The following is a 57,671-nucleotide window of genomic DNA, read 5'->3' on the forward strand; positions in this document are numbered from 1 at the left end:
TCAGGGTGGCGGCGGCGGTGTCGGCGGCCAGGGCGGTACGGGTGCGGACGGGATCGACAACAGCGGCAACCCGGGAGCGTATGGCGGTCAGGGCGCTGACGGCGGCGCCGGCGGTGCCGGCGGTAAGGCCGGCGCTGGCGGCGCCGGTTCCAGCACGGGTGCCGCTGGGAAATATGGTGACGGCGGCACCGGCGGTACAGGTGGGGTCGGCGGCGCCGGCGGCAACGGCACGGCGGGGATTCCTGATGGCGCGGCCGGCGGTGCCGGGGGTGCCGGTGGAGCTGGCGGCGCGTCGGGGGCCGGTGGTCTGAACGGCGTCGGCGGTATCGGTGGCAACGGTGGCGGTGGTGGCAAGGGTGCTGCTGGAACCAGCGGAGTGGGCCTGGGCGCTAACGGGGGCGATGGTGGCAACGGCGGTGCCGGAGGTGCCGCCGGTGTTGGTGGTGCTGCCGGTAGCGGCGGGACCGGTGGCTTTGTGGGTAAAGCAGGTGTTGGTGGTACCGGTGGGGATGGCGGTGCTGGGGGCGCCGGTGACAACGCGAGCGGCACGATAGGCCAGGCCGGGTTCGCCGGCGGGCGGGGCGGTGCCGGTGGCGTCGGCGGTGGCGCAGGTGCCGGCGGGACCAACGGCAGCGGTGGCGATGGCGGTGCCGGTGGTACCGGAGGCACAGGTGGGCTCAGCATCACTAAGGCCGGTGCGGGTGGTGCCGGTGGTAACGGCGGCGCTGGCGGTGCTGCTGGCGGCGGTGCCGGTGCTGCGGGGCTCGGCGGTGATGGCGGCGACGCCGGCGCGGGCGGTAAGGGTGGCGACGGCCTTAGCGGCGGTTTCAATTCGGGTGTAGCCGGCGGGTTCGGCGGCGCTGGTGGTGCTGGTGGCACCGGTGGCGCCTCGGGCGGCCTTGGTGGTGTCAACGGTGACGGTGGCGCTGGTGGCGCCGGCGGCCTCGGCGGTTATGGCGGTTCGAGTACGACCGTCGCCGGAGTCGGTGGTGTTGGTGGTGCTGGTGGTGCCGGCGGTAATGCCGGCTTCGGTGTCGGCGGCGGAGGCGTGGGCGGTCGCGGCGGTCTCGGCGGAGATGGCGGGTTCGGTGGTGCCGGTATCGACGGCAGCGGCGCCGCAGGAGCACGTGCCGGTGATGGCGGTGCCGGCGGCGCCGGCGGCGCCGGCGGGGTCAATGGCACTGGTGGTGCCGGCGGGTCGGGCGGCGTCGCCGGCGGTGGTGGCGCCGGAGGCAGCGGCGTCGGTGGTGCCGTGGCTGGTGGCGCGGGCGGTGACGGCGGGACCGGTGGCGCAGCCGGGGCCGCGGGCGGCGGCGGGACCACAGGGGCCTGGGGCGCCGGTGGCACCGGGGGCATCGGTGGCGCTGGTGGTGCCGGTGCCCAGGGGGCTGCGGGTGCGGTGCCGGGGCAGTCGGGTGCCACCGGGTTCGCCGGTGGTGCCGGTGGTGCCGGTGGTGCCGGCGGTAACGGGGTTGGTCCCGGCTTGAACGGTTCTGGCGGCACCGGCGGTGCGGGCGGCCTTGGTGGCGCTGGCGGCGCGGGTGCCAGCGGTGTCGGCGTCGGGACAGCGGGTGCAGCGGGCGGTAACGGCGGCGCTGGTGGCGCGGCGGGTGCCGGTGGCGCCGCGGGAATCTTTGGAACCGGCGGGGCTGCCGGCAGTGCGGGTAACGGTGGTGCCGGTGGTGCCGGTGGCGCCGGTGGTGCCGGTGACAGCAGAGCGGCGGCAGTAACACCTGGTCAAACAGGTGCCACAGGTTTCAATGGCGGTGCGGGTGGCACCGGCGGTATCGGTGGTAGCTCCGGTGCCGGCGGCGTGAACGGCAGTGGCGGCCTGGGCGGCGCGGGTGGGGCCGGCGGCAACGGTGGAGCCGGAGCCAGTGGCGTCGGATCGTTGGTGGCGGGTGGCGCCGGTGGAGATGGCGGTGCCGGCGGTGCCGCGGGCGCTGGTGGCGCCGCCGGTACAGGCGGCACCGGCGGCAGTGCCGGGAATGCGGGCACCGGGGGTGCTGGCGGCAACGGTGGTGCAGGTGCCGCTGGCAGTGACGGCGTCTTTGCCGGTGCAACCGGGTTCGCCGGCGGACAGGGCGGCGCTGGCGGTATCGGTGGAAACGCCGCAGCGGGTGGTACCAACGGTGCCGGCGGTGACGGCGGCGTGGGCGGAGCCGGAGGGGTCGGTGGCGATGGCGGTATTTCAGGCGGCGTCGGCGGCGCAGGCGGAAACGGTGGTGCCGGCGGCGCGGCCGGTGCGGGTGCCGGGGCTGCAGCTCTTGCCGGTGACGGCGGCAACGCCGGCATCGGCGGTAAAGGCGGCGACGGCCTAGGCGCCGGATTCAACACCGGTGCGGCCGGTGGCGTTGGTGGCACCGGCGGTGCTGGTGGCACCGGCGGCAATTCCGGTGGTGCAGGCGGCCTCAACGGTGACGGTGGTGCCGGCGGTGCCGGGGGTCGCGGCGGTGATGGTGGATCGAGTCAGTTTGCCCCGGGCGCCGGTGGTGGCGGAGGGCTCGGCGGTGCCGGCGGCTCGGCGGGAAGCAACCTGTCTGGCGCCGTAGGGAACGGCGGTGCTGGCGGAGCTGGCGGTACGGGTGGCGGTGGCGGTGCCGGCATCGACGGCAGCGGTATCCAAGGTGGCACCGGTGGCGCCGGCGGGACTGGCGGCGCCGGCGGGCAAGCCACTAGCGCCGCTGGCAAGGCCGGCGACGGCGGCACCGGTGGCACCGGTGGTAATGGAGGGACCGGAGCCAACGGCAGCAGCGGCGGCCTCGGCGCCCCTGGCGGTGGGGCTGGCGGAAACGCCGGTGCCGGCGGGACCGGTGGCGCTGGAGGCGGCATCGGCGGGCGCAACGGTGACGGTGGCAACGGCGGTATCGGCGGTCGCGGAGGAGATTCCGTGCTGCCCCCGAGCGGTATCCGGCAGAACGGCGGAGACGGCGGAGCGGGCGGTGCCGCAGGATCAGCCGGTGCCAACGGCCTCAGTTCCGCAGGAAATAACGGCCACGGCGGCACCGGCGGTAACGGCGGAAACGGAAGCGTAGGCGGGTCGGGAGCCAACGGTGCGTCGCCAGGAGCTAACGGCAGTTTCGGGTCCCAAGGTGGCAATGGCGGAAAGGGCGGCGCGGGCGGCGCCGGCGTCAATGGTGTCGGCGGCGGTGATGGAGGGAAGGGCGGCACCGGTGGCACCGGTGGTGCCGGTGGTGCCGGCGCGGCGGGCAGCGACGGAATCAACCCCCAGGCTGGCGGAAACGGTGGCGTCGGCGGCTCGGGCGGCCTCGGCGGGGCCGGTGGGGCCGGCACCGATGGCGGGACCAACGGCGCAACCGGCACCTACGGCAACGGCGGCGTCGGCGGCGCGGGAGGCAACGCAGGACATCCCACAACAGCGGGAGGTCAGACCGGGGTCGCGGGAGGGAAGGGTGGCGCCGGTGGCTTCGCCTTCGGAAACGGTGTCGGCGGTACCGGCGGGGCCGGCGGCACAGGTGGCAACGGCGGTAGCGGCGCCATCTTCATCAACGGCGGAGCCGGTGGGGCTGGTGGTGCTGGCGGTGCAGGTGGCGGAACCGAAAACGGTACCGGCGGCATTGGTGGCGCCGGTGGTACCGGCGGAATCGGCGGCAACGGCGACACCATCTTTACCTCCGGCGGGCCCGGCGGCGCCGGCGGCTTAGGTGGCGCCGGAGGCAGCGCAACCGGATCCGGCTCTGGCGGTGTCGGCGGCACAGGAGGCACCGGCGGGCTCGGCGGTAATGGCAAACAGGGCGGTTCTGGCGGCGACGGCGGCAACGGCGGCAACGGCGGCTCGGGTGTCATCGGCGGCTTCGGCGGCGCCGGAGGATTCGGCGGCACTGGTGGAACGGGCGCAGGAGGCAGCCCGGCGGACAGAGGCGCAGACGGTAAAGCTGGTAACCCGGGCTGATCCGCGCGTTGGGCGGACGGGCCAAGCCGTTCACTCGCGGTCTTGCCCCGTTGCCAGCTTGCGGATTGTCTGGACCTCGCCATCGGCGAATGGCCGCCCGTCGGGCTGTAGCAAGTCGGCGAACCACTGTTTGGGCACTGCCGTCGCCGGATGATCCCATGAACTCCACGGAAAATAGGTCTGGGTCTTACCCGCGACCAGCCCCCAGTTCAACGCACCCACGTTGTGCCGCCTGGCAATCGGCAGCACGCCCTGCACCGTGCTGCCCAGTGAGCGAGCCAGATACTCGGTGCAGATGATCGGGCGCCCGAGTGGCTCGAGTTCGCTGATGCGGCCCTCAAACTCTTCCGGCGGCGCGTAGCTGTGGAACGTGATCACGTCGGCGTTGTCGAGCTGGATGCCGGCGATCGCGCTGCGCCTACCGGGATCGCCCCAATTGCCCTGCCAGACACCACTTGTCAACGGCTGCACCGGATCGACCGCCCGTGCCCAGCGAAACACCTGGGGGAGCAGGGCCGCGACCCGGTCCAATTTGTCCTTGCGCTCCACCTTGCGATACTCGCGGGCCGGATTGTCGGGCTCGTTCCACAGGTCCCACCCCAGCACGCGGTCGTCGTTGCGAAACTGGCTCAACACCCCGGTGACGTACTCCTGCATCACAGCGGCGTAACGCGGGTCGTCGAGGTGCTCGGCGCCCGGACCCTGCACCCATCCGGAGTTGTGCACGCCTGGCCGGGGTGCCCGCTGCCGGCCGATGCGGGGGAACGGGTCCCAACAGGAGTCGAACAGCACGAAGAGCGGCTTGATCCCGTGCCGCGCAGCTATTCCAACGAATTGCGCCAGCCGGGCTTGAAACCCTGCCCGGTCCGCCGCCCAGAGCTGGTCGTGCAGAAACACCCGCACAGTGTTGAACCCGTGGAATCGGGCCGCGCCCAACTCGTTGTCGATGCGCCGCGGGTCATAGGTGCCCGCCTGGAACATCTCGAGCTGGTTGATCGCAGTCGAGGTGACGTAGTTGACTCCGACGAGCCAGCCCTGCGCCTGATACCAGTTGTGCGCACGGTCGGCCGGCCACCGGCCCGCCTCGGCTGACGCCCGGGGCGTCCGGGTCAATACCGTGCCGGCTGCCAGCGCCAGCGGCAGCTTCAGAGCGGTTCGACGTTGCACCAAGCGACGGTAAGTGCGGACGGGCGCAACCCGCCCCGCGGCATACCGGCCCGCGACACTTTGAGGGTGGAAATTGTTATCCCGCTGTCACTTTGGGGGTGAGTGGGCTAGCTGCGCAGCTTGCGTCCGTAGTTGTCGGTGACGCTGCCGGTGAAGACCATGATGGCATCGACGAAGCCCCAGATGGCGACAGCGAGCAGCACCGGTAGACCGATGATGCAGAACACGGTGAAGATCAGACCGGGCAAAACCGAGGCACAACTGAATCACCGCGATCTGGGTGGACTCAGGCTAGAAGCGGCCGACGCCGAACGTGCCGAAGAACAGCTGAAGCAGGGCGGTCGTGGAAGATATGTCCGACAGCGGCATCCCGGTGGCCGGATCGCGTCCGAACGGCGCCTGCGGGTCGACGGCGTAGCCGGGGTATTGCGGGACGGACGGGTACTGAGGCGGAGGTGGCTGGTAGCCGTACGGCTGCTGCGGTTGCTGCCCCCAGGGCGGCTGTGGCTCGGGGTTTCCGGGTAGTTCGGTGTTCCCATCGGCTTTACCTAGCCACTTACGATCAGCGGAAGCGAGATCATGCCCGCCCCGCCGGTCACCACCAGCACCCAGCGGCCGTCGACAGGCAGGGTGACCTCGATCGGGAATATCGCGAAGCCGAGTTCGGCGGTGGTGGCGGCCTCGGGCAACTCGAATTCGATGTTCAACGGCTCGTCGTCGGTCGGCGGCCTGATCTCGACGTCGACACGCCGCTCCGGGCTGCCTGTCTCAGCCTGGGTCAGTACTACTAGCAGGACCTGAGCCAGCCGATCGTCCTCGACCGTGAATCGCAGAAGCACGCCGCCCGAGACGTTGAGTTTGTTGTCCGTCGCCGAAGCAGCTTCGGCCAGGAAGGCCCCGACTATCACTGGGTGAAACTACCGCTCCCGCCTGAGACGAGCACGCCCGAGGGGCCACCCGGCTACTGCTGTGGCTGCGGCGCGCCGCCGTACCCGAGCTGCGAGGCGGTGTAGCGGGCGCCGTCGGTGACCGGCACCGCCTGGACCGCGGTGCCGTAGGCGCAGATCTCGGTCCACACGTCACCGAGTTCGGTCGTGTCGAAGCGCATCGCGACGATGACGTTGCCGCCCTTGGCGCGCGCCTCGTTGATCAGCCGGGCCATCGCCTCATTACGGCTCTCGGCCAGGTTCTTGGTCATGCCCTGCAGCTCGCCACCGAACATCGACTTGAAGCCGGCACCGAACTGCGCGAACGCATTTCGGGACCTCACGGTGAGTCCGAAGACTTCGCCGCACACACGCTGGATTTCCCAACCGGGGATGTCATTGGTAGTGACGACGAGCACCGGCATGCCTTCCTGTCAGGTGGACGGGGTCGATTCCCGCTGCAGGCTACCGCGGGCACCCGATATCTCGGGCCGCGGCACAGACCTTGTCGCCGAGGTCTGCGACCTGCGCACCGCTCAGTTCGGTGAACGGTGCGGCGCTGACCGACATGATGACGACCCCGTCGGCGTCGAAGACGGGAGCGGAGATGGTGGCGATGTTGTGCAAGCCGGCTTCGGCGAACTCGGCGGCCAGGATGTCGATCACCGTCAAGTCGGCCAATGCGCGGGCCAGCCGCACGGTGATGGCGTCGGGTTCCCCGTCGGCACCCAGTGCGCGCAGTGCAGTGTAAACTCGGATGTACTCGCGGCTGAGACGTTCGATGACGTAACCGCGCTCGCGAATCTCGTTGAGAATCAAACTCATTCGGCGTGACATGGCGGTCGTCGGCTTGCCCATGCCCGCCAACCAAGAGCGCTGGGCGGCGGTGGAGCTCCACGCGATGTAGTCGCGGCCGAAGGGCGCGACCAGCGGCATCCGTAGTCCCCGCTCGACGTGCACCCCCGATGCGGTTTCGCCCGCACTGTCGATCACCACGATCGAATTGCTCTCCCGCCGGGCCAGGAAGACCTGCGCCCCGATCGATTCCGCCAGGCTCTGCAGTATTCCGTGGTGCCTCAACTCGGGGGCCGGTGTGCTCAGCGACGCGATGCCGGGGCCCCACGTGTAGGCGCCGGTTGCCGCGCGCACCACCCACTGCCGGCCCGCCAGCGTGCTCATGATCGCGTGGCCGGTGGCCCGGCTGATGCCGAGTTCCCGACTGATCTCGGCGAGAGTGAATCCGCGCGTCGGTTGAGAAGCGAGCAGCTCCATGATGGCGACCACTCGCTCGGTGGGAGGGGAAGCGGGTTGACGTTGCGGGGCGCACCCGTCTAGCGTTGCCGTCATATTTTCGAACTCTATATCGATTATTCGACATAGGAAAAGGCTCGGGAGTGCATCGGTGAACGCTGCGGACGTCGGGACCACGGACGGTGACCAGATCGACTTCGACGATCTGACGTCGCCCCGCTTGACCGACGTCCAGCGCCAGATCCTGGAGTTCACCGAGAGTCGTCACATCGAGTTCGACCTTGATGCGATGCTCGCCGAGGCCCGCGACGGCGCAGGCGCCTCGGACCTCGGCGAAACCGACGGCTTCACCGATCGGCTCGGTGCGCACGTCGCCGCCATTGAAAGCGACGACGGGCTGCGTCAACTCTCGCGATCCACCTTGCGGCAACGAGTCGTGCGGTTGTTACGCAACCGGTTGTCGTTGACCGACCTGATCAAGCGGTATCCCGAGATCGAGTCGATCCCGATCGAACGGCCGATCATCGTTGTCGGGATGCCGCGCTCGGGCACCACTCACCTGGTGAACCTCATCGCCGCTGACCGCCGACGGCGTGCGCTGCCGTACTGGGAGAGTCAGGAACCGATACCGGCCCCCGGCGAAGGCCCCGACATCTTCGGTGTGGATCCTCGCTACACGCGATGCAAGCAGGAGCACGACGCACTCATGGCCAGCGCCCCGGTGGTGGCCGCCATGCACGACCGTTTCCCGGAGGCGATCGAGGAGGAGGTCGAGATCCTCGACCTCGACCTGGCCTCCTATGTGTTGGAATGGCATGCGAGGGTGCCGGATTGGCGTGATTACTACCTGGGATTGGATCAGCACCGGCACTACCGATATCTGCGAAAGGTGCTGCAGGCGCTCACCTTCCTGCGCGGCCCGCGCACCTGGGTGCTCAAGAGCCCGCAACACTGCGAGCAACTCGGTCCGCTGATGGCGACGTTCCCCGACGCTACGGTCGCGTTCACCCACCGCGATCCCGTTGCGGTGATCCAGTCGGCGATCACCATGATGGCCTACTCCGACCGGCTGCGGCGGACCAGCATCGACCCGGGCTGGCTGTTGAACTACTGGACCGACCGTGTGCACCGATTGTTGAGCGCGTGTGTGCGGGACCGCGACCTGGTGCCGGCCGAACGTAGCGTCGACATCGGTTTCCATCAGCTCAACGGCAACGAAATATCGTTGCTGACCGAGCTTTACCGCCGCAGCGGAGAAGAACTGACCGACAAGGTGCGCCGACAGTTCCAGCAGTACCTGGACGGCAACCCGCGTGGCAAGCACGGCCGGATCCGCTACGACCTGCAGCGTCACTTCGGCATCTCGCCCGACGAACTCCGCGCGCGATTCGACTTCTACTTCGACAGATTCGACGTCCGCGCCGAATGAAGGAGAAACAGTGACATCCGAACCCGTGTACCGAAGCCGCCCCGGCGCCGATGCCATGCGCCCGGCATCCGCCGAGCGGGCCGAGGAGATCGCCCCTGGGATCTGGTGCTCGCCGGGATTGTCGAACGCCTACCTGCTTACCACCGATCAGGGCCGGGTGATCGTCAACACCGGCATGGGTTTCGAGGGCCCGGTACACCGGGCCAACTTCGATGCCGTCGACTCCGCACCGGTGCGCTACATCATCTTCACCCAGGGCCACGTCGACCATGTCGGTGGACTGGACAGCGTCCGCGACCCCGATACCACCGTTGTCGCACAAGCGAACTGGAAGATCTGGCGCGACGACAACGAGCGTCTCATCCCATATCGGGCCAGCCGCAGCGCGTTCGCCTTCAAGGACACCCTGGCCACCGGCATCCAGGCCATCCAACAGCGTCTCGGCACCAAGAAGTTACCGGCGCAGAGTGTTCCGTCGGTCGATCTGGACTTCGAGGACACGCTGACCCTGCAGGTGGGGACCCGCCGGCTGGAACTCATTGCCGTGCCCGGCGGCGAAACCAACGACTCGCTGGTGGTGTGGCTGCCCGATGAGGGAATCTGCTTGTGCGGAAACACATTCGGACCAATTTTCGGGCACATCCCCAACCTGGTCACCATCCGCGGCGACCGGTACCGCGACGCCCTGACGGCCATCGCCTCGGTGGAACGGGTGCGTGAGTTGCAGCCCGAGATGTTGGTCACCGGCCATTTCGACCCGATCACTGGTGCCGAGCGCATCAACTCCGAGCTGACCCGGCTTCGCAACGCGATTGCGCACATTCATGACCAGACCGTCGCCGGCATGAACGCCGGCAAGGACGTTAGTGCGCTGATGCGTGAGGTTACGCTGCCGCCGGAGCTCGACGTCGGTCAGGGCTATGGCAAGGTCGCCTGGGATGTGCGGGCCATCTGGGAGAACTACTCCGGATGGTTCCATCACCGCTCGACAACCGAGCTGTATCCGGTCGGGTTCGGCGAAGTGGCCACTGACATCGTCGAACTCGCCGGCGCCGACGCACTCGTCGATCGCGCCCGCGCCCACCTGTGCGCGGGCCGCCCGCTGCACGCCATCCACCTCGCCGAACTGGTCACCCGCGACCACCCGGGCGCACGCGAAGTGCTCAGAGAAGCCCACGAGGAACTGCTGGCTACCAGCGAAAACTTCTGGGAGACAGCCTGGCTCAAGCAACAGATTGCGAGCAACTCATGACGGCACGGGTCAGCTTCGACTTCACCGGTACCACGTCACTGATCACCGGAGGCACCAGCGGCATCGGCCACGGCATCGCCACCCTGTTCCGCGACGCCGGCGCCGAGGTCACCATCACCGGAACCAAAGCTGGCGCAGCCGAATACGAGACGGATCTCGCTGGCATGACCTATCGCCAATTGCAGATCACCGAGCCGGACTCCGTTGACGCCTTGACAAGGACATTCGGCGAACTCGATGTGCTGGTGAACAACGCGGGTGCGAATTTCCCCGGGGGACTGGACGAGTCGAAGCCCGATGGGTTCCAGGCGTCAGTCGAGCTCAACCTGACCGGGCCGTACCGGTTGACCGTCGGGCTGCGCCGCGCGCTGCAGGCATCGACGGCCGCGGGTGGTGCCAGCGTGGTCAACCTCGCGTCGATGTCGGCGCTGCGCGCCGTCCCGCTGGTGCCCGGTTACGGCGCCGCCAAAGCCGGAATCATCTGTGTAACAAGAAACCTTGCCGTGAAGTGGGCGCCGTTGGGCATCCGGGTGAACGCCGTAGCGCCGGGCGCCATCGACACCCCGATGACCGCGCCCATGCATTCGGTGACGGAGCTCATGGACGCCGAGCTGGCGCATATCCCCCTGCACCGCTTCGGGTCGGTTCAGGAGATCGCGCCCACGGTAGCCTTCTTGTGCACCCAACAAAGCAGCTACACCACCGGTGCGGTGTTCGTCGTCGACGGCGCATCCGACTGCATCTGAGGACTTACTATGGCGCTCGCACTTCAACCGGCAGACCTCTACCACATCGGCATCGTGGTGCCCGATCTCGACGCTGCGATGGCCCGGTTCACCGAACTGGCGGGCTACGGGTGGATCAAGCCGATGAAGTACACACTGCCCTTTCGTACCGTCGCTGGAACCCGCGACCTGACTTCCAACTTCGTCTACTCGTTGGAAGCGCCACACCTGGAGCTGATTCAGGAGGTGCCGGGAACGCCGTGGGTGGCGGCCCCCGGCAACGCCGTGCACCACCTGGGCTACTTCGCCGACAACCTCGCCGAGACGGCCACGATGCTGGAAGACAACGGGTTCTCCTTGGAGATGACCGCCGATGTGCCCGGTTCGAAGCTGGCGATGTTCGCCTACTACGTCGACGCCGGCGGCACCCGCATCGAGGTCGTCGACCGCGCGCTCTTCCCCGATTTTCCCGCCTTCCTGCAGTCCCAGGCCCAGTAGCCGACCATGATCCTGACGGTGCTGCGGTTCAACTTCGCCTCCCCCCAGGGAGATCCGCGAAAACAGAGCGAGTTGCTCACCGCGGCACTGGAATTGGCGCAGTGGGGTGAATCGCACGGCATCACCACGGTCAGCGTCGACGAGCACCACGCCACCGGGCATGGCTGGAGCTGCAACCCGATCATGGCCGCGGCGATGTTCCTGGCCCGAACCTCGACCATGATCGCCAGCGTCGACTGCGCGCTGGGGCCGCTGTGGAACCCGGTCCGCCTCGCCGAAGACATAGCCCTGGTCGACAACATGAGTCGCGGCAGGCTGCACACCACCGTCGGGCTGGGCTATCGCAGCGTCGAATTCGATTCGCTCGGTGTGGATTTCAGCCGGCGCGGGCGGCTGATGAACAGCCTGGTCGAGCGGATGCTGACGGTCTGGTCCGGCGCTGAGCCGGGCGTGTGCACCGGAACCTGGACCAAACCGCATCCACCGTTGTATGTCGGCGGCGGCTCGCTTGCCACCGCTCGTCGTGCCGCGCGGTTCCGTCTGCCACTGAGCCTGGCCGACCACCTGCCCGACGTCGCGGCGCACTACCGGGAACTGTGCGCCGAAGCCGGCATCAAGCCGTTCGTCATCATGCCCGGCCCGGTCAACCGCGGGATGATCTACCTGCACGAGGATCCGGACCGCGCCTGGGCGGAGCTAGGCGAACACATCTTGTGGGAAGCCGTCACCTACGGCGGATGGTCGGCCGACGAGCGCTCACTGATGCACTTGCCCGGCGTGCAGACGCTCGAGCAGGTCAAGGCTTCTGGGCGATACCGGTTTCTGACGCCGGATCAGCTGATCGCCGAGTTCCGGGCGGCCGACTATTACGGCCCGATCGTGCTGCATCCGCTGGTCGGCGGGATGCCCGTCGAGGAGGCGTGGAAGTCGGTGCAATTGCTCACCGACGTTGTGCTACCCGCGCTGGCCTGACGCCAAGGATGCACGCCGCGGCCCCGCGAGCGTGCGCGTGTTGCCACGGACACGCCGTGGCGGCTGGCATTTAGCGGTCGCTCGCGCCCACAAGGCGCTCGCGCCAAATATCAGAGCCCGAATGAAGGCGGCGACGGCGGCGGCGCGAACTCCGTCACCAGCACCGGAAGCGAGATAGCCCCAGTGCCGCCGGTCACCACCAGCACCCAGCGCCCGTCACTAGGCAGGCGTAGTTGCAGCTCGAAGAATGCGAACCCCGGAAATTCGGCAACCGACGCTTCGGGCACCTCGAACTCCAGCCGGATCGGGTCGTCGTCCGTCGGAGGCCGCATCTCGATCTTGACCATCCGGTCGGTGCTACCCGGCTCGGCCTGGGTCAGCACCACCAGCACAAACCGGGCTGACCGATCGGGGCCGAGCGCGAATCGGGACAACACCCCGCCCGACACATTGAGCTTGTTGTCGACGACAGCCGCCGCATCGGCCAGAAAAGCGCCCGTAAGTATCACGCCGCTGAACCTAGTCCATCTGGGCGGCCCACCGCATATGCCCCTCGAAGCCCGGGGCCTCCGCCCAACTGAAGTATCGCTGCCAGCCGATCACCCGCGGCCTGGGCTTCGGCCACGTCATCGTCGGTGCCGCGGTTGCGCAGAGCATCAACCAGCAGGCCAGTGATATCCGCACTTGTCCGCAGGCGAGCAATAGCTCGATCATCGCTTGCTCCGACCGCTCGAACCGAAGCTGCTGGCACATGTCGCGGCTTTCGGGCAGCATCTGTGATCGGCGGTGCTGGTCGGCCGCATCGCCCTGGCACACCAACGCCGAACCCGGGACGTACTTGATGCTGCCGAGGACGCTGTCATCAGCGGACGCATGGGCAACCCGCAAGGCGTGTTCGAGTGGGGGTCCGCGGAGGACGAGGCCGGCACCATCTCGCCCGATCCCCTGCTGACCGCGGTCACCTTTTGAAGACCTCCAGAATGTCTGCGATGCAACGCCACAAGGCGCGATACTGGGGCCATGCCTGATCGCAACGTGCTCGGTGGCCCGTTGGAACCGTGCGGCAGTGAGCCGCTCACCGGCTTCTACCGTGACGGCTGCTGTTCCACCGGGGACGAGGACCGCGGACTGCACACCATCTGCGCCGTCGTCACCGCCGATTTTCTTGAGCACCAGCGATCGATCGGCAACGACCTGTCAACACCGGTGCCCGAGTACCGTTTTCCCGGGTTGTTGCCGGGCGACCGCTGGTGCGTCACCGCCCGCAACTGGCTGCGGGCCCACCGCGAAGGCTGTGCCGCTCCGGTGGTGCTGGCCTGTACCCATGAGCGCACCCTCGAGGTGGTGCCGCTCGAGGTCCTGCAGGAGCACGCCGTCGATGTGCCCGACGACCTGGCGAATCTGTAGCTAAGCGACTCGTTCGCAAGGTCCTCGGGGTCCCGCCATTCCGCTGCCGGAGCGGGCGGTCAGTATGCCGCGGCGGGAGTGCTTCGGCCGCTGATCGCATTTAGTGTGCGCATGTGGCTTCCACTGTGCGCTGGTGGCGCCGCTTTTGGCGTGTCGCCGCCGTGGACGCACGCTCGATCAGACGAGCCGCCCAGGACCCACAGTCAATATCGGGCACGCGACCACGGGGCAATCCGAACGACCCATTGACCCCCGACGATTTATGGGCGCGACCGCTAAGGGACTTCGGTCGAGTACAGCCAGGCATCCCACAGCGGACGCAGCGACTCGTCGCTGTAGTTGGCCGCCAGCCCGGTGAAGTCTTCGGTGATCGCGGTGCCGTGGCGGTACCGGGTCGTCCAATCCTTCAGCAGCGCAAAGAATTTATCGTCACCCAGCTGTCCCCGTAGCGCATGCAGGGTCAGTGCGCCCCGCTTGTACACCCGGTCGTCGAACATGGCTTGGGGTCCAGGATCGGCAAGCAACAGATCTTGGGGCTTCTGGCGCAGCTGGTCGTGGTGGTAACGGGCCAGCGCGTCACAAGAACGCCCGCCGCTGCGCTCCGACCACAACCACTCGGCATACGACGCAAACCCTTCGTGCAGCCAGATGTCCCGCCACCGGCGCGCGGTCACCGAGTTGCCGAACCACTGGTGCGCCAACTCATGCGCGATCAGCCGCTCACTGGCTCGCGTGCCGGTGCAGTGATTGGCGCCGAAGATCGAAATGCCCTGCGCCTCAAGCGGAATCTCCAGCGCGTCATCGGTCACCACGACGGTGTACCCGTCGGCCAGTGGATAGGGCCCGAACAATTCGATGAACAACTCCATCATGTCGGGCTGGCGCGCGAAGTCGTGGTCGAAATTGTCCTTGAGACGCGCCGGCAGCGCGGCCCGGATCGGCACCGGTGTTCTGGCGAGCCGGACCTGCTCGTACACCCCGATCTGCAGCGTGACGAGGTAGGTCGACGTCGGCTCCGGCTGCTCATAGGTCCACACGGTCTGCGACGCCCGCGCCCGAGACGACACCAGCTTGCCGTTGGCAATCGCCCGGTAGGCGCTCTCGGTGCTGATCTGGATCCGGAAGGCGGCCTTGGCGCTGGGATGGTCGTTGCAGGGGAACCAGGAGGCGGCCCCGTTGGGCTGCCCGGCGACCAGGGCACCGTCGGTCAACTCTTCGAATCCCACCTCGCCCCATAGTGTTCGGAGCGGCCTGGGGTTGCCGCCGTAACGGATCACCACCGACATCGCGGCGCCCGTAGGCAATTTCGAGCCCAGTACGATGCGCAACTTGCCGCCCCGGCAGCTGAAGCGGGCGGCGCGTTTGCCGTTCACCGAAACGCGGGACACCGACAGCGCATTCGATAGGTCAAGGGTGAACTCACCCAACTCGACCGACGTCACCGCGGTGATGGTCGCGGTACCGGAGAGCCGGTTGATCGCGACCTTGTATTCGAGGTCGAGTTCGTAGCGTGACACCGTGTAGCCGAAGCTGCCGTTCTGGGGCAGGTAGGGGTCCACACCCAGCTGCTTGGCCGGAGACTTCACGCGGCATTGTCCTTGACGTCCGCCGCTTCCTTGCGGCCCTTCTTCCGGGGCACCCACGGCCGGACCGGATTGCCTTGCCAGCGTGTCGATCCGGGCACTTCGTCGCCGCGCACCACCAGCGAAGCCGGGCCGACGGACGCTCCGGCGCCAACCCGCGCGGCGGGCAGCGCGACGCAGTGCGGACCGAGGGTGGCGCCCGGTTCCAGCACGACGGTGTCCATCCGCATGATCCGGTCGTGGAACAGGTGGGTCTGCACCACACAGCCGCGGTTGACGGTGCTGCCCTCGCCGAGGGCGACCAGGTCCGCCTCCGGCAGCCAGTACGTCTCACACCATGTCCCGCGCCCGACGGCGGCACCCAGGCCACGCAGCCACAGGTTCATCACCGGCGTGCCGCTGGCGGCGCGCGCAAACCAGGGCGCCGCAACGGTTTCCACGAACGTGTCGGCGAGCTCGTTGCGCCACACGAACGACGACCACAGCGGGAACTCGCTCGCCCTGATCCGCCCGACCAGGATCCACTTCGCCAGGACCGTCACCAATCCCGCGACTGCGCCCGCGGCCAGCAGTACCAGGCCGCCGGACAGCGCGGCCCACCATATCCCGACAGTGATTGTCAGCGCCTGCAATCCGCCCAGCACCGCCACCCCAATCGCCACCGTCACCACCACCGGCAGCAGTCGGCAGATCTCCACCGCGGCCCGCATCACCTTCAAGCGCCGGGGCGGGCTGTACGTCGTCTCCTCATCCGCCTCGGCGGGCCGCCGGCGCAGCCGCATCGGCGGACTGCCCAACCATGACGACCCCCGCTTCGCCTTCGGTGGCGTCGCCGACAACACCGCGACCAAACCATCGTCGGGAACCCGGCGGCCCGGCTGGGTGATACCCGAATTGCCCAGGAATGCGCGCCGGCCGACGGTGGTCTCGGCCGCATAAATCCAGCCCCCGCCAAGCTCATACGAGGCGACCATGGTGTCGTCGGCCAGGAATGCGCCGTCCTCGATGACGGCGAACTTGGGGGTGAGCAAGACCGTGGAGATCTCGGTGCCCCGACCCACCCTGGTGCCCAGGATGCGCAGCCATACCGGGGTGAACAGGCTGGCGTACAACGGGAACAGGTAGTTGCGCGCCGCGTCCATCAGGCGTTCTGTGGTCCACAGTTGCCAGCCCACGCGGCTGCGCACCGGGTGATACCCCTCGCGCAGCCCGATCGACAGCACCCGCACCGCCACCACCGTCACCACCGCGTAGGCCGCGAACCCGGCCAGTGCCGCCAACGGCGTCCACAGCAGCGCCGGCAGCACCGCCTGCGACAGGGTGCGGGTGTGGTGGACGGCCAGCCCGATGATGGACAACCCGGCGATCAAAGCCAGCAGCGGCAGCCCGGCCAGCGCCAGTGACGTCAACCCGTACCCCGCCACCCAGTACGATTTGCGCGCCGGCCGCTCGTCGGGCCACGGGTGATTCACCCGGCCGGACTTCGCCGCCGGCGAACCCTTCCAATACTGGCCGTTCTTGATCTTGTCGGTCACGCCCGAACCCGGCGCCACGTCCGCGTTCTTGCCGACGACCGCGCCGGGCAGCAGGGTGGTGCGGGCCCCGATCGTCGCGTCGTTTCCGATCGTGATGGCGCCCACGTGGAACACGTCCCCGTCCACCCAGTGCCCGCGCAGGTCCACTTCGGGTTCGATCGCGCTGCGCTGACCGACGGTCAGCAGACCTGTCACCGGTGGCACCGAATGCAGGTCCACGCCTTTGCCGATCTCAGCGCCCAGCGCCCGGGCGTAGTAGACGAGCCAGGGTGCGCCGGCCAGGTTTTCCGCGCCACCGGCTTCGGCCAGTCGTTCGGCCAGCCACACCCGAAGGTGCACCGAACCACCGCGGGGATAGCTGCCCGGCTTGACGTTCCACAGCAACAGCCGGGCGAACAGCACCGCGGTGCCCATCCGGCCCAGCGGCGTGACGAACAGGAGGAACGCGATCCCCACCCACCACCAGCTCACCGCCACGGTCCAGGGCACCAGATGCAGAGCACGGGCAATGTTGTTCCCCAATGCCAGCCAGGTAATCCACTGCAGCGCAGACAGCGTGGCCAGCGGCACCGCCAACACGGTCTGTATCAGCTGGGTCAGGCGCGGAGTCGGCTTCACCACCCGCTCCTCCACCCGCGGCGGTGGGCCGAACTCGTCGAGAAAGCCGGCGAGCGAACCCAGCCGGGGGTGGTCGTAAAGGTCGGCGACGGTGATCTGGGGATACTGCTGCCTCAGGGTGGAGACCAACTGCGCGGCGGCCAGAGATCCGCCCCCCAGGGCGAAGAAGTCGGCTTCCTCACCGGTTACGTTGGCGCCCAGCAGATCCCGCCACAATTGCGCCAACCGGCCCGCGGTGCCGGCCAGGGCGGGCGCTTCCTCGGTGTCGGTGCTTCCCGGCGGCGGCCACGGCAACGCGTCGCGATCGACCTTGCCCGACGTGCGGGTGGGCAGATCCTCGATGAGCACCAGCCGCGGCACCAGTGCCGCGGGCAGATGTCCGGCAAGTTCGTTGCGCGCCTTGACGATATCGAACGACGGGTCCGCGCTCACCACATAGCCGACCAGCACGGCCGTGCCGGAAGCGGTGCGGCGAACCGCGGCGGCGCCGCCGCTGACGCCGGTCAGGTTGACCAGCGCAGCGTCCACCTCGCCGAGCTCGATGCGCCGGCCGCCGACCTTGACCTGGTCGTCGGCGCGGCCGCAGAAGTACAACCCGTCTTCTTCCAGCCGCACCAGGTCCCCGCTGCGGTATGCCCGCTTCCAGCCGAGTGTCGGCATGGCCGCATACTTTTCGGCGTCCTTGTCTTCGTCGAGGTAGCGGGCCAGGCCGACGCCGCCGATCACCAGCTCGCCCGTCTCGCCGTAGCCGACCTGGCCGCCCTCGGCGTCGACCACGGCCAGGTCCCATCCCCGCAGCGGCAGTCCGATGCTGATCGGGCCGGATCCGTCGAGTCGGGCGGCACAGGCCACCACGGTGGCCTCGGTGGGGCCGTAGGTGTTCCAGACTTCGCGACCCTCTTGCGCGTTCTGAGCCAGCCGCTCGGCAAGTTCCGGCGGGCACGCCTCGCCACCGAAGATCAACAGCCGCACCGCTTCCAGCGCTTCGGCGGGCCACAGCGCCGCCAGCGAGGGCACCGTCGAGACCACGGTGACGTCTCTGGTGACCAGCCAGGGTCCAAGATCCATCCCGCTGCGCACCAGCGACCGCGGCGCCGGAACCAGGCAGGCGCCGTGCCGCCACGCCAGCCACATCTCCTCACACGACGCGTCGAATGCCACCGATAACCCGGCCAGCACCCGGTCACCGGGCCCGATCGGGCTGTCCTGGCAAAACATCTGCGCTTCGGCGTCCACGAAGGCGGCGGCGCTGCGGTGGCTGACCGCTACCCCTTTCGGAGTGCCGGTGGACCCGGAGGTGAAGATGATCCACGCGTCATCACGGGCCAGCGGGGCCTCGGCCCGCCAACCCCGGCTTGCGCCCTGGGTGCGCTGGATGCCCTTGTCGGTGATGACGGCGACGACGCCGGCCTCCCCGAAGACCAGTTCGGCCCGCTCGTCGGGATCGTCGGCGTCCACCGGCACATAGGCGGCGCCGGCGGCCAGCACGGCAAGGATCGCCGTGTAGAGCGAGTAGTTGCCCGACGGCATCCGGATCCCGATACGGTCGCCGCGTCCGATACCGCGGGCGGCCAGCCAGGCGACGCTGTCGGTCATGTCCTCGATCAGCTCGCTGTAGGTGAGCTGGACCTCGCCGTCGTCGATCGCGGCGGCGTCCGGGTAGCGCGCGGCGGTGGCCCGGATGATGTCGATCAGCGTGCGCGGACTCGGTGCGTCAGCCGACAGCAGGTACTGCGCGGGGATCTCGGGCACTCAATAGTTCTACGCGAGCAGACCTACGCGCGCCCGTCTGGCCGCTAGGGCGAGTCATGCCGCTCATCTCTGCACAGCGCAGTCACGCGTGTTCTCCCTGATGAAGGTGGAGTTCCCCAGAAATCATGCCGCACCGCGGGACCTGCTTCCCGACTCCCGCGAGGCAGGCCCGAGGCCGGCGGCGTCGATCCGGCGCTGAATCTGCGGCAGACTGATCCAGCGGTAGGTTCCGGCGTCGAGCACGGCGGCCCAGTCTTCCCAGCCGTCGAGGGCGGATTCCACCTCGGTCAGTAAGACGTTGGACCGGGTGATGGCAATTCGATGGTTACGGTCGGCTCGGCGAGCGTCTGCGACGACCGCTATCAGCTGGCCGGTTCCGTCGTCGAGCCGCTCTTCGTCGGGGGGTGCCGAGCTGGGTCGGAAGCGCAGATGGAAACGCTTTCCCGCACTATCGAGAAAGTACCAGGCTTGAGCGAAGTCGATTTCTGCCATAGTTCCTCATCTGTCGCTGTGGTGTCCGCGTGCAACGACCGGACCGGGCCTACTCGCAATTCGACGATTTGTTCACTGCGGCAATATGTTCCGCCTCTTCATGGTTGCGGGTCTGCAGTGATGGGCGGCGTATGGCTTGGCCCGATGCCCGAGTCGTTCACGAAATCGACTGTAGCACTGTGAAATCGGTGTAACCGGGATGCCGAAGCAGTACTCCAACATGCCCTGCATGCAGGGCAGGCATTGCCGCCTTACGGTGACGTTTTCGAGGCGAAAAATGTTGAATTCGAGATGATTTCGTTAGCTGGTCGCCTCGCGCAACCGCTTGCGATCTGCTAGGCGGGGATCCGCTATCGGGCTCGGTTGACCATCGGGTCGCTGGTCAGGCGATCGGTGAACCGATTGCACACGTGGTCGCAGTGAATTGCAGCACCCTTGCTCCCACACTGTGGCAGTCTTCACCGGAATCAGCTCGATGTGCGCATCCCGCGGCGGCGCGGGCCGCGGGGGATAGTCTCGATTCAGTTTGACAGTGAAGAATCGTGTACCGAGGTGAGCCGATGGACCCGGAAGTAGCCACGGAGTCGGGCGTCGTGCGTGGGCGGCGCCTGCGCGATGTCGACCTATGGCGGGCTATTCCCTACGCGGCGCCTCCCGTCGGTCCGCTGCGCTTCCGTGCCCCGCAACCGGTGCCGGCCTGGACGGGTGCGTTCGACGCGACCCGATTCGGTCACGCCGCCCACTCCCACCGGCTCAGCTCCCCGTTGGGCCTGTTGAAACGCCAACTTCAGCATGAGGACTGCCTGACACTGAACGTCTGCGCCCCGGCCGAACGCGCCGCCGCACCCTGTCCGGTGCTGGTGTTCATCCACGGCGGCGGTTATTTCGAGGGCACCTCCGCGCTGCCGGTGCACGACCCCAAGCCGCTGGTCCGCAAATTCGGGGTGGTGGTCGTCGGAATCAACTACCGGCTCGGCGGTCTGGGCTTTGTCGACTTCTCGCAGTACTCAACCGAGTTCGAGTCCAATCTCGGTCTACGCGACCAGGTGGCGGCGCTGAAGTGGGTGAGCCGCAACATCGCGGCATTCGGCGGAGACCCGGACAACATCACCGTGTGGGGCCAGTCCGCCGGAGCCAGCGCGGTCCTGAATCACTTGGCCATGCCGGCCACCAGGGGACTGTTTCACCGCGCGATCGCGCAGAGTCCGGTAGCCGATGCGGTGCGTACACCCGAGCAGGCCGCCGAGACTGCCCGGCGGTGCATCGCGGCGCTGGACGCCGACCCGGCCACGGCCGCCGACGTCCTGCGCAACGCGCCCGCCGCCGCGATCACCAGTGCAGCGATCCAGGTGATGCTCAAGGCGGCACGCGAGGTTCCGTGCCAGATGACGCTCGCTCCCGTCATCGACGGCGAGTTCCTGCCCGAGGACCCGACGGCGACGATCGCGGCCGGCCGCGCCCACCGCGTGCCCCTGCTCATCGGATCGATGCGCGACGAGCTGGGCCACGCGGGCTGGGGGCCGGTGCGGCGGGTGGTCGACATCGTTCCCACCACACCGGGGCGGGTGGACCGCATGTTCGCCGCGACCGATCCGGACGCGCAATCGCGGGTTCTGGCGCACTACCCGGATTATCCGAGCCGGCGCGCACTGACCCGGTTGGCGTCTGACTGCTTCTTCGTGCGGCCGACAGTCGCGGTGGCCGAGGCACACGCCTGCCACGCCCCGACCTACCTCTACCGCCTCGACTACGCCCCGCCGGTCTTGCGATGGATCGGGATGGGCGCTATCCACGCCACCGACGTGCCGCTGGTATTCGGCTGCGAGATACCGGAATTGCAGGCACTCACGCTCGTCGGGCGCCGGCGGTATCGCTGGATGAGCGACTGGGTGCAGCAGCGCTGGGTCGAGTTCGCCAGGACCGGGACGCCGGGCTGGCCGCCGTATTCCGCTGACCAGGCGACCCTGGTCATCGACGACCCCGATCCGCACCTGGTCCCGGGACTGCACCGCAGCATGTGGGAGGCATGGCGGCACTACGCGGGACCGCAGCGGGGGGCGCGCTTTCCGGCAGCACACCAGGACCGCCACTGATGCCAGAACGCCTGCCGCAGGTGGCGATTCTCGACGACTACGCAAGGGTCGCGCTGGAACTCGCCGATTGGTCCCCGGTGCAGAAGCTGGCCGAGATCACCGTTTTCGACCGGCACCTGTCGCAAGCCGAGGCGGCAGAGGCGTTGCGGCCCTTCGACGCGCTGTGCACGCTGCGGGAGCGAATGGCATTGCCGCGCGGGCTGATCGAGCGGCTACCGAACTTGAAGCTGATCACCATCGTCGGCCGGAGCCTGCCCAACCTGAACATGGCCGCCGCCACCGAGCGCGGTGTCCTGGTCGCGCACTCGAACTTCGCTCACCCCCGGTTTGCGGCGGTGCGCGACGCGACGCCGGAACTGGCATGGGGACTGATGATTGCGACGGTGCGCCACCTGGCCGAGGAGCACCGGGGCATGCGCGCGGGCGGTTGGCAGACGACGACTGGGATGACGCTGCACGGTAAGACGCTGGGACTGCTCGGCTTGGGTCGCGTCGGCCGGCGGATGGCGCAGTACGCCGAAGTCTTTGGCATGGAGGTGATCGCGTGGAGCCAGAACCTCACTGACGAGGCCGCAGCGGCGGCCGGCGCCCGGCGGGTCGACAAGGCGGCGCTGTTCGCGGAATCCGATGTGGTCTCCATCCACGTGGTGCTGTCGGCACGCACCCGAGCTCTGGTCGGTGCGGCCGAGTTCGCCCTGATGAAGCCGAACGCCTTTCTGATCAACACATCTCGCGGCCCGATAGTCGATGAGCAAGCCCTGATCGGAGCGCTGACGGCCAATCGCATCGCGGGCGCCGGACTCGATGTCTTTGACACCGAGCCACTTCCGCCCGAGCATCCGCTGCGCACACTGCCAAACGTCACACTGACGCCGCACCTCGGTTACGTAACTCGCGAAATGCTGGGTGCCTTCTACGCCGACACCGCCGAAGCGGTGGTGGCCTGGCTGAACGGCACGCCGGTCAGGATCGCGAACCCCAGTACGGACTCTTGATCGCCTGCAAAGCCTCGGTGACGTACAGGTCCAGCGACCGTGTTCCGGATTGGCGTATCCAGCGCTGAAAAGCGAAATCACCTGCCGCAAAACCAAGTTGAACCAGTAGACCGGGACGGATATCCACGTCGGGGTCGCTGCCCATACGTTCGGCGATCAGTTTGACGGCTCGTTCCTTATCGGCCGGCGTGTAGATCGTGACCTTCCCGAGCAGTTGCGGCGCGACCAGCAGCGCTTCGCGCCACTCCTCGCTTTCCACGTCACCGAACGAACGCGTGCGGGTGATGATGGCGTTGATCAGCGCCACGTCCGGCGCCTCGCCGGCCGGGCGTTGCTCCAGCAGGTTCACCACCTCGGCGCCGCCATCGCGGATGGGACCCAGCAGCAGTTCATCCTTCGTCGGCACGTGCCGGAAGAAGGTGCGCGGCGAAACACCTGCGGCAGTGGCTATTTCCTCAGTGGTCACGGCGTCGTAGCCCCGCTCGACGAACAGCCGGAACGCCGCCCGCCGAATGTCGGCGCGGACCTGTGCGCGCTGGCGGTCGCGCAAATTCATCGGAAGCAGCCGATTCCGCCGTCGACGTGGATGGTCTGCCCGGTGATGAAGGTTGCGTCGGGGCCGAGCAGGAACGCCACCAGTGCGCCCACGTCGGTGCGGACGTCGCCGATGCGCTTCATGGGCACCCGCCGCACCGCCTTGGCGTAATCGTCGGGTGCGAACTGCTTCCACAACTTGACGCCGTCGGATTCGGCGAAAGGGCAGATGACGTTCACGCGGATGTTGTCGCGTCCCCATTCCAGGGCAGCGACCTTGGACAGCCCGCGGATGCCCTCCTTGGCCGCGGCATAACCGCCCCATTTGGGTTCGCCACCGGTTCCGGTGCCCGAGCCCAGGTTCACGATCGAACCACCACCCGCCGCCGCCATCAGCGGATGCACCGCCTGCATGAGCAGGAACGTCGCGCGCGGCCCGACTTCGTAGCCCAGGGCCAGGTCGTCGACGGTGATGTCGACGAAGCGCTTGGGCTCATTGGTGGCGATCGCATTGTTGACCAGGCCGTGCACGGCGCCGAAGGCGTCGACCGCCGACGCCACGATCCGCCGCGCGCTGTCCGGGGCACGCAGGTCGGCGACCAGCATCTCGGCCGGGCCGATCTCCTTGAGCTCGGCGGTGGTGGCCTGCAATGCGTCGCCCTGAATGTCCACCACCAGCACCGCCGCGCCGCGCTCCAGCAGGGCGGCGGCGACGCCCTTGCCGACGCCCTGGGCCGCGCCGGTGACGATCGCGACGTGTCCGCGCAGCGATTCGGGATGGGAATAGCTCATGCGCGTCCGGCGATGAGCGGCAGATCCAGGTAGGTCTTGATGCCCGGTTCCGCGGGGCAGACGTAGGGGATGGCGTTGACGCAGTGGTTGGCGGTGGCCACCACACCCGGATTGCGTTGCAGGCCTTCGGCGATCGTCTGCGGTTGCAGTCCCTTGAAGGTCAGGCTCACACTGGGGTCGCCGGTGATCTCGACCTCGAAGCGTTCGCCCTGCTCGCCGAATTCCCAGGCCGGTTCCAGGTTTTCCTCGCCCATCAGCCAGTTGACCGCCGCGGTAATGACCGGCTCTCCGTCGGAAAGCGCTTGCCAGCGGAACCGGCGCGCGGCCACCGTTCCGGGGGCGATGGTCATCGGTTCGTAGTCGATGTCACCGGTTGCGACAGCGATGTCCTGGATGGTCCTGATGTTGGGTTCGATGCGAAAACCCATGGTGTCGGCGATCATTCGCACCGACTGTTTGAATCCCGCTTCGAGCAGACTTGCCATCGGGCCCTGCATCGCTTCCTCGGGCGTCCCACCGAATCCCATGATGTGGCGCACCACATCCGGCGCGTTGTAGGTGCGGATGTCGGAGAACTCCTCGGCACGCACATGCGTGACCGCCGAGGACAGTGAGGACACCATGAGCGGGAAACGCTCCGTGATGCCGCCGGGGTGGATACCCGACCCGTGCAGCGTGACGCCGGCGTCGGCCGCGGCATCGGCGATCGCCCTGACGCGTGGGTTATCCAGGTCGGGGTACACCCAGCCGACCGGGGTGACGACATTCTTGCCGGATCGCAGGATCGCGATCACCTCTTCGTCGTTGGGGACCAGCGGGCTGTACATCACACAGTCGGCATCGATCGCCAGCACCTCGTCGATGCTGGTGGTGGCGGTGACACCCAATGCCCCGCGGCCGAGGATGTCCCCGACGTCGATGCCGTTCTTCTGTGCGCTGTGCACCCAGCAGCCGGCCAGTTCGAGTTCGGGATGGTTGAGCACGCACTCGATGGCGGCCTTGCCGACGCCACCGGTTGCCCACTGAATGACACGGAACTTGGTGGGGCTACTCATCGGCACCTCCGGGCACATGGTGGCAGATTGTGACTTCTTGACAGTAACTGTCAGCGCCCATCCTGCGAAAGCCGCCACCTGCGACCCGCCAGTCTGTTAGCTTGCTTAAGCACCAGCCGTCGGGGTCGGGGGGCCACCATGAGTCGAGCCGTGAAGCGAGCAACAGTCGCCGTGCTCGGAATGCTCATTGCTGGTGCATGCCTTTCGGCGCCGCAGGCCGCCGCCGATAACCCGGTCTGCACCGCCACCTGGTGCTCCTTCTTACTGCCGTCGCGCAACATCGGCTGCGAGCTGAACTTTCACCGCGGCAGCGGCATGACCGACGAGGCGTACTGCCAGTCCGATTCGCCGCCCCAGTCGGTCCGCATGACTCCTGCCGGAGCGTTCAAGACCTGCACCGGTGAGACCTGCCTGGGCAACGCCGGCGAGGGCACCCCGGTGCTCGACTACGGGCAGAGTGCCGCCGTCGGGCCCTTCACGTGCCGATCGGACACGAACGGCGTTACCTGCACCGCATCGGGTCGCGGTTTCACCTTGTCGAACGCCGGAGTCACGCCGGTCGGATAGCGGCCAAGTCGGTTCGGCGAGCTGTCCTGAACTGTCAAAAAGTTGTCCTCTGCTGTCAAGACGCGTGGGCCGTTGCTGTCGCAGCATGTGTTCAGTGGGTCATCCACCGCCCCGCGAACAACGAAGTCGCGAGGCACCTCCAGTTGAACAGGACCACGGCAGTGAACGCTTCGCACTCCTCCAGCATCGAACACGTCGACGTGTTGATCGTTGGCGCCGGTATCTCGGGCATCGGCGCCGCTTACTATCTGCAAACGATGCAGCGGGGGAAGAGCTTCGCGATTCTGGAGGCCCGCGCAGACATCGGCGGCACCTGGGACCTGTTCCGCTACCCGGGAATTCGTTCGGACTCCGACCTGCACACCTTCAGCTACGAGTTCAAGGCGTGGGAGAACGAGAAGGCGATAGCCAGCGCCGACGCCATCATGTCCTACCTACGGGAGACGGTCGCCGAGAACGGCATCGAGAAGTCGATTCGGTTCGGGCACAGGGTCATCGATGCCGCCTGGTCCACCCGTGACGCCCGCTGGCTGGTCGAGATCGAGCATCTCGGTGAACGCATCACGATGAGCTGCGGATGGTTCTTCTGCGCCGGTGGCTATTACCGCTACGACGCCGGGTACACGCCGGAATTCCCCGGGCAACAGCGGTTTACCGGTGAAATCGTGCATCCGCAACACTGGCCGGAGGATCTGGACTACGCCGGCAAGCGCGTGTTGATCATCGGAAGTGGTGCGACCGCGGTCACCCTGGTGCCCGCGATGGCTGAGACCGCCGGGCACGTGACCATGCTGCAGCGTTCGCCGACCTACATGGTGCCGGTGCCCTCCGAGGACCGCATCGCCAACGCGCTGCCCAAGTTGATCGGCCGCGACCGCGCCTATGCTGTCACCCGGCGCAAGAACATCACTCGTCAACGGCTCATCTGGCGGTTCTGCCAACAGCACCCGCGGGCCGCGCGCCGACTGATCCGGCACCTCAACGCCAAGCAGCTGCCGGCCGGATATCCCATCGACAAGCACTTCAAGCCGGCCTACAACCCGTGGGACCAGCGTCTGTGCGCCGTGCCGGATTCAGACCTGTTCAAGGCGATTCGCGATGGCCGGGCCTCAGTGGTCACCGACCAGATCGACACCTTCACCGAACGGGGTGTTCGCCTGCAATCAGGACAGGAACTAGAGGCCGACATCATCGTCACTGCCACCGGTCTGAACCTGGTGGCACTCGGCGGCATCGATTTCTCGGTGGACGGGGTGCCTGTCGACATCCCGGAGACGGTGGCATTCAAAGGTTTCATGCTCAGCGGTATGCCGAACTTCGCCTACATGTTCGGCTACACCAACTCATCATGGACGCTGAAGGTCGGGCTGGTGTGTGAACACTTCTGCCGCCTGCTGGCCCACATGGACGCGCACGGTTTCTCCGTCTGCTGTCCGCAGCCGCCCGACTCCATGTCGACCGAGCCCTTTCTGGAGATCACCTCCGGCTACGCCCAGCGCGCTGCCGCCCAGCTGCCTAAGCAGGGGTCCGAAGGGCCGTGGCGGACCAACATGGAGTACCGCATCGACCGAAAGTTACTGCGTGAGGGACCAGTCGACGACGACAACCTGCGCTTCACCAAGGCGGCCGCGGCCGTCCTGCCCGAGCCGGCGTTGACCGGCTGACGCTTGAGGAGCACACCATGGAACTGATGTCACCCGTCGACGCGCTGTTCTTGTCCGCGGAGTCACGCGAACATCCCTTGCATGTCGGCGCGCTGCAACTGTTCGAGCCACCCAAGGGCGCGGGTCGGGCGTTCGCGCGGGATACCCATCGGGCGATGCTGGAGTGCCAGGAAGTTGCGCCGCTGTTCCGCAAGCGCCCCAGTTCCTTTCACGGTGCGCTGACCAACCTGGGTTGGTCGACAGACGACGATGTCGACCTCAGTTATCACGTGCGTCGTTCTGCCCTGCCCGCCCCGGGACGGGTGCGCGATCTGCTCGACTTGACCTCGCGTCTGCATGCCAATCTGCTGGATCGGCACCGTCCGCTGTGGGAGACACACGTCATCGAGGGGCTGCGCGACGGACGGCTCGCGGTGTACTCCAAGATGCACCACGCTCTCGTGGACGGAGTATCCGGGCTGGCGCTGATGCGACAGTCCTTACACACCGACCCCGACGACACCGAATTCCGCACGGCGTGGAGCCCGGCGCCCAGACGCGCGCCCCGCGATCAGGAGCCCCGCGGACGCCTGCAATACGTCGGCGCGACGATGCGATCGGTTGCAGGACTTGGCCCGTCGACGCTGCGGCTGGCGCGGGCGGCACTACTGGAGCAGCAACTCACACTGCCATTCGGCGCACCCCGCAGCATGCTCAATGTCGCGGTCGGGGGAGCGCGGCGCTGTGCCGCACAATCATGGGAGCTGGACCGGGTCAAGGAGATAAAAGACGCTGCGGGCGTGAGTCTGAACGATGTCGTGCTCGCAATGTGCGCGGGCGCGCTGCGCGGCTACCTTGACGAGTACGACGCGCTGCCGGCCGCGCCCCTGGTCGCCATGGTCCCGGTAAGTTTGCGCAACGAGCGAGACGCTCTGGGCGGCAACATGGTTGGCGCTGTGCTGTGCAACTTGGCCACCCACCTGGAGGATCCCGCGGAGCGCCTGCAAGCGATCCACACCTCGATGCGCGACAACAAGAAGGTCCTGTCACAACTCCCTCGGGCCCAGGCGATGGCGTTGTCGCTGTTGCTGATGAGCCCGGCCGCGCTCAACACGCTGCCCGGCCTCGCCGAGGCCACTCCGCCGCCGTTCAACGTCTGCATCTCGAATGTGCCCGGGGTACGGGAACCGCGTTATCTCAACGGGGCCCGGCTGGTCGGCAACTATCCGATGTCGCTGACGCTCAACGGACAGGCACTCAACATCACCCTGACCAGTACCGCGGACAGTCTCGACTTCGGACTGGTGGGCTGCCGGCGCAGCATTCCGCACCTGCAACGGCTACTCAGCCATCTGGAGATATCGCTGAAGGAGCTGCAGCGGGCCGTCGGTCTATGAGGGGTGGCCGACCAGCGCGCGCGGCGTCCGGGTCTGGTTGCGATAGGACGCCGGGCCCGTGCCGAACCAGCGCTTGCACGAGCGCGACAGCACGCTCTGCTCGGCGTAGCCCAACTCGCGGGCCAGGTGCGACAAGCTCATTGCGGTAGTCCGGAGATAGCGGTCGGCTGCGTCCCTCCGAACTTCGTCGATAAGGGCGGCGAAGGTGGTGCCGTGGTCGGCCAGCCTGCGCTGCAACGTTTTCGGATGCAGGTTGAACTGGTGAGCCACCACCTCGAGGCTCGCGGCTCCGGTCGGTAACAGCTGGCGGACGATGGTGCGCACCGACTCCACGATCCCGGCGCCCAACGGCGTGATACTGCTCAGGTAGTCCACGACGGCGCGGTGGGCGAGTTCGTCCCGGTTCAGTGGGCGGGCCAGGTCGGCGGTGCGCACCGTGAACCCGGCGCTGCGTTGCGCGAAATAGGGCTTGCAGCCGAAATATTCGGCGTAGCTGGCTTTCGGTGTGAGCGGGTCGTGCGGCAGGTGCACCGAGAGTCCGACGAATTTCGCGCCCATGAGTAGCCGAAATACCCCGAGCGAGACACCCAGCGCCAATTCCATCGTCTGCGGACACTTGATTGCCTCGTCGAGCAGGAACTCGAGGGAGATGAACGACCGTTCCGGATCGGCCAGGGGCGCGATCGAGACGGCGATTGCGGGACTGTATGCCGCCATGAACGTGCTGAAGATGGCCAGTGCATCGGCCACCGTTGCGGCGGTACGGGCCGCCACGCCCACCGGTCCCAGGATTTCGATGCCCTGGCGTCGTGCCAGCCGCCGCCCGAAGTCCGCAGTGGCGGTCGCCTCCGCCGCCGCTTCGAGCGCCCTGATTGCCGCCCGCATCGGGATGAATGCATCGTAGTTGCCGACGTCCTGCTCCCGAATTCCGTTGGCGCGCAGCAGCGCGGCCGGATCCCCACCCAATTCCGCGACCAGCTTCGGGTAGTTGGCGAGCGCCGTCCCGCGCACTACGGACATGTCTCGAATTGTCAAAAAGTTGTCTTCAGATGTCAAGACCCGACCGTGGTCGACGGCGCATTGTGAATGTCCAGAAGCAGATCCAACAAAGGAACTGAGATGACGTCGACCCTCGAAGCAACGTTCGATCAACTGACCACGCTGGCCGCGAGACCGGCCGAGGCGCCGGTGGTGATGGTCAATCTGTTGAAGTTCAGGGCCGCCGGTGGGTTGGAGTCCTACCAGCGCTACGCCCGTGAGGCGATGCCCCACCTCGACCGGGTCGGCGCCACCGTCCGCTATGGCGGCGTGACACCGGGCAACGTCATCGGCGACGGTGAAAAGCCTTGGTGGGATGCGATTCTCATCGTCGAGTACCCGACTCCGCAAGCCTTCATCGACATGGTGTCGACGCCGGAATACGCCCGGGTGCACGAGCACCGCGCCGCCGGACTGGAACGCGGCGACCTGATCGCCACGTCGGTCTGGTCTGTTGGTGCGGAGTAGGCGGCTCGGGCCGATGGACTAACGGCCTCTATTTTTCAAACACCTTCGCTTTGCACCGGAATCTCGGGGTGTAATAGCGGGCATGGAATTGATGATGCCCACCGACTCGATGTTCCTGTTCACCGAATCGCGGGAGCATCCGCTGCACGTGGGCGGGTTGTCGTTGTTCCAGCCCCCGGAAGGGGCCGGACCGGAATTCGTCCGAGAGTTCTACGACAAGCTGGTCGCCAACGACGAATTCCAGCCGACGTTCCGTAAACACCCGGCGACGATCGGCGGCGGCATCGCGCGGGTCGCCTGGGCCTACGACGACGAGGTCGACGTCGACTACCACGTCCGCCGCTCGGCCCTGCCGTCGCCGGGACGTGTGCGTGATCTGCTCGAGCTGACCTCGCGGCTGCACACCAGCCTGCTGGACCGGCACCGTCCGCTGTGGGAGTTGCACGTCGTCGAGGGGCTCAACGACGGTCGCTTCGCGATGTACACGAAGATGCACCACGCCCTGATCGACGGTGTCTCGGCGGTGAAGTTGATGCAGCGGACCATGTCGACCGACCCCGACGACACCCACGTGAAGGCGATGTGGAATCTGCCGCGACCGCCCCGCGCGCCTAAGCCGGAGTCAGACGGCGGCGGTTCCAACCCGCTGACCTCCCTGGTAAAAATGGCGGGATCGGTTGTCGGCGTTGCCCCTTCAACGCTGAAGCTGGCCCGGGCGGCGCTGTTCGAGCAGCAATTGACGCTGCCGTTCGCGGCGCCGCACACCATGCTGAACGTGAAGGTCGGGGGAGCCCGCCGGTGCGCCGGTCAGTCCTGGTCGCTGGACCGCGTCAAGGGTGTCAAAGAGGCCGCCGGCGTGACCGTCAACGACGCGGTGCTGGCAATGTGCGCCGGCGCGCTGCGCTACTACCTGCTCGAACAAGACGCTTTGCCGGACACCCCCCTGGTCGCCATGGTGCCGGTCAGCCTGCGTTCGGAAGCCGACGCCGACAGCGGCGGCAACAAGGTCGGCAGCATCCTGTGCAACCTGGCCACCAACATCGACGACCCCGCCAGGCGGCTGCAGATCATCGGCGACTCCATGCGCCGCAACAAGAAGGTGCTCGCGGAACTGCCGTCCTACCAGGTGCTCGCACTGTCCGCGCTGAACATGGCGCCGCTGACGCTCGCCGGTGTGCCGGGCTTCCTGTCGGCGGTGCCGCCGCCGTTCAACATCGTCATCTCGAACGTGCCCGGCGTCGGCGATCCGCTGTACTACGGCGGGGCCCGGCTCGACGGCAGCTACCCGTTGTCCAACATCCCGGACGGCCAGGCGCTGAACATCACCCTGGTCAACAATGCCGGCAACCTGGACTTCGGGCTCGTCGGCTGCCGCCGTAGCGTGCCGCACCTACAGCGACTGCTGGCCCATCTGGAGACCTCATTGAAGGACCTGGAGCAGGCCGTCGGAGTCTGACCGCGATGCCGAAGCTGAGCGCGGGTCTGCTGCTGTACCGGGCACGCGCCGGCGTCGTCGAGGTGCTGCTCGCACACCCGGGTGGACCATTCTGGGCGCGCAAGGACGACGGCGCCTGGTCGATCCCTAAGGGTGAATACGACGAGGGCGATGATCCCTGGGCGGCGGCGCGTCGTGAGTTCGCCGAAGAGCTGGGGTTGCCGGTGCCCGACGGGCCGAGACTGGACTTCGGGCCGGTGAAGCAACCCAGTGGCAAGGTGGTGACAGCCTTCGCGGTCGGCGGCGATCTCGATATCACCGACGCGAGCAGCAACACCTTCGAGATGGAGTGGCCGCGCGGCTCCGGCAGGATGCGGGAATTCCCCGAAGTCGATCGCGTCGGCTGGTTCGCGGTGGCCCAGGCCCGCGCCAAGTTACTCAAGGGCCAGCGGGTTTTCCTGGATCGGTTGATGGCGCAGCCGGACCTGGCCGGGCTCAGCGAAGGTCAGTAGTGGCGGCGAGCGTTTGACCGTGCGCCCACGGCGGCGGAATCCAAGGTTCTTGAATTCGCGCCGCACGCGCACATTGGAAGCGGTCAGCGCACACTCGACACGGCGCGGCGCCCGCGGCGCCGCATCACCCCCAGCACGACCACCGCCAGGACGATCGTCGCCGCCAGCCCGCCCAGAAGCACGAACTCCAGCGGGAAGACGACGTCGTCGTTGACGACGATCACCTGCCGGTACGGATCGTCGTTTGCGGCGTTGCCGAAGGTGAAGTCCGACGTGATAGACGCTGTGCGGACGATGTCCACCTGCGTCTTGGTCAGATACGAGCCATGGTCGGCGGCCAGTTCGCGCAGCAGGGAATCCTGCACGGCGGCGGCGACGTTGCCGGCGAATCCGATTGTGGTTGTCTGCGTGGAATTGTCGGCGTCGGTGCGCTGCTGACGGTGATCGGCGAGGGTGAAGACGGTGACGTGCTGCGGCTCCGGCGCGGCGACCGACAGACGCATCGGATACACCAGCTTCGGTGACCCGAAGGTCAGCCGCACCGGATCGAGTCCGCCCACGATCGGCGCGGTGCTGGTCAGCCGCAGTGCCACGAATGACCAGCCGTCGCGTACGTAGGGGCTCATCGCCTGCAGCACCGCCGCCTTGATGGCATAACCGTTGTCGCTCAACCAGTTCTGCAGGCCGGTCAGGTCACCGCCCGCCAGCGTGGTGGCCTCCAGCGGCCCAAGATGCACCTGACCGACCACGTTCGGTGCGCCCGCAGCTGCGCCCGGCCGCGCCCCCTCGAGCGGGGCGCGGGCATTGCCGCCCAGTGTCCAGTGCCGCTGGTGCCGGATCTGCGGCGCGGTGAGCCGGTCCAACTCGGTGAAGGTCGCCTTGTCGGCGGCCGCCACGGTGGCGGGTGTGGGAGTGGGCACCACCAGCGCGACATGATCGGTGGTGGCGTCCATCGCCAGTTGCATCACCATGGTCTCGGTTGCGCCATCCCAATGCACAAGTGCCACTTCACGATTCATGGTGGCATTGGCCCCGCCGGGTGCGATGGCGGCGCCGCACGCACACGCACGGCTGGGCGCCGAGAAAGCCAGCATGGCCGTGAGAACGACCACGACCAGCCCGAACCGGCACACCCGACGCACCGCCACCCCGACGATGCTAGCGCAGGCACAATGGCATTCATGACGATTGCGGAACCCACCGAATCGCAGACCTTGCTGTTGCGGCTGCTCGACCCGGCCACCCGGGCGGATCCTTACCCGGTGTGCGCCGCATTGCGCGACCGCGGCCCACTGACACTGCCGGGTGCCGACTTCGTTGTGTTCTCGACCTACCGGGACTGTGACGACGTGTTGCGGCACCCGTCGTCGAGCAGCGACCACCTCCGGTCGACGGCCGCCCGCCAGATGGCCGAGGCCGACCCGTCGATGAGCCGGGAGGTGCCGCCCGGATTCTTGTTCCTCGACCCGCCCGATCACACGCGGCTGCGCAAGCTGGTCAGCAAGGCGTTTGCGCCGAAGGTGGTGGCGGGACTGCAACCGGAGATCGAAGCGCTGGTCGGCGGGCTGCTCGACCGGATCGCCGAGCGGGGCAGCTTCGACGTTGTCGCGGACTTCGCCTACCCGCTGCCCGTGGCGGTGATCTGCCGCCTGCTCGGCGTGCCGCTCGAGGAGGAGCCACAATTCAGCCACGCATCGGCGGTACTGGCCAAGTCGCTGGACCCGTTCTTCACCGACGACCAGGCCGATGAGCTCGACGAGCAGATGGATGCCGCCGCGGGCCTGCGTGACTATCTGCACGGCCTGATCGCCCGGCGCCGGTCTCAGCCCGGCGATGACCTGCTGTCAGGCCTGGTCGCCGTGAACGAGTCCGGCGATCAGCTGACCGAAGAGGAGATCGTGTCGACGTGCCTGCTGCTGTTGGTCGCCGGGCACGAGACCACGGTGAACCTGATCGGCAACGCCATCCTCGCGATGCTGCGCGACGGCCGGCAGTGGGCGGCGCTGAGCGCCGACCCGGACCGTGCGCCATCGATCGTCGAGGAGACCCTCCGCTACGACCCTCCGGTCCAGCAACTCACTCGAATTGCCCTCGACGACATCAGGATCGGGGACACACCGGTGGCCGAGGGGGACATGATGATGCTGCTGCTGGCCGCCGCGCACCGCGATCCCGCCGAGTACCACCGGCCGGACACCTTCGACCCGGACCGGGGCACGTTGCGGCACTTGGGTTTCGGGCGCGGCGTCCACTACTGCCTGGGCGCCCCGCTGGCGCGGCTGGAAGCCACGGCGGCGTTGTCGGCCCTGGCCGCCCGCTTCCCGCAGGCGCGGCTGGCGAGCGAACCGCTGTACAAGCCGAACGTCACCCTGCGCGGGTTGTCGGCGTTGACGGTCGCGGTCTAGGCGCCGTTGCGTCCCGGCCGTCCCCCGGCCATGTTGATCATCAGGGGTATGGGGGTGGCTATCGGCTTGAGCGCCTCGGCGTCGTGGTAGACGCCGATGGTGTACTCGCCCGTGGTCTCGATCGCGAAAGACAACTGCGGGGTGAAACACCGGTACTTCGACGGCTTGTCCTCGTCCGGCCACTGCCAGGCCGAACGGACGGTGCCCCGGATGGTCCCGGCCGGGTCTTTGCAGACGATGAACAGCTCCGGATCGAAATCCCCACCCGAAGGCGCGTGTACCACCAGAACAAGGGGGACCGTCAGCCACACCGGGGTCTGGTTGACCTCATAGCTGGTGATCGGCACGCGGGTGGCGTCGATCGCGGAATCGTCGATGTTGGCGGAGCCCGCCACGAGCAGAGCGGCTACATGCATTGCGACATCTTAAGGGCGCGGGGCGCGCGCGCCAGCCTATTCGGCAGGCTCGCTGAAAGTAGTTTCGCCGTCGTCGGCGGGCTGCTCGGTCTCGGCCAACAGGATCGACATCGGCACCGGCGTGGACAGCTCGAACTTTCCCTCGGCGTCGTAGTACACGCCGAGGGTGTACTCGCCCTCGGTCTCCACCGGGAAGGAGAGTTCCTGGGTGAAGCACCGGTACTTGGACGCCCGATTACCGTCGTCCGGCCAGTGCCATGCCGCCCGCAGCGATCCGCGGGGTGCCCCCGACGGGTCCTTGCACACGACGTGAATCTCCGGGTCGTAGTCGCCCCCCGCCGGCGCATGGACCACCAGAACAACCGGTACCGTTGCCCACAAAGGCATTTGATCGACCTGGAACCACGCCATGGGTATCGATGTGGCGTTGATGGCACCCTGTTCGTTGAACGCGGCGCTACGCGGAACGAACAGCGCGGAGACGTGCAGCATTTCGTTAGCTTAAGGGCCGCAGGCGCCCGGAGCCGTCATTGCTTGCGCAGCGCATGCCACGCCAGGTCGGCGATCGCCACGCAGTAGGAGTCCTCGACGGGATCCTCCATATAGAGGCTGCGAACGTAAATGGGGGCCGTCACGATTTGGATGGCTGTCACGGTGCGCACGCCCGGACGCAATTCGCCGCGTGCCCGGGCCCGGTCCACGACCGAGCGGACGACGCCGAAACGGTGTTGCCAGAACATCATTCGCGTCTCGGCGTCGTGGTGGTCGCCCCGGCTGTCCATCACCATCACCCGATGGAAGGTACGGCCTTCCGGGGTGTTGACATCCGCGGCGATGGCGCGGGCCAGGGCAAGCAAGTCGCCGCGCAACGAACCGGTGTCTATCGTCGAGCGGAAAACTTCGGCATCCCGGACGGCGGCGTCGACGATCAGTTGCTGGCGGTTGCCCCAATGGTGATAGATGGTCGCCACGTCCAGGTGGTGCCGCTCCGCCATCGCTTCCACGCTGAATCTCTCGACGCCCCAACGCGCCAGCTCGTCGAGCACCGCCGGCATCACCCGCGCGCGCAAATCCGCGGGAATGGCAACCGGGTATACGTCCGGTCCCTGCGACGGCCGCATGTCCCTTACGGTACGACCCGACCGCCGCCTTCCGGTACTACTTCGGACGAGTCGCCACAATGAACTGATGGACTTACCTGTGATGCCACCGGTCTCGCCGATGCTTGCAAAGTCGATTACAGCGATCCCGCCTGGCGCCTCATACGAGCCCAAATGGGACGGATTCCGGTCAATCTGTTTTCGCGACCTTGACGAAGTCGAGCTGGGCAGCCGCAATGAGCGGCCACTGACCCGCTACTTTCCGGAGCTGGTTGCAGCGGTCCGAGCCGAACTGCCGCAACGGTGCGTGATCGACGGCGAGATTGTGGTGGCTACCGATCAGGGTCTCGACTTTGAGGCGCTGCAACAGCGCATTCATCCGGCTGATTCGCGGGTGCGGATGCTCGCCGAAAAGACGCCGGCGTCCTTCATCGCGTTCGACCTACTGGCGCTGGGCGATGACGACTACACCAAACGCCCCTTCACCGAGCGGCGCGCCGCGCTGGTCGATGCCCTCGATAACTCGGGACCGTCGATCCATGTGACCCCTGCCACCACTGATCAGGCGCTCGCCCAGCAGTGGTTCGAAGAATTCGAAGGTGCCGGGCTGGACGGCTTGATCGCCAAACCGCTGACTCTCACCTACCAGCCGGACAAACGCGTCATGTTCAAAATAAAACCGGAGCGGACCGCCGATTGCGTTGTAGCCGGCTACCGAGTCCATAAGACCGGTAGTGACGCCATTGGCTCCCTGTTGCTCGGGCTCTACCAGGAAGACGGCCAACTCGCGTCGGTCGGCGTAATCGGCGCCTTCCCCATGGCCGAACGCCGGCGGCTTTTCACCGAGCTGCAGCCGCTGGTCACCAACTTTGACGACCATCCCTGGAACTGGGCGGCGCACGAAGCCGGGGAACGCACCCCCCGAAAGAACGAAGGGTCCCGATGGAACGCGGGGAAGGACCTTTCGTTCGTGCCCCTGCGACCCGACCGAGTCGTGGAGGTCCGCTACGACCACATGGAGGGTCGACGGTTCCGCCACACCGCCCAATTCAACCGGTGGCGCCCCGATCGCGACCCGCGCTCCTGCACCTACGAGCAGCTCGAGCAGCCGCAAGCCTTCAGCCTCGGCAACATTGTGCCGGGCCTCGGCCAAGCGATGGACAACGCTCCGAACACCGCGCGACGATCGAAACCATAACGGCAGGCGGAGTTCGAACGGAGATCAGCGGTCCCATGCTGGTTTTTGAACACGGGAGCTGCATACCGCTGACCGTCCTCGCGCAGAGAAACAGAGGCAGCTACGCCTTCCCGTCGCTACCCGCAAGCTTACGTCTGTCATCGCTCTGTACAGTTGATTTGCAGGAGTCTGCGGGGAATCGGGGGCTCGGAGCATCTGGAGCGCATATTGAGCGGCGGATCTGACTCTGGCCGAGGAATCTATTCCAATTTGTCGCGGCTGGCTCGCGATATGCAGAGTTGGCACACCAGGGACTTCGATGCCGACCAGGTGTTGCGTGCAGTGACCGAAATGGCCGTCCAGATTCTGCCTGGGGTGGCACATGCCGGCGTAGCACTGGTGGTCAACCGTCCGCGCCGAGCACTGGATTCGGTCGCCGCCACCGAAGCGGTTGCCAGGATGGTGGACAGGTTGCAGGACGAGTGTAGGCAAGGCCCGTGCCTCGACTCGTTGTGGAACCACGAGACCGTCCGCGTTGATGACTACACGACAGAGACGCGTTGGCCCAAATTCACGGCGGAGTTGCTCAAACTGACACCTGTGCGTTCAAGTTTGTCAATTCAGCTCTACACCAATGAAAATGAGCTCGGGACCCTCACCTTGTGTTCCGAACAACCCGGAGCATTCACCCCTGAAGTTGAGGAGTTGGCCGTGGCGCTGGCCGCACAAGCGGCGGTCGGACTTGCCAGTGCGCGCAGCGAGGACAACCTTCGAAGTGCATTGGCATCGCGCGACATCATCGGCCAAGCCAAAGGCATCATCATGGAAAGCTGTGGCGTCACGTCGCACGAGGCCTTCGATTTGCTGACAAAGCTATCGCAGCAAACCAACACGCCGTTGTACGAGGTCGCTAGAAAACTTGTTTACAAGGATCGCCCGCCGAAATAACCCGATACTCGGAAAGAACGCTGCCTTAGCAGCGGGTAGCTTCTCGAACCGATTCCCGAGACCGCCTGATGACCGCCTGCCCTTCCGCCTGCGGCGCACCCTCGGGGTGATGGAAGTGCACGAGTCGTCGAGCGATCTCAACGAGCGGCCTATTGGACTGCTGGGAGAGCCGCTTGATCAGTGCGAACGCGTCCTCGGCGTCGATATTGAAGCGTTCCATCACCAAGCCCTTGGCTTGCGCGATGACGTCGCGGGAAGCCAGCGCGGCCTGGACTTGGCCCTTGCGGCGCAGCGTGTTCCAGGCCAGTGCGGCATGAACGTTGAAGACACGGGCGCAATCGGCCGCCGCGGTGTCAAACGCCCGCGGCTGCGTGGCATACATGCTGCACACGCCTAACAGATGGCCATCAGTCAGCATCGGTAGCGCCATCTGGCAACGGATCGAGGTGCCGCTCAATGCCTCCCGTTGATAGGCCGGCCACCGGATGTCGGTGGCCAGATCCTCGACGAGGACCAGGCATCGCTCACGTGCCGCATCCCAAACCGGACCCTGTGCGTGGCGGCGCTGCACCTCGTCAAGTACCGCGGCATACTTACCGACGGCGGCCATTGTCTGCAGCCGCTGATCCGCGATGACCGTAATGGCGCCATGTTCGGCGCCCGGCACCAAGTCGACCGCCGCATCGCACAACTCCTGCAGCATGACAGCGATATCTTCCGGCGAGTGATGGTCAATCTTACTGACCAACTGCGCGATTCGCCGATCAACAACTTCAACTAGCCTCAACGGTTCCTCCTCGATTTCGGCACTGCACGTGCCGACAACCGACGCCGCGACGCGTCACAGCCTGGGAGTTAACCGGATCCGAGAATGAAAACATCCGTATTCCGAACGGTGCAGCAGCCGGTAGTGGTTCATACTGGCGTGCGGCATGCTGGACTGTGGATATGGCTGCTGCAGCACAAGAAATCGACGTCGACGGCATCGCCGTCCGGGTGACCAATCGTGACAAGGTCTACTTTCCCGCGCTCGGCCCCGACGGCACCAAGGGCCGGTTGATCGACTATTACGCGGCCGTCGCCCGGGGCCCGATGCTCGCCCCGCTGCGCGACCGTCCCACGCATCTGCAGCGTTTCCCCGACGGCATCGACGGCGAGGAGATCTACCAGAAACGGGTGCCCCAGCACCATCCCGACTACCTCGAGACGTGTCGGGTGACGTTCCCCTCCGGCCGGACCGCGGACGCGCTCAAGGTCACCCATCCCGCGTCGATCGTATGGGCGGCACAGATGGGCACGGTCACCCTGCACCCCTGGCAGGTGCGTTGCCCGGACACCGAGCACCCCGACGAGTTGCGGATCGACCTGGACCCGCAACCGGGCACCGGATTCGAAGAAGCGCGGACGGTCGCCGTCGACGTGCTGCGGCCGCTGCTCGACGAACTCGGGCTGACGGGCTACGCGAAGACCTCCGGGGGGCGGGGCGTGCACGTGTTCCTGCGGATCGCCACCGACTGGGACTTCATCGCGGTGCGCCGGGCGGGCATCGCCCTGGCCCGCGAGGTCGAGCGCCGGGCCCCCGAGCAGGTGACCACCTCGTGGTGGAAGGAAGAACGCGGCAAGCGGATCTTCATCGACTTCAACCAGAACGCCCGCGATCGCACCATGGCCTCCCCATACTCGGTGCGACGCACCCCGATCGCGACGGTCTCGATGCCGCTGTCCTGGGACGAGCTGGCCGGCGCCGACCCGGACGACTACACCATGGCCACCGTGCCCGACCTGGTGGGACGTCGCGACGATCCGTGGGCCGGCATGGACGACCAGGCCCAGTCGATCGCGGTGCTGCTGGACATGTCGGACGCCGACGAACAGCGCGGCCTCGGGGACATGCCGTACCCACCGAACTATCCCAAGATGCCGGGCGAACCCAAGCGGGTGCAGCCGTCCCGGGACACCGACCGCAAGAAGTGACATAACCCGCTCAGGTATCGGTGATGACGCATAATCTGTGACCCGGGGCTATCCGAAGCGGGTGATATGGACCTTCAGCTAGCGGACAAGATCGCCGTTGTCACCGGCGCCAGCCAGGGCATCGGTCTGGCGATCACCAAAGCACTCGTCGGCGAGGATGTTCATGTGGTGGCCGGGTCACGCACCCCGGGCAAGGATCTGCTGGCGATGGAAGAGGCCGGCCAGGTCACGTACGTGTCGGTGGACCTGTCCCGGCCCCCTGGCGCGGAGGAGCTGATCGCCGCCGCCGTCGCTCGCGGCGGGATCGACATTCTGATCAACAACGTCGGCGGTGCCACGCCGCGCCCGACCGGGTTCGTGGGTATCACCGACGACGAATGGCAGGCGTCCTGGGATCTGAACATGATGGGAGTCGTGCGGCCTACCCGCGCGGCGTTGCCAGAGATGCAGCGGCGCGGTGGCGGTTCCGTGGTGATCATCGGCTCGATCAACGCCTACTACCCCGGCCCGGTCACCTACGACTACTGCGCCACCAAGGCCGCCGTCACCAACCTGGCCAAGGCGTTGTCAAAAGAGCTGGGGCCGTTGAAGATTCGGGTCAACTCGATCAGCCCGGGACTGGTGCTGACCGAAAAGTGGACCGAGGGCGGTCTGGCGGAAGGGCTGGCGGCGGCCAACGGGGAACCCGCCGACGACGTGCTGGCCAACATTCTGGAAGACACCCCGACCGGCCGTTTCACCACCCCGCAACAGGTGGCCGACCTTGCCCTCTTCCTCGCCAGCGAGCGCGCCGGCAACATCAACGGGTCCGACTACCGCATCGACGGCGGGTTCGTCGAGACGCTCTGAGCGGACTTCTTGAGTTCTTCGTAGGCCTGCTGCGTGCAGTGGGCGAGCCGGGACATGTCGCCGATCGCCGCGGCGTTGCCGACGAATCCGAAGTCCATGCTGTCGTGGTAGGACGCCAGCGTGGCGTTCAGCCCGATCGACGCGGCCAGTGCCGACACCGGGTAGATGCCGAGCAGGCGCGCGCCGTTGAGATACCTGATCTCCTTGGCACCCGCGACGTTGGAGATCACCAGGTTGCATGCCGGGTGCGTGACGCGGTCCAAGTGGGTGGAGGAGCCTAGGCCGGCGAGCGCGACGAGGCCAACGGCATACGTCATCGCCGCCTCTGTCGACATCGCCGACAACTCTTTCTTGGCGGCCGCCACCGAGGTTGTGATCTGACCGATCCGGTCCGGCATGGCGGCGTCGGGCTCACCCAGCCGCACGAACAGCGCCGATACCCGGGTGCCGATCGCAGTGTCGTTGCCGCCGCGCAGCGACACCGGACACATCGCGATGAAAGGGTGCCCGAAGGCGCGTCCGGTCTCCCGCAGATAAGAATGCAGCCCCGCGTCGACGATGCTCACCGCGACGTCGTTGAGGGTGGCTCCGAAGTGCCGGCCGACGTCGTGCATCTCATCGAGCGGCAGCGACAGCGTCGCGAAGCTGCGCCCGATCTGCAGTGGTTCGTTGGTGGGGGCGTGGTGCGCCGCGAACGGCAGGCTGCCTTCGAGGTGGGATCTGAACAGGCCGCCGAAGACCTTGCGCAGCGCGCCCACCGAGACCTGGTTGAGCGCCCCGACCTGGGTGATTGCGCCACGGATCGCGTCGGTGATGCGGCCGGCCAGCGGTGTCGGTGGATGCGGGGCGGGCGGCGGCACGTCGAGTGCGAACGCCGGTGTGGGGATGGTGGGTTCGTCGGAGAGGTTGAGGCCGTCGTAGAGCCGCTTCAGGCCTGACTCGCCGTCGATGATGCAGTGGTGCGTCTTGGTGTAGATGGCGAACATCCGGTCCGGCAGTCCGTCGATGACCCAGCAGCGGAACAGCGGCCGGCTCCGGTCGAGTTGCGCCTCATGCAGGTCGGCGACCAGTCGCAGCAGGTCGTCGTAGCAGGCTCCGTCGGGCAGCGCGAGGTGCTCGACGTGATAGTGCGGGTCCCAGCTGTCCACTTCACGGAAGTGGGGGCCGCCGCGGGTCAGGAGTTCCGGCACGTAATTGAACGGCGGCGCCGGTGAGCAGGCCCGGTATTTGTCCACGACCTCGCGCACCAGGGAGTCCCGGCCCGGCGGCTTCTGGAACAGCAGCATGGCGCCGACGTGGGTGGTGCTGCCCGGCGACTCGATCAGCAGCCATGAAAGGTCGAGCGGCGGAATCGGTTTGGTCATCACGCGTCTCCTGTCCAGGGGAGATGCTGCGCTGCACGGGTAATCGACGCGAGGGCATTAGGGCCCTGTTCGTGACCCCATTGGTCACTTGCCCGCCGTTCAGGCTTTTATTCGCGTCCATTTATATACAGTGGGGGATCGTGCGCCAGTCCGAGAACGTCAGCTCAGGTCGCAGCCTGCTGCCTTCACCTGGCGCCCAGCAGCAGCACACGCCGCAGAGCGGATTCCGCGACGACATCGAGGGCTTGCGCGGCTTCACGCTGCTGGCCATCGTCGGCTGGCACATTTCCATGCCTGGCGTCAGCGGTGGCTTCGTCGGCCCGGACATCTTCTTCGAGATCTCCGGTTTCGTCATCACCGGGCAGCTCTGGAAACAGGTGAGCACCACCGGCACCGTCGGGCTGAAGAAGTTCTACGGGGCGCGGTCCCGCCGGCTGCTGCCGGTTTCGGCCACCATAGGCGTCATCACCGCGATCGCCGCGGCGTTCCTGCTGCCGGTGGTGCAGGCCCAGAGCGCGTTGAAGGACGCCATCGCGTGCGCGCTCTACGTCCCCAACTTCTGGTTCATCGTCCAACAGGTCGACTATTTCGCCGGCGGCGCGCCCTCGCCGTTCCAGCACTACTGGACCCTGGGCGTGGAGGAACAGTTCTATCTGTTGTGGCCGCCCATGATCGTCGGTCTGGCATGGCTGATCCGGCGGTTGCGCCGGCGCCGGACGACCGATGCGGGGCCTGCGAAGACCCCATCCAAGACCCCGTACCTGGTGCTTGTCACGTTCATCGCGGTGTCGTCGTTCGTGCTGTCGCTGCTGGTCACCTTCGTGATGCCGCTCGCGGCTTACTTCTCGCTGTTCACCCGCGCCTGGCAGTTGGCGCTGGGCGCCCTGGTGGCGCTGACGGCCAACCAGTGGAGCAGGCTTCCGCAGCGGGCCGCAGTGAGCATCGGCTGGGTCGGCACCGCCATGGTGCTGGTGGCGTGCGTCTTCTACACCTCCGACATTCCCTATCCGGGTACCGCGGCGCTGCTGCCCGTCCTGGGCACCGCGCTGGTGCTCGGCGCCGGCTGCTCGACACCCAACAACGGCGCCGGGCGGATTCTGGGTTGGTCACCGATGCGGGCGATCGGACGGCTGTCCTACTCGTGGTATCTGTGGCACTGGCCGGTGCTGGTGTTCGCCCCGATCGTGGTGGGCCACCCGCTGGGGCTCTTCGGCAAGTTCATGGCGGCGGTGGTGGTCTCCGGCGGGCTGGGGTGGCTCACCCTGCGTTACATCGAAAACCCGCTGCGTTACGCCGCGCCGCTGCGCAAGTCCCCGATGAAGAGCCTGGCGGTCGGCGGTCTCGCCACCTCGCTCGCCGCGTGCGTGGCTGTGGCCCTGCTGATGTACGTGTCGTCGATCCCCATGCCCATTCCGGTCGGGCGCGGTGCCCCGGCGGCGCCGATGACGATCAAACCCCCGCCGACGCCCACGGGTGACGACATCGCGGCCTATGACGCGGCCGTACAGAACGTGTTCGCGCAGGTACAAGCGGCGGTCGCGGCCTCGGCCGAAGTGAAAGACGTTCCCTCGAATCTGGATCCGTCGCTTGCCAACGCGGCGGGCGAAGTCGGCCAGATGATGTTCGACGGCTGCCTGCGCCTGCCGATTCAAGCCGGGCAGCCCGAGTGCGCGATGGGCGACAAGGCCTCCAAGACGACGGTGGCCGTAATCGGTGACTCGCATTCCTCGATGTGGATCCCGGCGCTTCGGGAAATCGGCAAGCAGCGGCCCTGGCGGATCGAGGCGATGGCCAAGGCGGCCTGCCCGATGATGGATCTGCCCATCGCCAACCGCTTCGTCGCCCCGATTGTCGAGGCGCTGCAACACTGCGAACAATGGCGGGGCGAGATCATGTCGCGGTTGCGCGCCGAGCACCCGCGCCTGGTGATCGTGAGCGTGTTCCGGGGATACACCGCCACCCACAGCAACGGCTTCCTCTCCGGCTTCTCGTCCTACGACACAGCGTGGGTGAACGGCCTGAAGGGTCTGGTGCAGCAGCTGCGCGGCATCGGCGCGAAAGTGCTGGTGCTCGGACCGCTCCCGCATCTGAACGCGGCGGTGCCGGGTTGCCTGTCTGAGCACCTTACCGACGCCACCGCGTGCGCGCCACCGAGGTCGACCGCGTTCGACCGGGCCGGCATGGCGGCTGAGTCAGCCGCGGTCAAAGCCGGCGGCGGCCAGTACGTCGACCTCACCGACCTGTTCTGCACCAAGCAGCACTGCCCGGTCATCATCGGCAACACCCTGGTCTACGTCGACGCCGGTCACCTCACCCTCGAATACTCCACGCTGATGGCGCCCGCTCTGGCGGCGTTGTCCGATCGCGCGCTCGTCGCTAACGGGTGACCGAGGCTTTGATCTCCCGTTGTACGGATCGATCACCAGCGGTCCGGCGGTGGCATAGGCCGCGTCGGTCAATTCTCGTCCCCCAACGTCCGATCGAATTGGATTAACCTGACAATCCGTGGCGGCCTGTAGCAAGTGCGGCACCCAACCGCTGGCAAACGCACGGTTCTGCCACGGCTGCGGCGCCCCGGTCTCGACGGCCGACGCACAGGCCGAGTACAAGCAGGTGACGGTGTTGTTCGCCGACGTGGTGCATTCGATGGACATCGCCGCGGCCGTCGGAGCGGAACGCTTGCGCGAGATCATGACTCAACTCGTCACCCGCGCGTCGGCGGTGGTACAGCGCTACGGCGGCACGGTGGACAAGTTCACCGGTGACGGCATCATGGCGTTGTTCGGCGCGCCGGCCGCGTTGGAGGACCATGCGCTGCGGGCATGCCTGACCGCGCTCGAAATCCAGGACGCGACTGAAGGACTGGCGGCTGAACTCGGCGACGCCGTGGCCCTGTGCTTGCGGATCGGCCTGAACTCCGGTGAGGTGATCGCCGGTGAGATCGGTTCTGGCGCTTTGGGTTACACCGCTATCGGCGAACAGGTTGGAATCGCCCAGCGAATGGAGTCGGTGGCCCCGGCGGGCGGGGTGATGGTCAGCGAATCCACGGCGCGCCTGGTCGAGGCCGCGACGGTGCTGGGGGAGCCTCAGCAGGTGTTCGTCAAAGGCGCCGAGGACGCCCTCGTCGGCCGGCGATTGCTCGGCGTCGCCACGCCCGACGACCGCGCCGACGCCCCGGTGTCAACGTTGGTCGGGCGCGGCTGGGAGGTGACGGCGCTGGCGGCCATGCTGGATCGCTCAGCGGCTGGCCGTGGGTCGGTGGTCGGCATCAGCGGCCCCGCCGGAATCGGAAAGACCCGGCTGGTGCGCGAGACCGTCCGGCTGGCGCAGGCCCGCGGCGCGGAGGTGTTCAGCAGTTTCTGTGAATCGCACGCCACCGACATTCCGTTCCGGGTGATGGAGCGTTTGCTGCGCTCGGTCAGCCGAACGAACGGTCTGGCCGACGAGGCGGCCCGTCGCCGGATCCAGGAGGCGATGCCGGACACCGATCCGCAGGACCGGTGGTTGCTCTGCGACCTGCTGGGTGTCGCCGACCCTGAGGTGAAACTGCCCAAGATCGACCCGGATGCGCGCCGGCGCCGGCTGACGGCGTTGTTCAACGCCTACCTGCTCGGGCGGACCCAGCCGGCGATCTTCCTGGTCGAGGATGTGCACTGGATCGACGAGGCCAGCGAATCCATGCTGGCGGATCTGCTGGCGGTCATCACCCAGACTCCGTCGATAGTGCTGCTCACCTACCGCCCCGAATACCAAGGATCCCTGCAGGTCGTCGCCGGCGGCCAGACCTTCGCGCTGGCCCCGCTGACCGATGCCGAAGCGTCGGTGCTGGTCTCTGAGCTGCTTGGTCGGGATCCGTCCGTCGCGGCGATCGGTGACGTCATCGCCGAGCGCGCGGCCGGCAATCCGCTGTTCGCTGAGGAGATCACCCGCGAACTCGCCGAGCGCGGTGTGCTCGGCGGGGATCCCGGCGACTATGTCTGCCACACCGACGTCTCCGACATACGTGTGCCACCGACCCTGCAGGCCACCATCGCCGCCCGCATCGACCGGCTCAGCCCGGCCGCCAAACACACGCTCAGCGCCGCCGCCATCATCGGATCCCGATTCACCGACGACCTGCTCGTCAGTCTCGGCATCGATCCCAGCACCGACGAACTCCTGGCCGCCGAACTGGTGCACCAGGTGCGGTTCACCACCAACCCGGCGTACGAATTTCGCCATCCGCTCATCCGGGCCGTGGCGTACGAAGCTCAGCTGAAGGCCGATCGGGCCCGCCTGCACCGGCGGCTGGCCGAGGCCATCGAGGAACGTGAGCCGCAGGCGGTCGATCAGCATGCGGTGCTGATCGCCGAACACCTCGAAGCCGCCGGCGACGGATTCGCCGCATATGGCTGGCACATGCGCGCCGCGAACTGGGCGACCAACCGCGATATCGCGTCGGCACTGCTGAGCTGGGAGCGCGCGCAGCGGATCGCCGACGCGTTGCCCGCCGATGTGCCACACCGTGCGGCACTGCGTATCGCGCCGCGCACCATGTTGTGCGGTGTCGCCTGGCGCGTGCATGCCGACGCCGGTGCCCGGTTCGAAGAATTGCGCCAATTGTGCAGCGCGGCGGGGGACAAGCCGTCGTTGGCGATAGCCATGGCGGGCATGGTGATCGGCCTGGCGTATCAGGCCCGCATCCGCGAGGCGTCGCAGCTGGCGTCCGAAGCCATGGCGCTCATCGAGGCGGTCGGCGATCCGACCTTGACGGTGGGGTTGTCGTTCGCGCCGATCTACGCCAAAGGCGAAAGCACCGAGTGGTCCCAGGTACGGCAATGGTCGCAGCGGGTCATCGACCTGGCCGGCGGTGACCCGGCCAGGGGCAACTTCATCATCGGGTCGCCGCTGGCGATCGCCCACACGACGCGGGCAATCGCCTGTTACTGCCTGGGGCACCCCGGCTGGCGGGACGACCTGCGGCAGGGACTCGAGATGGCCCGCCGGGCCGATCCGTTGTCGTACGCCAGAGCCGTTGCCTACGCGTACTTTCCGGCGATACCGGCCGGCGTGCTGCGGCCGGACGTGCGGGCGGTACGTGAGATCGAGGGAGCGCTGCGCATTGCCGAACGTTCCGGCGACGACTTCGCGCTGGCTTTCGCGCGGCTCACCCTGGGGGTGGCCCTGGTGCACCGCGACACGGCTGAGGATCACGGCCGCGGGGAGTTGCTGCTCAACGAGGTCAGGGAGCTGTTCCGGCGGCAGGGGCGCAACCTGTCGGAGTTACCGATCGTCAACGTGTACTCGGCGCGGGACCGGGCCCGGCGCGGGGAGCGCGACGACGCCATCGGCGAATTGCGCGCCATCGTCGAGCATCTGGTGCGCGAAGGGCAGCTGCTGACTTGGGGCATCCCCGCCACCGCGGTGCTGGTCGAGACGTTGCTCGATAGCGGCGCCGACAGCGATGTGGCTGAAGCCGCCGCCGCGGTGAACGCCGTGGCCGAGGCGCGCCACGACCAGGAACTGCCGGTGCGCGACATCTGGCTGTTGCGGATGCGGGCGATGCTGGCCCGCAGCCGCGGCCACACCGACGAGTACGCGCAACTCGCCGACCGCTACCTGGAGATGGCGGTGGCGCTGGGCTTCGAGGGGCACATCGTGTGGGCGGAGTCGATGCCCTGACCGAGATCCTGTGGGAGTCGGACGGCCTGCTCGAGGCGCCCCTACCGTCGAGCAACGGCTCGGTGCTCTTCGCGAACACCACCGCCGGTGGTGTGTACCGGTGGTCGGACCAGGGGGTGTCGGCGGTGCTGGAGAAGCGTCGCGGCATCGGCGGCATCGCGCCGCATACCGACGGCGGCCTGCTGGTCACCGGGCGCGATCTCGCGTACGCCGGTCCGGCGGGTCTGCGGACCCTATGGGCGCCCGAAGGCGCGACGGGTCTCAACGACCTGACGGTGGCGCCGGACGGATCGGTCGTCGTCGGTGTCCTGCGTCATCATCCCGGGCGGGGTGAGGCGGCCGGCCCTACCGAGCTGGTACGGATCTCGCCCGACGGCACCACCACTCTGGCGCGAGATCTGTTGTGGCCCAACGGCGTTGGATTTTCACCGGACGGCGCTCGGCTGTACGTGTGCGAGTATGCAGCCGCCCGGGTACGCGTCATCGACCCGTCGGGGGAGACGGTATTCGCTCAGGCGCCCCGCGGGGAGTGCGACGGACTGGCCGTGGACGTCGAGGGTGGCGTGTGGGTTGCGCTCGGAAGTGGCGGGGGCATCGCGCGTTTCGACTCCGCCGGAGCGCTCGACGACGTCATCGACGTGCCCGGCCGATTCGTGTCGTCACTCGCCTTCGCCGGAACCGAAATCTATGTCACGACGATCGGCGCGTTGCTACGGATGGATGTGGGAGTGCGGGGGTCGGCGATCCCGGCCGCGGCCGTCCCGGGTTGAGGTGCGCCACGTCACATGCGATGGCGGTTTTCGCATTCCGGTCCACGGGTATCTTCGTGTTCAAAATTGAGCCAGGAGGAATGACGCGGTGGTCGGGTTCGCAGACGTCATCAAGTCCAAGTACTTGTTGCTGACAACATTCACGAAGGACGGACGTCCCAAGCCGACCGCGATCTGGGGCGTGCCCGATGGCGACCGACTGCTCGTCATCACCGACGACGGATCGTGGAAGGTCAAGCGGATCCGCAACACCCCGCGGGTCACCATCGCCAAGAGCGGGTCGCTCGGCAAGCCCAAGAGCGAGGAAGTGGAGGCGGTCGCCCGCGTTCTACCGAAGTCGGAGACGCGCCAGGTCTACAACGCGGTGCTGCGCCGGTATTGGTATCACGCCTGGTGGTTCCTGCCGCACTCTTTGGTGCGCGGCGGCATCGACAAGGTGCACGTCGGGCTCGAGGTCAAACCGGCCTCCTGAGTGCGGCACTGTCAGCCACCATCACCCACTGTCACCATGGAAGGATGACCACCGCGATCATCCTGGTCTTATTGGTGCTGCTCGGACTGGGCATCGTGATCAACGGGCTGCTGAGGCTACGCAGGTGGCTTGCTGACGTGCCGCCCACCGACGTCCCGCCCAGCGGGGAAACCCCCGACCCCCGCGACAAGGCCGAATAGCGGCTTTCGCCCGGCCCTGCCGTTTGGCCTGTCGTTTCTGGGGTAACGCTTCGGGACCGAATGTTGGAGCGGCTACTCAGGGGGCGTCATGCATGCAATGGTCTACCGCGGTCCCTACAAGGTGCGCGTCGAGCACAAGGACCTGCCGCAGATCGAGCATCCCAACGATGCCGTCGTGCGGGTGACGCTGGCGGCGATCTGCGGATCGGACCTGCACCTGTATCACGGCATGATGCCCGACACCCGCGTCGGCATGACGTTCGGCCACGAGTTCATCGGCGTCGTCGAACAGGTCGGTCCCTCGGTGCGCAACCTCAGCCCCGGCGACCGGGTGATGGTGCCCTTCAACGTGTACTGCGGGTCGTGCTACTTCTGCGTGCGAGGCCTCTACTCGAACTGCCACAACGTCAATCCCAACGCCACCGCCGTCGGCGGCATCTACGGCTACTCGCATACCTGCGGCGGCTACGACGGGGGTCAGGCGGAATTCGTGCGAGTGCCCTTCGCCGACGTCGGGCCCACCAAGATTCCCGACTGGATGGACGAGGAGGACGCGCTGCTGTGCACGGATGCCTTGGCAACCGGGTACTTCGGCGCTCAACTCGGCGACATCGCCGAGGGGGACACCGTGGTGGTGTTCGGTGCCGGCCCGGTCGGGCTGTTCGCTGCGCGATCGGCCTGGCTGATGGGCGCGGGGCGAGTGATCGTGATCGACCATCTGGAGTACCGGCTGCAGAAGGCGCGCGAATTCGCGTTCGCCGAGACCATCAACTTCTCCGACGTTGACGACATCGTGGTTCGGATGAAGAAGGAAACCGACTATCTCGGTGCCGATGTGGCGATCGACGCGGTCGGCGCCGAGGCGGACGGCAACTTCATCCAGCATGTCACCGCAGCGAAGTTCAAACTGCAGGGCGGCTCACCGGTAGCGCTGAACTGGGCCATCGATTCGGTGCGCAAGGGCGGAACGATTTCGGTGATGGGTGCCTACGGGCCGATGTTCAGCGCCGTGAAGTTCGGTGATGCCCTGAACAAGGGACTGACGCTGCGGATGAACCAGTGCCCGGTGAAAAGGCAGTGGCCACGCCTCTTCTCGCATATCCAGGAAGGCTATTTCAAGCCGAAAGACGTTGTCACGCATCGAATTCCGCTTGAGCACATCGCCGAGGGTTACCACATCTTCTCCGCCAAGCTGGACAACTGCATCAAGCCGGTCATCGTGCCGACGGCAAGCTGACGACAGGAGTAGTCATGGCCTACCTGCCGAACCTCCCCCAGACATCGGACTATGACGGGCTGCGGGCCCGCATCCCCGGCTGGGGAGCCGATTTGGACCCGCGGGACCGCCCGTCCTATCCGAAACTTCAGGTGAATCCTCCGCCGGCCACCGGCGCGCACTGGGAGTTCCCCGAACGCCAGCCCGAGAAGTGGCCCAGGGAGCGGTCGATCGAGCACCAGTTCCTCACTCCGGTGTTCGGCACATCGACTCCGCCGAAGGGACTCTCGGGCGTCATCCGCAAGTTCGCGTACCGCAAGTACAGCGAGGGCCGAGCGGCGCACTGGCTGCTGCTCATCGCCGCTGACCGCGTGGACGCCGCGGAAAGCCACCTGACTTCGCTGCTGAGCGGGCACCCGGACAATCCCTTCACCGAGACCGGGCTCAAGAGCGAGTTCACCCACCACGGCTTCTCATCGCGGTTCCGCACCAACCGGGCCGACCTGGCGCACTTATGGATTGACCCGATTATCGTCGGCGCGCCGTGGGTTATCTCAGGCTCGGCGGCCGTGTTGGCTGTCAGAGCGGTGCTGCGACGGACGGGTGGCCGCGGTGATGCGGGCGACACCCAGTAAGGGCAGACATCTGCTGGCGGCCCCAGCGATCCAGCCAGCTGGGTCGACGCAGCCGCCCGGTGGGCGGGGGCTCCTCGGCTATCTGTTGATGCCCCGACCCAAGGACCTGGTCAAGGGATGGCTGGGGCCGGTGACGTATCTCCTTGCCGTGCTTGCCACCGGCCAGATCACCGGAGACTCGTTGCTGCGCGCGCTGGTGGTGCTGGCGGCGGTAGAACTCCTGGTTTACCCGGCGCGCTACCAGTGGAACGATGTCCGAGGATTCGTGGCCGATCAGCACCATCCGGCGTCGCACCAACGCGGCCGGTTGCCGGGGCCGATCGACAAGGCACGCGCGCGCGTCGCGGCAAGTGGCGCGGCCGCGGTGGCCAAGCTGTTGGTGACCGCACTGCTGATAGTGCTGCTGCCCGGGCTGAATCTGTTTGCTCCCTTGGCCTTTGCGGTGTCCGGCATATTCGGCGTGGCCGTCGTCTATGAGGTGCTGCGGTCCACCAGCACCGGGAAGAGTGACGCGATACCTGAGCGGGTGCGGCCCGGTGTTCTCGCGTTGTGGTTGGTCGTCGGTGGCGGCTACGTCGTGCGCGGCATGTTGGGGGTGGCCTTGGCCGTCGACCTGACCACCCGCCCGGCGGTCGCCATTGCCGCCGCAATCGCGTTGTGGTGTTACGGCATAGCCTTTGTCACGTCCAGATGGTCGATCGAGGCGCTGGCCTTCGCCACCGTTCTCGACGGGAGGCTGACCTGGAAGGCGGGCGCCGGTCAGGCGCGCGAACATCTGTTGACGCTGGTGCGCTGGCTGCCGCCGGGAACGTGCGGCTCGAAGGTTGACGAGTGGGCTCCACTGCGGGGCCGCACGCCTTTCGGCGCGCCCTGGAATTCCGCGATCATCGCCGCCGGCGCGGCCGCGGCCCTGACCGGACGGCTGCTGAGTGGTGCCTGTCCCGTTCGCCAAGGGATCATCATCGCGCTGTTGGGTGGGGTAGCGGCGGTGGCTCTGGTGTGGACGGCGCGCCGCGAGATCACGCTGTTGGCAATGGGATCGGTGATAATCGGCGCAATGGCCGTGGCGTCGGCTCCGCGTCCCGTGGCAGCGGCCCTGCCCTGGCTGCTGTTGATGAGCGCCTACCTGTTCTTCACCACTAGGACCATCCGAAAGCTGGACCGGGGCAGCCCTGTTGGGGCATGGGCGGGTCAGCTTGGCGAGCGGGTCGGGCGGCTCGCTCTGGGGACAGCCACTTGGCAAGCCGTGCGGAGTCGCGGCCCGCGCAGCGCAGAAAGGCAACAGTGGGCGATATCGCAGCCGCCGAACTGATGGCGGTGGCACGGCATGCGGCGGAAGCCGGTGCGCGTGTTGCCATGCATTGGCGGGAGAATGCACACCAGCTTCGGATCGAGGAGAAGACCGGCCCCCGCGATCTGGTCTCTCGGGCAGACCGGGAAAGCGAGGATGCCATCGTCGCGGTGTTGTCCGGGCTGCGCCCGGACGACGGCGTGCTGGGGGAAGAGCACGGTGGCAAAGACGGCGCCACCGACGTGCTGTGGACGATCGATCCGATCGACGGCACGACCAACTACCTGTACGGCCGGAGCGACTGGGCGGTCAGCGTGGCCGCGCTGCGCAGGGCGGACCGTCGTGTCCTCGCCGCGGCGGTGGCCGAGCCCACGGTGGGCCGGATGACCACGGCCTGCGACGGCGGAGGCGCCTGGTCGCAGGGACGGCGACTGGCGATGCCGGTGCGGGATTCGTTGGATACCGCCCTGATCGAGGTGAACTTCGGCGCCGACAACCAGCGCCACCTCGCCGGTGCCGTGATCGACGTGTTGGTGCCACACACTCGTGACGTCCGGCGTGGCGGTAGCGCGGCCAGTGCGCTGGCTCAGGTCGCCACCGGCCGCGCAGACGCCGCATGGGTTCCCGGTCTGCAGTCCTGGGATGGCGCCGCGGGTCTGCTGCTGGTTGCCGAAGCCGGCGGAGTGGTGGGCGACCTGGATGGGGAGACGGCCGGACACTGGCCCGCCACGGGTGATGTGTTGGCCGCCAGTCCGGCGTTGTGGCCTTCGTTACACCGTTTGCTTGCACCGGTCTACGCCGCGGTTGTTTGAGGCCGCTGTCGCCGGGTATCTCGGGCTGCAAGCGTCTAACAGTTGCGCTTTCCTGAAATGCTCTTTACCGCAAAGGAAGCGCCGTGGTCAACGTATTCCGCTTACGGCAGGGCGTCGCCGTGCCGCTTAACGCATCCACGCTCCAATTACACTGCGACGCAGTCGATGTGCCCAGCTATGACCGGTCGGCTCTGACCCCGGCCATCGTCCACATCGGGGTGGGCAACTTTCATCGGGCACACCAGGCGGTCTATTTCGACGACCTTGCCAGGCTGGGGATTTCGTCGCAGTGGGGCATCACTGGGGTGAACTTGAGGTCTCGGCGGACGTCGGACCTGCTGTCTGATCAGGATGGCTTGTACACCGTCGTGCAGCGCGACGGCGACCGTGACACCGCGCGGATCGTCGGCTCGATCCGGCACTGCCACTACGCGGCGGAAGAACGCGAGACGGTGCTGGCCGCCCTGACCGACGAGCGAACCGCGATCGTCAGCATGACGATCACGGCGAACGGCTACCACACCGATGATGATCTCGGCGCGGCAGGCAGCCACGGCAGCGCCTGGGCATACCTCACGGAGGCCCTGAAACGCCGCCGTCGCAACGGTTCTGCACCGTTCACGGTACTGTCGTGCGACAACATTCCAGACAACGGCGGGGCCACGCGCACCGCCCTGGTCTCTTTCGCCGCGCGGCGCGACGAGTCACTCGCGCAATGGATCGACCGCAATGTGCAGTTCCCGTCCGGCATGGTCGACCGCATCACACCCAAAACCGGTGACGAAGAGCGGAAATTGGTGCTGGACCGGTACGGCATCGCCGACCAGGCGCCGGTAATGACAGAGCAGTTCTCCCAGTGGATTCTCGAGGACGCGTTCGGCAACGGCCGCCCACCACTCGAGGAGGTCGGTGTCGAGTTCGTCACCGACGTGGCCGGTCACAAGCTCGTCAAAGCTCGGCTGCTGAACGGAACACATTGCGCTCTAGGGTATCTAGGTACACTGGCCGGCTACCGTCGCGCCGACGAAGCGATGGGCGATCCGGTGATCTACGGCTATGTAGAGCAACTGATGCGAGAGGAAATCGCGCCCCTGCTTCCCGCGGTACCCGGTCTGGACATCGACGATTACTGCACAACGGTGTTGGAGCGGTTGACCAACCCCCGCATCAGTGACCAGCTGTCCCGGCTGGCCGCGCGCGGGTCGGTGAAAATGCCGACATATTTCCTGCCCTCTCTGGCAGAGGCGGTGCGCAGTGGCCGGCCTCACACGCTGCTGATGACGGGACTGGCCGCGTGGATCCGCTACCTTCGCGGGTACGACCTCGGCGGATCCCCCCTTCACATCGAGGATCCACAGGCCGAGTTGCTGACCGCCCTGGCAACCATGAGCAGAAGGAACCCGGGCCCGCTCCTGCAACATGAGCTGTTCGGCGACCTACGTCTGATGCCTGACGTCGCAAGCGGTCTCAGCGCGCTGATCCGCAGCATCGAAACCCGCGGTGTCGCGACGACCCTGCGGCGTCACCTTCGTGGCGATTACCGGGAGCTGGTGCAGCGATGACCCAGGAACGTTTGACGGTGTTCCGGCACTTCGAGCCGGCCCGCATCAGCACGCTGCTCTGCGACGCGGACGGGAACCTGTTTCCGTCTGAGGAACCGGCCTTCGAAGCCTCCGTCGAGGTGACCAATCGGTTCTTGGCGAGGTTTGGGGTGGCGGCCCGCTACACGGCCGACGAGCTCCGGAAAGCGACCACTGGCAAGAACTTCCGCTCGACCGCGACCGACCTGGCCGTGCAGGCAGGGGTGCCCGTCGACGAGGAACTGGCCCGCGGGCGTCCGCACGCGAGAATCGCATCCGGTGAGGACGTGGCGACCGGGCGTGCTCTGAGCGCGTTCGAGCTCGAGCAATGGGTGCAGCAGGAACGCGACCATGTCACCGCGCATCTCTCGGTGACCCTGAATCCTGACGACCGCGTGCGCGGGCCACTCAATTTCCTGGCCTGCCGCTACGATTTGGCGGCGGTCAGCTCCAGCGCCGCGGTGCGGCTCAACGCGTGTTTCACCGCCACCGGATTGGACTCGCTCATCCCGGCGGCGGTGCGGTTCAGCGCGGAGGACTCGCTGCCGGTCCCGACCAGCAAGCCGGACCCTGCGGTGTATCTGCTGAGCGGTGAAGTGCTGGGCGTCGCCCCCGCCCGTGGGCTGGCCATTGAGGACTCGGTCCCCGGGGTGCTGTCGGCGGTCGCGGCGGGCTTTGTGACGGTCGGGAATCTGATGTTCGTGGCGCCGGACGAGCGGGCTGCACGCAGCAGGGAACTGGTCGAGGCTGGAGCCAGCGCCATCACCGACTCCTGGTCTGCGCTGGCCGATTTCCTGCCATACGTCGGCTCCTCGGGACTGCTGCCCGCCCACCAAGAGGCCGTTGGTTGAGCAACCAAACCTGAGACCACATCCTTGAAGGAGAAGCGAATGTCAGCATCCGGCGAATTGCCACTGACGGATTACGACCAGCTTGGTCTTGGCGATCTGCGGCACCGGGTTCGCATGCTCGAAGAGCCGCAACTGCGCACGCTGATCGATCACGAGGAGGCGCACGGCCGCCGCACACCGGTACTCCAGGTGCTGCAGTCCCGCTTGGAGGAATTGCGCGGCGGCGCAGCGCCTTCGGGCGGCGACCCGCAGAATGCTCCCGAGGTTCAGGGCACCGCGCACGGCTCGACCGTTCACGAGTCGACGGCCGCCGAACCCAACACCCCGCTACGTCACGGCGTCGCTGGGCAGACTCCGAGCCGCGGGCGCCCCTAGCTGTCCGGCCGGGCGCCGCTGCCGGCGGTGCCGACCAGCGGTCCGTCGGTGCACGACTTCGGTGAGCCCGATGCGTTCGTGCAGCCGCACCAACGGCTTTGGCGCCCACCAGTTCCACTCGCCCATGACATACATGAACGCGGGTACCAGGACCATGCGCACCAGGGTGGCATCGACGAGTACCGCTATCGTGAGCCCAAGCCCGAACATCCGCATAAACGAGACCTCCGCAGTGGTCAGTGCCGCGAAGCTGATCGCCATGATCATTGCGGCGGCGGTGATCACCCGTCCGGTGTGGGCGAGCCCGAGTGTGACGCTCTCGTCGTTGGCGGCGCGCGGCGTCACCGCCGAACCGTCCTGCTGCAACTGGCACCAATACTCGCGAATCCTCGCCATCAGGAAGACTTCATAGTCCATCGACAACCCGAACGCGATGCAGAACAGCAGGACGGCAAGGTTGGCGACCAGCGTTCCGGTCGAGGTCGTACCCAGGCCGCCGACATGTCCGTCCTGGAAGACCCAGACCAGTGAACCGAAAACGGCGGTCAGCGACAAGCAGTTGAGAACGATGGCCTTCAGTGGCAGCAGGACACTGCCCGTGAGTAGAAACAACAGCGTGAAGGTCACTGCCCCAATGAAAGTCAGCACCCACGGTATTCGTGCCCGGATCGCGGCGACGCTGTCGCGGTTGGTCTCGGCCAGCCCGCCGAACTCGACGGTGCGTCCCTGCGGTGAAGTGACTTCGTGCAGCGCCTCTAGCTGAGCGTCCGAGATGCGGGAGTACAGCGGCGCTTTGGTGTTGACGGTGAGAAATGCGCTGCCGCCGGAGATCCCGGTTGGCGCAACGGGCGCACCGACACTGCGGCCATGGGTGTAGGTGCCCGGCGGTGCCGAGACGTCCAACACGCCATCGACCCTTGACAGCGCGGCGGCATATTGACCGAGCTGCTCCGGGGTCAGGCCGGCCGCGTCGGGGATGACGACTTGAATGGACTTGGCGTTGTCGTCGGAGAAGCCGCTGCGCAATGCGTCACCGACCGCACGGGACGAGGCCGACGGCGGCAGCACGCGGTCATCGGGGTATCCCCATCGGGCGTGCGAGAAGGGCGCGCCGAGCAACAGCAACAGTGCCACCGCGCCGAGTCCGATCGGCACCCGATACCGCAGGACGAGCTTGCTCGAGCGGTACCAGAACAACCGCTCGACCCGACGCTGCCCGGGTTCAGGGCGCCGAAACAGTCGGCGTAGGTTCAGCGCATTCAACCGGTCGCCCAGCAGGACGATCGCCGCCGGCGCGGCGATGATCGCGCTGGCCGCCGCGAACGCCACCGTGGCGATTCCGGCGTAGGCGAACGATCTCAGGTAATACATCGGGAACAGCGCCAATGCGGCCATCGACAGGGCCACCGTGATCGAGGAGAACAGCACGGTGCGGCCGGCGGTCGACACCGTGCGGATGACCGCCTCTTCGCGGCCGGCACCTGCCGCCAGTTCCTCGCGGTAGCGGCTGATGATCAGCAAGCTGT

Annotated in this window: 54 protein-coding genes (1 of these 54 running past the window's edge); 34 read left to right on the forward strand and 20 right to left on the reverse strand. The window is 67.1% G+C overall.

Annotation, left to right across the window (positions count from 1 at the left end):
* On the forward strand, positions 1–3,913 hold a 3,913-nt coding region (locus AWC08_RS36150; RefSeq protein WP_178132177.1), incomplete at its 5' end, for a PE family protein.
* Positions 3,914–3,943: 30 nt separating this feature from the next.
* Here the strand turns inward: AWC08_RS36150 and AWC08_RS11505 are convergent.
* Positions 3,944–5,080 carry a cellulase family glycosylhydrolase gene (locus AWC08_RS11505; protein WP_065132254.1) on the reverse strand — a complete coding sequence of 379 codons (1,137 nt, stop codon included), beginning with the start codon at positions 5,078–5,080 and terminating at the stop codon, positions 3,944–3,946.
* A 228-nt stretch (positions 5,081–5,308) separates the two neighbouring features.
* Between AWC08_RS11505 and AWC08_RS38135 the strand changes: the two genes are divergently transcribed.
* Positions 5,309–5,605 (forward strand): hypothetical protein, encoded by a 297-nt coding sequence (locus tag AWC08_RS38135; protein WP_232008026.1) that lies wholly within the window; start codon positions 5,309–5,311, stop codon positions 5,603–5,605.
* Positions 5,606–5,628: 23 nt separating this feature from the next.
* Here AWC08_RS38135 and AWC08_RS11515 read toward each other — a convergent pair whose 3' ends face one another.
* The 3 genes from AWC08_RS11515 to AWC08_RS11525 are packed head-to-tail and all read right to left on the reverse strand — an operon-like array spanning position 5,629 to position 7,353.
* Positions 5,629–5,988 carry a hypothetical protein gene (locus tag AWC08_RS11515; RefSeq protein WP_065132253.1) on the reverse strand — a complete coding sequence of 120 codons (360 nt, stop codon included), beginning with the start codon at positions 5,986–5,988 and terminating at the stop codon, positions 5,629–5,631.
* Between the two features lie 53 nt (positions 5,989–6,041).
* A complete protein-coding gene (locus tag AWC08_RS11520) occupies positions 6,042–6,425 on the reverse strand; it encodes a YbjQ family protein (protein ID WP_065132266.1) in 384 nt (127 codons plus the stop codon).
* Between the two features lie 46 nt (positions 6,426–6,471).
* Positions 6,472–7,353: a helix-turn-helix domain-containing protein gene (locus AWC08_RS11525; RefSeq protein WP_065132252.1), complete on the reverse strand. Its 882-nt coding sequence runs from the start codon at positions 7,351–7,353 to the stop codon at positions 6,472–6,474.
* 55 nt (positions 7,354–7,408) lie between these two features.
* Here AWC08_RS11525 and AWC08_RS11530 point away from each other — a divergent pair, with 55 nt between their 5' ends.
* From AWC08_RS11530 to AWC08_RS11550, 5 genes are read left to right on the forward strand one after another with little or no spacing between them, the layout of a single operon-like run.
* Complete coding sequence (locus AWC08_RS11530) at positions 7,409–8,686, forward strand: sulfotransferase family protein (protein WP_065132250.1); 1,278 nt, start codon at positions 7,409–7,411, stop codon at positions 8,684–8,686.
* Between the two features lie 55 nt (positions 8,687–8,741).
* Positions 8,742–9,938, forward strand: a complete 1,197-nt coding sequence (locus AWC08_RS11535; protein WP_065132264.1) for an MBL fold metallo-hydrolase — start codon at positions 8,742–8,744, stop codon at positions 9,936–9,938.
* The gene (locus tag AWC08_RS11540) at positions 9,935–10,684 is read left to right on the forward strand and encodes an SDR family NAD(P)-dependent oxidoreductase (RefSeq protein ID WP_065132248.1); all 750 of its coding nucleotides are present in this window, start codon (positions 9,935–9,937) and stop codon (positions 10,682–10,684) included. Before AWC08_RS11535 ends, AWC08_RS11540 begins: the two co-directional genes overlap by 4 nt.
* Before the next feature lie 9 nt (positions 10,685–10,693).
* A complete protein-coding gene (locus AWC08_RS11545; RefSeq protein WP_065132246.1) occupies positions 10,694–11,161 on the forward strand; it encodes a VOC family protein in 468 nt (155 codons plus the stop codon).
* A 6-nt stretch (positions 11,162–11,167) separates the two neighbouring features.
* Complete coding sequence (locus tag AWC08_RS11550) at positions 11,168–12,133, forward strand: LLM class flavin-dependent oxidoreductase (RefSeq protein WP_065132245.1); 966 nt, start codon at positions 11,168–11,170, stop codon at positions 12,131–12,133.
* Between the two features lie 110 nt (positions 12,134–12,243).
* Here AWC08_RS11550 and AWC08_RS11555 read toward each other — a convergent pair whose 3' ends face one another.
* Together AWC08_RS11555 and AWC08_RS11560 are read right to left on the reverse strand one after the other, a co-directional pair.
* Positions 12,244–12,642, reverse strand: a complete 399-nt coding sequence (locus AWC08_RS11555) for a hypothetical protein (protein ID WP_065132243.1) — start codon at positions 12,640–12,642, stop codon at positions 12,244–12,246.
* A 10-nt stretch (positions 12,643–12,652) separates the two neighbouring features.
* Complete coding sequence (locus tag AWC08_RS11560) at positions 12,653–12,847, reverse strand: hypothetical protein (protein WP_142283531.1); 195 nt, start codon at positions 12,845–12,847, stop codon at positions 12,653–12,655.
* A gap of 72 nt (positions 12,848–12,919) precedes the next feature.
* Between AWC08_RS11560 and AWC08_RS11565 the strand changes: the two genes are divergently transcribed.
* Positions 12,920–13,102, forward strand: coding sequence for a hypothetical protein (locus tag AWC08_RS11565; RefSeq protein ID WP_065132239.1), 183 nt, complete (start codon positions 12,920–12,922; stop codon positions 13,100–13,102).
* 51 nt (positions 13,103–13,153) lie between these two features.
* Entirely contained in the window at positions 13,154–13,540 is a 387-nt protein-coding gene (locus tag AWC08_RS11570; protein WP_065132237.1) for a DUF2237 family protein, read from the forward strand.
* Positions 13,541–13,815: 275 nt separating this feature from the next.
* Here AWC08_RS11570 and AWC08_RS11575 read toward each other — a convergent pair whose 3' ends face one another.
* From AWC08_RS11575 to AWC08_RS11585, 3 genes are all read right to left on the reverse strand, one after another.
* Complete coding sequence (locus AWC08_RS11575) at positions 13,816–15,126, reverse strand: M1 family metallopeptidase (RefSeq protein ID WP_069434579.1); 1,311 nt, start codon at positions 15,124–15,126, stop codon at positions 13,816–13,818.
* Positions 15,123–19,028 carry a Pls/PosA family non-ribosomal peptide synthetase gene (locus AWC08_RS11580; RefSeq protein ID WP_069434580.1) on the reverse strand — a complete coding sequence of 1,302 codons (3,906 nt, stop codon included), beginning with the start codon at positions 19,026–19,028 and terminating at the stop codon, positions 15,123–15,125. The genes AWC08_RS11575 and AWC08_RS11580 overlap by 4 nt, the downstream gene beginning before the upstream one ends.
* Positions 19,029–19,151: 123 nt before the next feature.
* Positions 19,152–19,520 (reverse strand): hypothetical protein, encoded by a 369-nt coding sequence (locus tag AWC08_RS11585; RefSeq protein WP_065132233.1) that lies wholly within the window; start codon positions 19,518–19,520, stop codon positions 19,152–19,154.
* Positions 19,521–20,080: 560 nt separating this feature from the next.
* On the opposite strand from AWC08_RS11585, the gene AWC08_RS11590 reads away from it, so the two are divergent.
* Positions 20,081–21,613, forward strand: coding sequence for a carboxylesterase/lipase family protein (locus AWC08_RS11590; protein WP_085087810.1), 1,533 nt, complete (start codon positions 20,081–20,083; stop codon positions 21,611–21,613).
* An 11-nt stretch (positions 21,614–21,624) separates the two neighbouring features.
* On the forward strand, positions 21,625–22,608 hold the full coding sequence (locus AWC08_RS11595) for a D-2-hydroxyacid dehydrogenase family protein (protein WP_069434072.1): 984 nt from the start codon (positions 21,625–21,627) through the stop codon (positions 22,606–22,608).
* Here AWC08_RS11595 and AWC08_RS11600 read toward each other — a convergent pair.
* The 3 genes from AWC08_RS11600 to AWC08_RS11610 are packed head-to-tail and all read right to left on the reverse strand — an operon-like array spanning position 22,577 to position 24,989.
* Positions 22,577–23,173 carry a TetR/AcrR family transcriptional regulator gene (locus tag AWC08_RS11600; RefSeq protein ID WP_069434074.1) on the reverse strand — a complete coding sequence of 199 codons (597 nt, stop codon included), beginning with the start codon at positions 23,171–23,173 and terminating at the stop codon, positions 22,577–22,579. The two genes, AWC08_RS11595 and AWC08_RS11600, sit on opposite strands and share 32 nt — an antisense overlap.
* On the reverse strand, positions 23,161–23,934 hold the full coding sequence (locus AWC08_RS11605; RefSeq protein ID WP_069434054.1) for an SDR family NAD(P)-dependent oxidoreductase: 774 nt from the start codon (positions 23,932–23,934) through the stop codon (positions 23,161–23,163). Before AWC08_RS11605 ends, AWC08_RS11600 begins: the two co-directional genes overlap by 13 nt.
* On the reverse strand, positions 23,931–24,989 hold the full coding sequence (locus tag AWC08_RS11610) for an NAD(P)H-dependent amine dehydrogenase family protein (RefSeq protein WP_069434073.1): 1,059 nt from the start codon (positions 24,987–24,989) through the stop codon (positions 23,931–23,933). The genes AWC08_RS11605 and AWC08_RS11610 overlap by 4 nt, the downstream gene beginning before the upstream one ends.
* A 150-nt stretch (positions 24,990–25,139) precedes the next feature.
* Between AWC08_RS11610 and AWC08_RS11615 the strand changes: the two genes are divergently transcribed.
* The 3 genes from AWC08_RS11615 (at position 25,140) to AWC08_RS11625 (ending at position 28,596) form a co-directional block, all read left to right on the forward strand.
* Entirely contained in the window at positions 25,140–25,556 is a 417-nt protein-coding gene (locus AWC08_RS11615) for a hypothetical protein (protein WP_069434055.1), read from the forward strand.
* Positions 25,557–25,717: 161 nt separating this feature from the next.
* Positions 25,718–27,220: a flavin-containing monooxygenase gene (locus AWC08_RS11620; protein WP_069434056.1), complete on the forward strand. Its 1,503-nt coding sequence runs from the start codon at positions 25,718–25,720 to the stop codon at positions 27,218–27,220.
* Positions 27,221–27,246: 26 nt separating this feature from the next.
* A complete protein-coding gene (locus tag AWC08_RS11625) occupies positions 27,247–28,596 on the forward strand; it encodes a WS/DGAT/MGAT family O-acyltransferase (RefSeq protein WP_142283535.1) in 1,350 nt (449 codons plus the stop codon).
* Here AWC08_RS11625 and AWC08_RS11630 read toward each other — a convergent pair.
* The gene (locus tag AWC08_RS11630) at positions 28,591–29,616 is read right to left on the reverse strand and encodes an AraC family transcriptional regulator (RefSeq protein WP_065132226.1); all 1,026 of its coding nucleotides are present in this window, start codon (positions 29,614–29,616) and stop codon (positions 28,591–28,593) included. The two genes, AWC08_RS11625 and AWC08_RS11630, sit on opposite strands and share 6 nt — an antisense overlap.
* 99 nt (positions 29,617–29,715) lie before the next feature.
* On the opposite strand from AWC08_RS11630, the gene AWC08_RS11635 reads away from it, so the two are divergent.
* From AWC08_RS11635 to AWC08_RS11645, 3 genes are all read left to right on the forward strand, one after another.
* Complete coding sequence (locus AWC08_RS11635) at positions 29,716–30,102, forward strand: DUF1330 domain-containing protein (RefSeq protein ID WP_065132225.1); 387 nt, start codon at positions 29,716–29,718, stop codon at positions 30,100–30,102.
* Between the two features lie 82 nt (positions 30,103–30,184).
* Positions 30,185–31,558 carry a WS/DGAT/MGAT family O-acyltransferase gene (locus AWC08_RS11640; RefSeq protein WP_069434058.1) on the forward strand — a complete coding sequence of 458 codons (1,374 nt, stop codon included), beginning with the start codon at positions 30,185–30,187 and terminating at the stop codon, positions 31,556–31,558.
* Between the two features lie 5 nt (positions 31,559–31,563).
* On the forward strand, positions 31,564–32,049 hold the full coding sequence (locus tag AWC08_RS11645) for an NUDIX hydrolase (RefSeq protein ID WP_069434059.1): 486 nt from the start codon (positions 31,564–31,566) through the stop codon (positions 32,047–32,049).
* 83 nt (positions 32,050–32,132) lie between these two features.
* Here the strand turns inward: AWC08_RS11645 and AWC08_RS11650 are convergent, their stop codons facing one another.
* Positions 32,133–33,197: a DUF2330 domain-containing protein gene (locus tag AWC08_RS11650; protein WP_069434060.1), complete on the reverse strand. Its 1,065-nt coding sequence runs from the start codon at positions 33,195–33,197 to the stop codon at positions 32,133–32,135.
* Between the two features lie 33 nt (positions 33,198–33,230).
* On the opposite strand from AWC08_RS11650, the gene AWC08_RS11655 reads away from it, so the two are divergent.
* Positions 33,231–34,454: a cytochrome P450 gene (locus AWC08_RS11655; protein WP_065132260.1), complete on the forward strand. Its 1,224-nt coding sequence runs from the start codon at positions 33,231–33,233 to the stop codon at positions 34,452–34,454.
* On the opposite strand, the gene AWC08_RS11660 is transcribed toward AWC08_RS11655, so the two are convergent.
* The 3 genes from AWC08_RS11660 to AWC08_RS11670 are packed head-to-tail and all read right to left on the reverse strand — an operon-like array spanning position 34,451 to position 35,991.
* Positions 34,451–34,870: a hypothetical protein gene (locus AWC08_RS11660; RefSeq protein WP_069434061.1), complete on the reverse strand. Its 420-nt coding sequence runs from the start codon at positions 34,868–34,870 to the stop codon at positions 34,451–34,453. The two genes, AWC08_RS11655 and AWC08_RS11660, sit on opposite strands and share 4 nt — an antisense overlap.
* 36 nt (positions 34,871–34,906) lie before the next feature.
* Positions 34,907–35,362 carry a hypothetical protein gene (locus tag AWC08_RS11665; protein WP_232007920.1) on the reverse strand — a complete coding sequence of 152 codons (456 nt, stop codon included), beginning with the start codon at positions 35,360–35,362 and terminating at the stop codon, positions 34,907–34,909.
* A gap of 35 nt (positions 35,363–35,397) precedes the next feature.
* On the reverse strand, positions 35,398–35,991 hold the full coding sequence (locus AWC08_RS11670; protein WP_069434062.1) for a TetR/AcrR family transcriptional regulator: 594 nt from the start codon (positions 35,989–35,991) through the stop codon (positions 35,398–35,400).
* Positions 35,992–36,058: 67 nt separating this feature from the next.
* Here AWC08_RS11670 and AWC08_RS11675 point away from each other — a divergent pair, with 67 nt between their 5' ends.
* Entirely contained in the window at positions 36,059–37,168 is a 1,110-nt protein-coding gene (locus tag AWC08_RS11675; RefSeq protein ID WP_069434063.1) for an ATP-dependent DNA ligase, read from the forward strand.
* Positions 37,169–37,438: 270 nt separating this feature from the next.
* Positions 37,439–38,095 carry a GAF and ANTAR domain-containing protein gene (locus AWC08_RS11680; protein ID WP_083271199.1) on the forward strand — a complete coding sequence of 219 codons (657 nt, stop codon included), beginning with the start codon at positions 37,439–37,441 and terminating at the stop codon, positions 38,093–38,095.
* A 25-nt stretch (positions 38,096–38,120) separates the two neighbouring features.
* Here the strand turns inward: AWC08_RS11680 and AWC08_RS11685 are convergent, their stop codons facing one another.
* Positions 38,121–38,798: a GAF and ANTAR domain-containing protein gene (locus AWC08_RS11685; protein WP_069434065.1), complete on the reverse strand. Its 678-nt coding sequence runs from the start codon at positions 38,796–38,798 to the stop codon at positions 38,121–38,123.
* Between the two features lie 245 nt (positions 38,799–39,043).
* Here AWC08_RS11685 and ligD point away from each other — a divergent pair, with 245 nt between their 5' ends.
* A complete protein-coding gene (ligD, locus tag AWC08_RS11690; RefSeq protein WP_065132215.1) occupies positions 39,044–40,069 on the forward strand; it encodes a non-homologous end-joining DNA ligase in 1,026 nt (341 codons plus the stop codon).
* A 66-nt stretch (positions 40,070–40,135) separates the two neighbouring features.
* On the forward strand, positions 40,136–40,918 hold the full coding sequence (locus tag AWC08_RS11695) for an SDR family NAD(P)-dependent oxidoreductase (protein ID WP_069434066.1): 783 nt from the start codon (positions 40,136–40,138) through the stop codon (positions 40,916–40,918).
* On the opposite strand, the gene AWC08_RS11700 is transcribed toward AWC08_RS11695, so the two are convergent.
* Positions 40,882–42,282: a wax ester/triacylglycerol synthase family O-acyltransferase gene (locus tag AWC08_RS11700; protein WP_069434067.1), complete on the reverse strand. Its 1,401-nt coding sequence runs from the start codon at positions 42,280–42,282 to the stop codon at positions 40,882–40,884. The genes AWC08_RS11695 and AWC08_RS11700 overlap by 37 nt on opposite strands.
* A gap of 140 nt (positions 42,283–42,422) precedes the next feature.
* On the opposite strand from AWC08_RS11700, the gene AWC08_RS11705 reads away from it, so the two are divergent.
* The 12 genes from AWC08_RS11705 to AWC08_RS11750 all read left to right on the forward strand — a co-directional run bounded on the left by AWC08_RS11705 (position 42,423) and on the right by AWC08_RS11750 (position 56,145).
* On the forward strand, positions 42,423–44,669 hold the full coding sequence (locus AWC08_RS11705; protein WP_232007921.1) for an acyltransferase family protein: 2,247 nt from the start codon (positions 42,423–42,425) through the stop codon (positions 44,667–44,669).
* Between the two features lie 118 nt (positions 44,670–44,787).
* Complete coding sequence (locus AWC08_RS11710) at positions 44,788–47,943, forward strand: adenylate/guanylate cyclase domain-containing protein (RefSeq protein WP_069434068.1); 3,156 nt, start codon at positions 44,788–44,790, stop codon at positions 47,941–47,943.
* Positions 47,922–48,713, forward strand: a complete 792-nt coding sequence (locus tag AWC08_RS11715) for an SMP-30/gluconolactonase/LRE family protein (RefSeq protein WP_232007922.1) — start codon at positions 47,922–47,924, stop codon at positions 48,711–48,713. Before AWC08_RS11710 ends, AWC08_RS11715 begins: the two co-directional genes overlap by 22 nt.
* An 88-nt stretch (positions 48,714–48,801) precedes the next feature.
* Positions 48,802–49,185, forward strand: coding sequence for a PPOX class F420-dependent oxidoreductase (locus tag AWC08_RS11720; protein WP_069434069.1), 384 nt, complete (start codon positions 48,802–48,804; stop codon positions 49,183–49,185).
* Between the two features lie 44 nt (positions 49,186–49,229).
* A complete protein-coding gene (locus tag AWC08_RS36435) occupies positions 49,230–49,385 on the forward strand; it encodes a hypothetical protein (protein WP_156803093.1) in 156 nt (51 codons plus the stop codon).
* A gap of 88 nt (positions 49,386–49,473) precedes the next feature.
* Complete coding sequence (locus AWC08_RS11725; RefSeq protein WP_069434070.1) at positions 49,474–50,622, forward strand: zinc-dependent alcohol dehydrogenase; 1,149 nt, start codon at positions 49,474–49,476, stop codon at positions 50,620–50,622.
* Between the two features lie 14 nt (positions 50,623–50,636).
* Entirely contained in the window at positions 50,637–51,236 is a 600-nt protein-coding gene (locus tag AWC08_RS11730) for a hypothetical protein (RefSeq protein ID WP_065135082.1), read from the forward strand.
* 88 nt (positions 51,237–51,324) lie between these two features.
* Positions 51,325–52,548 (forward strand): hypothetical protein, encoded by a 1,224-nt coding sequence (locus AWC08_RS36440; protein ID WP_159459985.1) that lies wholly within the window; start codon positions 51,325–51,327, stop codon positions 52,546–52,548.
* Positions 52,521–53,339, forward strand: a complete 819-nt coding sequence (locus tag AWC08_RS11735) for an inositol monophosphatase family protein (RefSeq protein WP_159459986.1) — start codon at positions 52,521–52,523, stop codon at positions 53,337–53,339. The genes AWC08_RS36440 and AWC08_RS11735 overlap by 28 nt, the downstream gene beginning before the upstream one ends.
* Positions 53,340–53,422: 83 nt before the next feature.
* The gene (locus AWC08_RS11740) at positions 53,423–54,901 is read left to right on the forward strand and encodes a mannitol dehydrogenase family protein (RefSeq protein ID WP_085087816.1); all 1,479 of its coding nucleotides are present in this window, start codon (positions 53,423–53,425) and stop codon (positions 54,899–54,901) included.
* A complete protein-coding gene (locus AWC08_RS11745; protein WP_065135079.1) occupies positions 54,898–55,770 on the forward strand; it encodes an HAD family hydrolase in 873 nt (290 codons plus the stop codon). Before AWC08_RS11740 ends, AWC08_RS11745 begins: the two co-directional genes overlap by 4 nt.
* A 39-nt stretch (positions 55,771–55,809) precedes the next feature.
* Positions 55,810–56,145, forward strand: coding sequence for a DUF8129 domain-containing protein (locus AWC08_RS11750; protein WP_083271032.1), 336 nt, complete (start codon positions 55,810–55,812; stop codon positions 56,143–56,145).
* On the opposite strand, the gene AWC08_RS11755 is transcribed toward AWC08_RS11750, so the two are convergent.
* Positions 56,098–57,671, reverse strand: the 3' portion of a protein-coding gene (locus AWC08_RS11755; RefSeq protein WP_069432935.1) for an MMPL family transporter. 745 nt of this gene lie beyond the right edge of the window; 1,574 of the gene's 2,319 nt are visible here — the last part of the coding sequence; its start codon lies off the right edge, out of view; the stop codon is at positions 56,098–56,100. The two genes, AWC08_RS11750 and AWC08_RS11755, sit on opposite strands and share 48 nt — an antisense overlap.

Source organism: Mycobacterium gordonae (genome assembly GCF_002101675.1).
Lineage (GTDB): Bacteria > Actinomycetota > Actinomycetes > Mycobacteriales > Mycobacteriaceae > Mycobacterium > Mycobacterium gordonae.

Bases quoted from the DNA above. Each gene is read 5' to 3' on its own strand.
- AWC08_RS11680 (WP_083271199.1), top strand. From the start codon at position 37,439: ATGCAGAGTTGGCACACCAGGGACTTCGATGCCGACCAGGTGTTGCGT.
- AWC08_RS11630 (WP_065132226.1), bottom strand. From the start codon at position 29,616: ATGTCCGTAGTGCGCGGGACGGCGCTCGCCAACTACCCGAAGCTGGTC.
- AWC08_RS11695 (WP_069434066.1), top strand. From the start codon at position 40,136: ATGGACCTTCAGCTAGCGGACAAGATCGCCGTTGTCACCGGCGCCAGC.
- AWC08_RS11665 (WP_232007920.1), bottom strand. From the start codon at position 35,362: ATGCTGCACGTCTCCGCGCTGTTCGTTCCGCGTAGCGCCGCGTTCAAC.
- AWC08_RS11635 (WP_065132225.1), top strand. From the start codon at position 29,716: ATGACGTCGACCCTCGAAGCAACGTTCGATCAACTGACCACGCTGGCC.
- AWC08_RS11675 (WP_069434063.1), top strand. From the start codon at position 36,059: ATGGACTTACCTGTGATGCCACCGGTCTCGCCGATGCTTGCAAAGTCG.
- AWC08_RS36435 (WP_156803093.1), top strand. From the start codon at position 49,230: ATGACCACCGCGATCATCCTGGTCTTATTGGTGCTGCTCGGACTGGGC.
- AWC08_RS11625 (WP_142283535.1), top strand. From the start codon at position 27,247: ATGTCACCCGTCGACGCGCTGTTCTTGTCCGCGGAGTCACGCGAACAT.
- AWC08_RS11685 (WP_069434065.1), bottom strand. From the start codon at position 38,798: ATGCTGCAGGAGTTGTGCGATGCGGCGGTCGACTTGGTGCCGGGCGCC.
- AWC08_RS11750 (WP_083271032.1), top strand. From the start codon at position 55,810: ATGTCAGCATCCGGCGAATTGCCACTGACGGATTACGACCAGCTTGGT.
- AWC08_RS11605 (WP_069434054.1), bottom strand. From the start codon at position 23,934: ATGAGCTATTCCCATCCCGAATCGCTGCGCGGACACGTCGCGATCGTC.
- AWC08_RS11610 (WP_069434073.1), bottom strand. From the start codon at position 24,989: ATGAGTAGCCCCACCAAGTTCCGTGTCATTCAGTGGGCAACCGGTGGC.
- AWC08_RS11560 (WP_142283531.1), bottom strand. From the start codon at position 12,847: ATGATCGAGCTATTGCTCGCCTGCGGACAAGTGCGGATATCACTGGCC.
- AWC08_RS11540 (WP_065132248.1), top strand. From the start codon at position 9,935: ATGACGGCACGGGTCAGCTTCGACTTCACCGGTACCACGTCACTGATC.
- AWC08_RS11535 (WP_065132264.1), top strand. From the start codon at position 8,742: ATGCGCCCGGCATCCGCCGAGCGGGCCGAGGAGATCGCCCCTGGGATC.
- AWC08_RS11525 (WP_065132252.1), bottom strand. From the start codon at position 7,353: ATGACGGCAACGCTAGACGGGTGCGCCCCGCAACGTCAACCCGCTTCC.
- AWC08_RS11655 (WP_065132260.1), top strand. From the start codon at position 33,231: ATGACGATTGCGGAACCCACCGAATCGCAGACCTTGCTGTTGCGGCTG.
- AWC08_RS11725 (WP_069434070.1), top strand. From the start codon at position 49,474: ATGCATGCAATGGTCTACCGCGGTCCCTACAAGGTGCGCGTCGAGCAC.
- AWC08_RS11745 (WP_065135079.1), top strand. From the start codon at position 54,898: ATGACCCAGGAACGTTTGACGGTGTTCCGGCACTTCGAGCCGGCCCGC.
- AWC08_RS11730 (WP_065135082.1), top strand. From the start codon at position 50,637: ATGGCCTACCTGCCGAACCTCCCCCAGACATCGGACTATGACGGGCTG.
- AWC08_RS11670 (WP_069434062.1), bottom strand. From the start codon at position 35,991: ATGCGGCCGTCGCAGGGACCGGACGTATACCCGGTTGCCATTCCCGCG.
- AWC08_RS11700 (WP_069434067.1), bottom strand. From the start codon at position 42,282: ATGACCAAACCGATTCCGCCGCTCGACCTTTCATGGCTGCTGATCGAG.
- AWC08_RS11640 (WP_069434058.1), top strand. From the start codon at position 30,185: ATGGAATTGATGATGCCCACCGACTCGATGTTCCTGTTCACCGAATCG.
- AWC08_RS11590 (WP_085087810.1), top strand. From the start codon at position 20,081: ATGGACCCGGAAGTAGCCACGGAGTCGGGCGTCGTGCGTGGGCGGCGC.
- AWC08_RS11645 (WP_069434059.1), top strand. From the start codon at position 31,564: ATGCCGAAGCTGAGCGCGGGTCTGCTGCTGTACCGGGCACGCGCCGGC.
- AWC08_RS11545 (WP_065132246.1), top strand. From the start codon at position 10,694: ATGGCGCTCGCACTTCAACCGGCAGACCTCTACCACATCGGCATCGTG.
- AWC08_RS11570 (WP_065132237.1), top strand. From the start codon at position 13,154: ATGCCTGATCGCAACGTGCTCGGTGGCCCGTTGGAACCGTGCGGCAGT.
- AWC08_RS11585 (WP_065132233.1), bottom strand. From the start codon at position 19,520: ATGGCAGAAATCGACTTCGCTCAAGCCTGGTACTTTCTCGATAGTGCG.
- AWC08_RS36440 (WP_159459985.1), top strand. From the start codon at position 51,325: ATGCCCCGACCCAAGGACCTGGTCAAGGGATGGCTGGGGCCGGTGACG.
- ligD (WP_065132215.1), top strand. From the start codon at position 39,044: ATGGCTGCTGCAGCACAAGAAATCGACGTCGACGGCATCGCCGTCCGG.
- AWC08_RS11660 (WP_069434061.1), bottom strand. From the start codon at position 34,870: ATGCATGTAGCCGCTCTGCTCGTGGCGGGCTCCGCCAACATCGACGAT.
- AWC08_RS11550 (WP_065132245.1), top strand. From the start codon at position 11,168: ATGATCCTGACGGTGCTGCGGTTCAACTTCGCCTCCCCCCAGGGAGAT.